Annotated in this window: 57 protein-coding genes (2 of these 57 only partly in view); 19 read left to right on the forward strand and 38 right to left on the reverse strand. The window is 64.2% G+C overall.

Going from position 1 to position 55,951, the window contains the following annotated elements:
- Positions 1 to 676 carry the 3' portion of a hypothetical protein gene (locus ACVWWJ_RS10355; RefSeq protein ID WP_456967736.1) on the forward strand. The gene continues 293 nt to the left of window position 1, outside the view, so the window shows 676 of its 969 coding nt (coding positions 294-969); its start codon lies beyond the left edge, outside the window; its stop codon occupies positions 674 to 676.
- Here ACVWWJ_RS10355 and ACVWWJ_RS10360 read toward each other — a convergent pair.
- From ACVWWJ_RS10360 to ACVWWJ_RS10395, 8 genes are all read right to left on the reverse strand, one after another.
- Positions 669 to 1,628 (reverse strand): MBL fold metallo-hydrolase, encoded by a 960-nt coding sequence (locus ACVWWJ_RS10360; protein ID WP_456967737.1) that lies wholly within the window; start codon positions 1,626 to 1,628, stop codon positions 669 to 671. The two genes, ACVWWJ_RS10355 and ACVWWJ_RS10360, sit on opposite strands and share 8 nt — an antisense overlap.
- Before the next feature lie 87 nt (positions 1,629 to 1,715).
- Complete coding sequence (locus tag ACVWWJ_RS10365; RefSeq protein ID WP_159896790.1) at positions 1,716 to 2,105, reverse strand: cupin domain-containing protein; 390 nt, start codon at positions 2,103 to 2,105, stop codon at positions 1,716 to 1,718.
- A 31-nt stretch (positions 2,106 to 2,136) separates the two neighbouring features.
- Positions 2,137 to 3,300, reverse strand: coding sequence for an acyltransferase family protein (locus ACVWWJ_RS10370; protein WP_456967738.1), 1,164 nt, complete (start codon positions 3,298 to 3,300; stop codon positions 2,137 to 2,139).
- A 3-nt stretch (positions 3,301 to 3,303) separates the two neighbouring features.
- Complete coding sequence (locus ACVWWJ_RS10375) at positions 3,304 to 3,651, reverse strand: hypothetical protein (RefSeq protein ID WP_456967739.1); 348 nt, start codon at positions 3,649 to 3,651, stop codon at positions 3,304 to 3,306.
- Positions 3,648 to 4,181, reverse strand: a complete 534-nt coding sequence (locus ACVWWJ_RS10380; RefSeq protein ID WP_456967740.1) for an RNA polymerase sigma factor — start codon at positions 4,179 to 4,181, stop codon at positions 3,648 to 3,650. Before ACVWWJ_RS10380 ends, ACVWWJ_RS10375 begins: the two co-directional genes overlap by 4 nt.
- Before the next feature lie 2 nt (positions 4,182 to 4,183).
- Positions 4,184 to 4,540: a DUF6249 domain-containing protein gene (locus ACVWWJ_RS10385; protein ID WP_159896782.1), complete on the reverse strand. Its 357-nt coding sequence runs from the start codon at positions 4,538 to 4,540 to the stop codon at positions 4,184 to 4,186.
- Positions 4,541 to 5,193: 653 nt separating this feature from the next.
- Positions 5,194 to 5,778: a hypothetical protein gene (locus ACVWWJ_RS10390; protein ID WP_456967741.1), complete on the reverse strand. Its 585-nt coding sequence runs from the start codon at positions 5,776 to 5,778 to the stop codon at positions 5,194 to 5,196.
- Between the two features lies 1 nt (position 5,779).
- Positions 5,780 to 6,562 carry a class I SAM-dependent methyltransferase gene (locus tag ACVWWJ_RS10395; RefSeq protein ID WP_456967742.1) on the reverse strand — a complete coding sequence of 261 codons (783 nt, stop codon included), beginning with the start codon at positions 6,560 to 6,562 and terminating at the stop codon, positions 5,780 to 5,782.
- Between the two features lie 139 nt (positions 6,563 to 6,701).
- Here ACVWWJ_RS10395 and ACVWWJ_RS10400 point away from each other — a divergent pair, with 139 nt between their 5' ends.
- Positions 6,702 to 7,085: a VOC family protein gene (locus tag ACVWWJ_RS10400; protein WP_456967743.1), complete on the forward strand. Its 384-nt coding sequence runs from the start codon at positions 6,702 to 6,704 to the stop codon at positions 7,083 to 7,085.
- An 83-nt stretch (positions 7,086 to 7,168) separates the two neighbouring features.
- Positions 7,169 to 9,286 (forward strand): TonB-dependent receptor family protein, encoded by a 2,118-nt coding sequence (locus tag ACVWWJ_RS10405; protein WP_456967744.1) that lies wholly within the window; start codon positions 7,169 to 7,171, stop codon positions 9,284 to 9,286.
- Here ACVWWJ_RS10405 and ACVWWJ_RS10410 read toward each other — a convergent pair.
- On the reverse strand, positions 9,279 to 9,581 hold the full coding sequence (locus ACVWWJ_RS10410) for a saccharopine dehydrogenase family protein (protein WP_159896774.1): 303 nt from the start codon (positions 9,579 to 9,581) through the stop codon (positions 9,279 to 9,281). The two genes, ACVWWJ_RS10405 and ACVWWJ_RS10410, sit on opposite strands and share 8 nt — an antisense overlap.
- 114 nt (positions 9,582 to 9,695) lie before the next feature.
- On the reverse strand, positions 9,696 to 10,220 hold the full coding sequence (locus ACVWWJ_RS10415; protein WP_456967745.1) for a hypothetical protein: 525 nt from the start codon (positions 10,218 to 10,220) through the stop codon (positions 9,696 to 9,698).
- Positions 10,221 to 10,314: 94 nt separating this feature from the next.
- On the opposite strand from ACVWWJ_RS10415, the gene rlmF reads away from it, so the two are divergent.
- Entirely contained in the window at positions 10,315 to 11,307 is a 993-nt protein-coding gene (gene rlmF / locus ACVWWJ_RS10420) for a 23S rRNA (adenine(1618)-N(6))-methyltransferase RlmF (protein WP_456967746.1), read from the forward strand.
- Between the two features lie 20 nt (positions 11,308 to 11,327).
- Here rlmF and ACVWWJ_RS10425 read toward each other — a convergent pair whose 3' ends face one another.
- Both ACVWWJ_RS10425 and ACVWWJ_RS10430 read right to left on the reverse strand, forming a co-directional pair.
- Positions 11,328 to 12,512 (reverse strand): TonB-dependent receptor, encoded by a 1,185-nt coding sequence (locus tag ACVWWJ_RS10425; protein ID WP_456967747.1) that lies wholly within the window; start codon positions 12,510 to 12,512, stop codon positions 11,328 to 11,330.
- 51 nt (positions 12,513 to 12,563) lie between these two features.
- On the reverse strand, positions 12,564 to 13,496 hold the full coding sequence (locus ACVWWJ_RS10430; RefSeq protein WP_456967749.1) for a TonB-dependent receptor plug domain-containing protein: 933 nt from the start codon (positions 13,494 to 13,496) through the stop codon (positions 12,564 to 12,566).
- Positions 13,497 to 13,775: 279 nt separating this feature from the next.
- Between ACVWWJ_RS10430 and katG the strand changes: the two genes are divergently transcribed.
- Positions 13,776 to 16,043 (forward strand): catalase/peroxidase HPI, encoded by a 2,268-nt coding sequence (gene katG / locus ACVWWJ_RS10435; RefSeq protein WP_456967750.1) that lies wholly within the window; start codon positions 13,776 to 13,778, stop codon positions 16,041 to 16,043.
- A 326-nt stretch (positions 16,044 to 16,369) separates the two neighbouring features.
- Positions 16,370 to 17,065, forward strand: a complete 696-nt coding sequence (locus ACVWWJ_RS10440) for a dienelactone hydrolase family protein (protein WP_456967751.1) — start codon at positions 16,370 to 16,372, stop codon at positions 17,063 to 17,065.
- A 213-nt stretch (positions 17,066 to 17,278) separates the two neighbouring features.
- Here the strand turns inward: ACVWWJ_RS10440 and ACVWWJ_RS10445 are convergent, their stop codons facing one another.
- Positions 17,279 to 18,049, reverse strand: coding sequence for an alpha/beta hydrolase (locus tag ACVWWJ_RS10445; protein ID WP_456967752.1), 771 nt, complete (start codon positions 18,047 to 18,049; stop codon positions 17,279 to 17,281).
- A gap of 193 nt (positions 18,050 to 18,242) precedes the next feature.
- The gene (locus ACVWWJ_RS10450) at positions 18,243 to 18,779 is read right to left on the reverse strand and encodes a YaeQ family protein (RefSeq protein WP_159894232.1); all 537 of its coding nucleotides are present in this window, start codon (positions 18,777 to 18,779) and stop codon (positions 18,243 to 18,245) included.
- Between the two features lie 87 nt (positions 18,780 to 18,866).
- On the opposite strand from ACVWWJ_RS10450, the gene ACVWWJ_RS10455 reads away from it, so the two are divergent.
- Positions 18,867 to 19,499, forward strand: coding sequence for a TMEM175 family protein (locus ACVWWJ_RS10455; protein WP_456967753.1), 633 nt, complete (start codon positions 18,867 to 18,869; stop codon positions 19,497 to 19,499).
- A 4-nt stretch (positions 19,500 to 19,503) separates the two neighbouring features.
- Here the strand turns inward: ACVWWJ_RS10455 and ACVWWJ_RS10460 are convergent, their stop codons facing one another.
- Positions 19,504 to 21,444: a PAS domain S-box protein gene (locus tag ACVWWJ_RS10460; RefSeq protein WP_456967754.1), complete on the reverse strand. Its 1,941-nt coding sequence runs from the start codon at positions 21,442 to 21,444 to the stop codon at positions 19,504 to 19,506.
- A 65-nt stretch (positions 21,445 to 21,509) separates the two neighbouring features.
- The gene (locus ACVWWJ_RS10465; protein ID WP_200851811.1) at positions 21,510 to 21,887 is read right to left on the reverse strand and encodes a ribonuclease E inhibitor RraB; all 378 of its coding nucleotides are present in this window, start codon (positions 21,885 to 21,887) and stop codon (positions 21,510 to 21,512) included.
- 191 nt (positions 21,888 to 22,078) lie between these two features.
- On the opposite strand from ACVWWJ_RS10465, the gene ACVWWJ_RS10470 reads away from it, so the two are divergent.
- Positions 22,079 to 23,131: an alpha/beta fold hydrolase gene (locus tag ACVWWJ_RS10470; protein WP_456967755.1), complete on the forward strand. Its 1,053-nt coding sequence runs from the start codon at positions 22,079 to 22,081 to the stop codon at positions 23,129 to 23,131.
- A 14-nt stretch (positions 23,132 to 23,145) separates the two neighbouring features.
- Here the strand turns inward: ACVWWJ_RS10470 and ACVWWJ_RS10475 are convergent, their stop codons facing one another.
- Entirely contained in the window at positions 23,146 to 23,694 is a 549-nt protein-coding gene (locus ACVWWJ_RS10475; RefSeq protein ID WP_456967756.1) for a hypothetical protein, read from the reverse strand.
- Between the two features lie 145 nt (positions 23,695 to 23,839).
- Here ACVWWJ_RS10475 and ACVWWJ_RS10480 point away from each other — a divergent pair, with 145 nt between their 5' ends.
- Positions 23,840 to 24,682, forward strand: coding sequence for a class I SAM-dependent methyltransferase (locus ACVWWJ_RS10480; protein WP_456967757.1), 843 nt, complete (start codon positions 23,840 to 23,842; stop codon positions 24,680 to 24,682).
- A 7-nt stretch (positions 24,683 to 24,689) separates the two neighbouring features.
- On the opposite strand, the gene ACVWWJ_RS10485 is transcribed toward ACVWWJ_RS10480, so the two are convergent.
- From ACVWWJ_RS10485 to ACVWWJ_RS10495, 3 genes are read right to left on the reverse strand one after another with little or no spacing between them, the layout of a single operon-like run.
- Positions 24,690 to 25,532 carry an MmyB family transcriptional regulator gene (locus ACVWWJ_RS10485; RefSeq protein ID WP_159894218.1) on the reverse strand — a complete coding sequence of 281 codons (843 nt, stop codon included), beginning with the start codon at positions 25,530 to 25,532 and terminating at the stop codon, positions 24,690 to 24,692.
- A gap of 57 nt (positions 25,533 to 25,589) precedes the next feature.
- Positions 25,590 to 27,014 carry a sugar porter family MFS transporter gene (locus ACVWWJ_RS10490; protein ID WP_159894216.1) on the reverse strand — a complete coding sequence of 475 codons (1,425 nt, stop codon included), beginning with the start codon at positions 27,012 to 27,014 and terminating at the stop codon, positions 25,590 to 25,592.
- Positions 26,998 to 27,642 (reverse strand): nucleoside/nucleotide kinase family protein, encoded by a 645-nt coding sequence (locus tag ACVWWJ_RS10495; RefSeq protein WP_456967758.1) that lies wholly within the window; start codon positions 27,640 to 27,642, stop codon positions 26,998 to 27,000. Before ACVWWJ_RS10495 ends, ACVWWJ_RS10490 begins: the two co-directional genes overlap by 17 nt.
- Positions 27,643 to 27,891: 249 nt before the next feature.
- Here ACVWWJ_RS10495 and ACVWWJ_RS10500 point away from each other — a divergent pair, with 249 nt between their 5' ends.
- The gene (locus tag ACVWWJ_RS10500) at positions 27,892 to 29,106 is read left to right on the forward strand and encodes an MFS transporter (protein ID WP_456967759.1); all 1,215 of its coding nucleotides are present in this window, start codon (positions 27,892 to 27,894) and stop codon (positions 29,104 to 29,106) included.
- On the opposite strand, the gene ACVWWJ_RS10505 is transcribed toward ACVWWJ_RS10500, so the two are convergent.
- Positions 29,103 to 29,882, reverse strand: a complete 780-nt coding sequence (locus tag ACVWWJ_RS10505) for an SDR family oxidoreductase (RefSeq protein WP_159894210.1) — start codon at positions 29,880 to 29,882, stop codon at positions 29,103 to 29,105. The genes ACVWWJ_RS10500 and ACVWWJ_RS10505 overlap by 4 nt on opposite strands.
- 114 nt (positions 29,883 to 29,996) lie before the next feature.
- Between ACVWWJ_RS10505 and ACVWWJ_RS10510 the strand changes: the two genes are divergently transcribed.
- Positions 29,997 to 30,881, forward strand: a complete 885-nt coding sequence (locus ACVWWJ_RS10510; protein WP_456967760.1) for an AraC family transcriptional regulator N-terminal domain-containing protein — start codon at positions 29,997 to 29,999, stop codon at positions 30,879 to 30,881.
- Between the two features lie 106 nt (positions 30,882 to 30,987).
- Here the strand turns inward: ACVWWJ_RS10510 and ACVWWJ_RS10515 are convergent, their stop codons facing one another.
- The gene (locus ACVWWJ_RS10515) at positions 30,988 to 32,538 is read right to left on the reverse strand and encodes an MDR family MFS transporter (protein ID WP_456967761.1); all 1,551 of its coding nucleotides are present in this window, start codon (positions 32,536 to 32,538) and stop codon (positions 30,988 to 30,990) included.
- A 115-nt stretch (positions 32,539 to 32,653) separates the two neighbouring features.
- Between ACVWWJ_RS10515 and ACVWWJ_RS10520 the strand changes: the two genes are divergently transcribed.
- Positions 32,654 to 33,316 carry a TetR family transcriptional regulator gene (locus tag ACVWWJ_RS10520; protein WP_159894204.1) on the forward strand — a complete coding sequence of 221 codons (663 nt, stop codon included), beginning with the start codon at positions 32,654 to 32,656 and terminating at the stop codon, positions 33,314 to 33,316.
- A gap of 29 nt (positions 33,317 to 33,345) precedes the next feature.
- Positions 33,346 to 34,005: a phosphoglycolate phosphatase gene (gph, locus tag ACVWWJ_RS10525; RefSeq protein WP_456967762.1), complete on the forward strand. Its 660-nt coding sequence runs from the start codon at positions 33,346 to 33,348 to the stop codon at positions 34,003 to 34,005.
- Here the strand turns inward: gph and ACVWWJ_RS10530 are convergent.
- The 7 genes from ACVWWJ_RS10530 to ACVWWJ_RS10560 form a co-directional block, all read right to left on the reverse strand.
- Positions 33,986 to 35,365 carry a serine hydrolase domain-containing protein gene (locus tag ACVWWJ_RS10530; protein WP_456967763.1) on the reverse strand — a complete coding sequence of 460 codons (1,380 nt, stop codon included), beginning with the start codon at positions 35,363 to 35,365 and terminating at the stop codon, positions 33,986 to 33,988. The genes gph and ACVWWJ_RS10530 overlap by 20 nt on opposite strands.
- Before the next feature lie 133 nt (positions 35,366 to 35,498).
- Positions 35,499 to 36,290 carry a LytR/AlgR family response regulator transcription factor gene (locus ACVWWJ_RS10535; RefSeq protein ID WP_456967764.1) on the reverse strand — a complete coding sequence of 264 codons (792 nt, stop codon included), beginning with the start codon at positions 36,288 to 36,290 and terminating at the stop codon, positions 35,499 to 35,501.
- Positions 36,257 to 37,324 (reverse strand): sensor histidine kinase, encoded by a 1,068-nt coding sequence (locus tag ACVWWJ_RS10540; RefSeq protein ID WP_456967766.1) that lies wholly within the window; start codon positions 37,322 to 37,324, stop codon positions 36,257 to 36,259. The genes ACVWWJ_RS10535 and ACVWWJ_RS10540 overlap by 34 nt, the downstream gene beginning before the upstream one ends.
- A gap of 64 nt (positions 37,325 to 37,388) precedes the next feature.
- A complete protein-coding gene (gene msrA, locus ACVWWJ_RS10545; protein WP_456967767.1) occupies positions 37,389 to 37,889 on the reverse strand; it encodes a peptide-methionine (S)-S-oxide reductase MsrA in 501 nt (166 codons plus the stop codon).
- A complete protein-coding gene (msrB, locus tag ACVWWJ_RS10550; protein ID WP_159894192.1) occupies positions 37,886 to 38,347 on the reverse strand; it encodes a peptide-methionine (R)-S-oxide reductase MsrB in 462 nt (153 codons plus the stop codon). Before msrB ends, msrA begins: the two co-directional genes overlap by 4 nt.
- A gap of 120 nt (positions 38,348 to 38,467) precedes the next feature.
- Complete coding sequence (locus ACVWWJ_RS10555) at positions 38,468 to 39,796, reverse strand: sensor histidine kinase (RefSeq protein ID WP_456967769.1); 1,329 nt, start codon at positions 39,794 to 39,796, stop codon at positions 38,468 to 38,470.
- The gene (locus ACVWWJ_RS10560) at positions 39,780 to 40,469 is read right to left on the reverse strand and encodes a response regulator transcription factor (protein WP_456967770.1); all 690 of its coding nucleotides are present in this window, start codon (positions 40,467 to 40,469) and stop codon (positions 39,780 to 39,782) included. The genes ACVWWJ_RS10555 and ACVWWJ_RS10560 overlap by 17 nt, the downstream gene beginning before the upstream one ends.
- Positions 40,470 to 40,589: 120 nt before the next feature.
- Here ACVWWJ_RS10560 and ACVWWJ_RS10565 point away from each other — a divergent pair, with 120 nt between their 5' ends.
- Entirely contained in the window at positions 40,590 to 41,366 is a 777-nt protein-coding gene (locus ACVWWJ_RS10565) for a MipA/OmpV family protein (RefSeq protein ID WP_456967771.1), read from the forward strand.
- Positions 41,367 to 41,384: 18 nt separating this feature from the next.
- On the forward strand, positions 41,385 to 41,570 hold the full coding sequence (locus tag ACVWWJ_RS10570) for a hypothetical protein (protein WP_159894186.1): 186 nt from the start codon (positions 41,385 to 41,387) through the stop codon (positions 41,568 to 41,570).
- 16 nt (positions 41,571 to 41,586) lie between these two features.
- Here the strand turns inward: ACVWWJ_RS10570 and cyoD are convergent, their stop codons facing one another.
- The 4 genes from cyoD to cyoA are packed head-to-tail and all read right to left on the reverse strand — an operon-like array spanning position 41,587 to position 45,522.
- A complete protein-coding gene (gene cyoD, locus ACVWWJ_RS10575; protein WP_456967772.1) occupies positions 41,587 to 41,937 on the reverse strand; it encodes a cytochrome o ubiquinol oxidase subunit IV in 351 nt (116 codons plus the stop codon).
- Positions 41,934 to 42,539 carry a cytochrome o ubiquinol oxidase subunit III gene (gene cyoC, locus ACVWWJ_RS10580; RefSeq protein ID WP_159894182.1) on the reverse strand — a complete coding sequence of 202 codons (606 nt, stop codon included), beginning with the start codon at positions 42,537 to 42,539 and terminating at the stop codon, positions 41,934 to 41,936. Before cyoC ends, cyoD begins: the two co-directional genes overlap by 4 nt.
- A gap of 2 nt (positions 42,540 to 42,541) precedes the next feature.
- Positions 42,542 to 44,551, reverse strand: a complete 2,010-nt coding sequence (cyoB, locus tag ACVWWJ_RS10585; RefSeq protein ID WP_456967773.1) for a cytochrome o ubiquinol oxidase subunit I — start codon at positions 44,549 to 44,551, stop codon at positions 42,542 to 42,544.
- A gap of 5 nt (positions 44,552 to 44,556) precedes the next feature.
- Entirely contained in the window at positions 44,557 to 45,522 is a 966-nt protein-coding gene (cyoA, locus tag ACVWWJ_RS10590) for a ubiquinol oxidase subunit II (protein ID WP_456967774.1), read from the reverse strand.
- Between the two features lie 65 nt (positions 45,523 to 45,587).
- On the opposite strand from cyoA, the gene ACVWWJ_RS10595 reads away from it, so the two are divergent.
- Positions 45,588 to 46,979 (forward strand): aminotransferase-like domain-containing protein, encoded by a 1,392-nt coding sequence (locus ACVWWJ_RS10595; protein ID WP_456967775.1) that lies wholly within the window; start codon positions 45,588 to 45,590, stop codon positions 46,977 to 46,979.
- A gap of 80 nt (positions 46,980 to 47,059) precedes the next feature.
- Here ACVWWJ_RS10595 and zwf read toward each other — a convergent pair whose 3' ends face one another.
- On the reverse strand, positions 47,060 to 48,547 hold the full coding sequence (gene zwf / locus ACVWWJ_RS10600; protein WP_159896892.1) for a glucose-6-phosphate dehydrogenase: 1,488 nt from the start codon (positions 48,545 to 48,547) through the stop codon (positions 47,060 to 47,062).
- 220 nt (positions 48,548 to 48,767) lie between these two features.
- Here zwf and ACVWWJ_RS10605 point away from each other — a divergent pair, with 220 nt between their 5' ends.
- A complete protein-coding gene (locus tag ACVWWJ_RS10605) occupies positions 48,768 to 49,514 on the forward strand; it encodes a glucose 1-dehydrogenase (protein WP_456967776.1) in 747 nt (248 codons plus the stop codon).
- 179 nt (positions 49,515 to 49,693) lie between these two features.
- Here the strand turns inward: ACVWWJ_RS10605 and yjjX are convergent, their stop codons facing one another.
- The 4 genes from yjjX to ACVWWJ_RS10625 all read right to left on the reverse strand — a co-directional run bounded on the left by yjjX (position 49,694) and on the right by ACVWWJ_RS10625 (position 54,768).
- Positions 49,694 to 50,260 carry an inosine/xanthosine triphosphatase gene (gene yjjX, locus ACVWWJ_RS10610; protein ID WP_456967777.1) on the reverse strand — a complete coding sequence of 189 codons (567 nt, stop codon included), beginning with the start codon at positions 50,258 to 50,260 and terminating at the stop codon, positions 49,694 to 49,696.
- A gap of 51 nt (positions 50,261 to 50,311) precedes the next feature.
- Positions 50,312 to 52,222, reverse strand: coding sequence for a methyl-accepting chemotaxis protein (locus tag ACVWWJ_RS10615; RefSeq protein WP_456967778.1), 1,911 nt, complete (start codon positions 52,220 to 52,222; stop codon positions 50,312 to 50,314).
- A 102-nt stretch (positions 52,223 to 52,324) separates the two neighbouring features.
- Positions 52,325 to 53,965, reverse strand: a complete 1,641-nt coding sequence (gene pgm, locus ACVWWJ_RS10620; protein ID WP_456967779.1) for a phosphoglucomutase (alpha-D-glucose-1,6-bisphosphate-dependent) — start codon at positions 53,963 to 53,965, stop codon at positions 52,325 to 52,327.
- 164 nt (positions 53,966 to 54,129) lie between these two features.
- Entirely contained in the window at positions 54,130 to 54,768 is a 639-nt protein-coding gene (locus ACVWWJ_RS10625) for a response regulator transcription factor (protein ID WP_159896902.1), read from the reverse strand.
- A gap of 72 nt (positions 54,769 to 54,840) precedes the next feature.
- On the opposite strand from ACVWWJ_RS10625, the gene ACVWWJ_RS10630 reads away from it, so the two are divergent.
- Together ACVWWJ_RS10630 and ACVWWJ_RS10635 are read left to right on the forward strand one after the other, a co-directional pair.
- Positions 54,841 to 55,695 (forward strand): hypothetical protein, encoded by an 855-nt coding sequence (locus ACVWWJ_RS10630; RefSeq protein WP_456967780.1) that lies wholly within the window; start codon positions 54,841 to 54,843, stop codon positions 55,693 to 55,695.
- Between the two features lie 19 nt (positions 55,696 to 55,714).
- Positions 55,715 to 55,951 carry the 5' end (the start) of an NAD-dependent protein deacetylase gene (locus tag ACVWWJ_RS10635; RefSeq protein WP_456969695.1) on the forward strand. The gene runs 582 nt beyond the window's last position, so only the first 237 of its 819 coding nucleotides appear in the window; its start codon is at positions 55,715 to 55,717; its stop codon lies off the right edge, out of view.

Below are 55,951 nucleotides of genomic sequence, written 5' to 3' on the forward strand. Positions count from 1 at the left end.
CGCGGACGAGGGCATGGAACAAGGCGATGCGATCGGCATGTTGGGCATCGATCTGTCCGTACGTCGTCGCCTTCGGTTGAATGGCCACATCGACCGCCCATCGCCCGGTGGCTTCAGGATCGCGATCGAACAGAGTTTCGGCAACTGCCCCAAGTACATCCAGGCGCGCGAGGCATCGTTTCCGTCGACAGCGGCGAGCAGGCTCCCGACGCACGCCGAGGAACTGCACGCACTCGACGACGCCGCGCGCGAGCTGATCGCCTCGAGCGACACCTTCTTCGTCGCCTCGTATGTCGACCGCGAAGGCGACGAGCGGCAGATCGACGTATCCCACCGCGGCGGCCTTCCCGGCTTCATGCGGGCCGAGGCCAACGGCATCCTGACCGTACCGGAATTCCCGGGGAATACGTTCTACAACACGCTGGGCAATTTCCTGCTCAACCCCCGCGCCGGTCTGTGGTGCGCGGACTTCCGCACCGGCGATGTGCTCCAGATGACCGGCGATGTACGGCTGGATGCCCACAGCGACGCCGCCTTCGTCGAAGCCGAACAGTACTGGCAGTTCATGCCACGCCGCATCGTCCGTCGCCGCAACGCGCTACGGCAACGGTGGGTGCTGTTCGAGGACGGCTGGTCGCCGGACTCCCTGGCAATGGGCACCTGGGAAGCTATCTGAGCCCGTCGTAGACGATGCGGGTGAAGAAGTCCGGGTCGATAACGAAGTGCCCGTAGACCGCGTCGTATTGGGCTGTTGGCTTTGCCGCGACGACCTCATCGCGTGACTTGCCCTGCTTCTTCAGGGCGGATACCTTGTCGCGAACGCCCGCGAGCATGTCGCGGAATTCACGAAACTGCTTCTTGGTACCCACCGGTCCATGGCCCGGCGCCAGAACGACGTCGTCGTTCAGAGCGGCAAGGATAGCGTCATCGGCCTTGATCATGCCGTCGATACCGCCGCCGTTCTCGTTATCGATGAACGGGTAGACGCCGTTCCAGAAGAGGTCGCCCAGCGAAGCAACATTGGCTTCCTTGAAGACGACGTACAGGTCCGTGTCGGTATGCGAGGGGTCGAGCAGCCGGACCTCGATGGTCTGACCGTCGAAATGGTAGGTCTTGTTGGCCGTAAGTATTTCGGTGGGAATGCCTTTGGTCGGGAGCGCCGGGAACGTGAAGTCCCAATCGTCCACGCGGGTGGCGACGGAGACGCGCTTCACCGTGCCGGCGGTGGCAATGATCGTCGCACCGTCGTCCTTGACCCAGGGATTTCCGTCGGTGTGATCCCAGTGGTAGTGGGTGTTGATGAGGTACTTGACCGGGGCGCTGCTGATCGCCGCCAGCGCTGCCTCGACGCGTGGCCGGGACACCGCAATGCCCGCATCGACCATGAGCTTGCCCTGCTTGCCGGTCAGCACGGTGATATTGCCGCCGGAGCCGGAGAGCATGCTCAGGGACCCCCGTAACGGCGTGGTAGTGATCGGCGTCGTAGCTGCCGCCTTGTTGATCATGATCACCGGGCTGACCGGCTTGGCGGGAGTATCGGCTTGGGCCGGCCCGCCGACAGCGCCGACAACGATGGCCAGCACGACGGCCGAATCGATAAGCATGCTCTGGAGCGGACTGCGGCTCATGGCGCTATCTCCGACAGGGCGACAGGGATGTCGCGACAGTCCGCCTATTCAGCGCCTTGGCCATCGCAAATTCTTGTTCAATCTGCCCTACTTCACCCACTCCAGGATCGGCTGGCCCTTGGGCACGATGTACGTGCCGATCTCGGCCGCGTTCGTCGTCCCGACGTTTTTCGCGCTATGGACCACGCCCTTGGGCACGAAGATCACGTCTCCCGCCTTCAGCGTGGCCGGTGGCTTGCCCTCGAGGTCGTATTCGATGGTGCCTTCGACCACGTAGATGATCTCCTCACCAGGATGGCGGTGCTTCGCCGCGATGTGGCCCGGGTCGAGGTCGACACGCGTCTGGATCTCCTCCCAGCCGGGGATGCTCAGGTCGTTCTGCGACAGCTGGGTACGTTTGTCGGCCTGGGCACTCGTGCCCACAAGCAGGCCGGTCACGGCCACGAGGCCGCAGACCATGGATCGGACGTGACGCATGACGCTCTCCTGGATACTCGGTAGAAGGCTTCTACCCTTCGCCGAACTTTACCCGCGATGGTTCCATGGCGCTTGAATCTTCGAGCCGTCGGCGGGCGTACCGCGCGCGCAGGCGGCGGTTGATCGGGTCACCGAAGTAGCGCGCGATCACCCAGGCGAAAGCCGCGGAGAGCACGAAGAACAGCGCGAGCATCGGCAGTTTGTACTCCGGCGTCATGGCAGCCCGTGGCACCCACTGCCCCATGACGCCCAGCACGACGATATGGAAGAGATAAAGCTCGTAACTGTGCGAGCCGAGCCAGGCCAACGGCCCCCCGGCGTGGCGGGCGACCCTGCCTGGCGGCAGACGTGACACGGCCGCGAGGAAGATCGCCGCGGCGATGCCGAGCAAGGTCGCACCGAAGGCCTCGTTGCCGTCGATTCCCTGCATGTACACCCATGCCATCGCCACAACGGCCAGCGCGGCAAGAACGCGGCGCACCGGTGGCGTCCAGGCAACGAGCCTGGCCGCCACGGCCGCCACGCAGCCGAAGACCAGCATGTCCACGCAGGCCAGGTTGCCGTACATGAAGAACAGCTCGTCATCGCTGTGTAGCCAGCGATACGCAGGCCCGATCACGATCGCAGCCAGGGCCAGGAGGATCAGCTGCCAGCGGCGGCGAGCGATCACCAGAACCACGGGATAGAGGAGATAGAACACTTCCTCCACCGAGAGGGACCAGTAGATGTTCATGGCGTAGTTGAAGTACCCCACCCGCTCCATGAGGATGTTGTGCCAGAACGTGAGTACCGAAAGGTTGGCGACGACGAAGAAGCCATTGCCGAAGTCCTCGTGTTTGCTCACGTTGGCGAAGTTCGACAGGCCGGCGAGGCCCAGCGCGGTGATGATCACCAGGGCCAGCACGACCGACGGATAGAGGCGGAACAAGCGCAACTTGTAAAAGTGTGCGACGTCGGTGCCCGCCAGTGATCCGTACCGCCGGATGATGTTCGTGGTGATCAGGAAACCCGATACCACGAAGAACACGGATACACCGTAGTTGCCGTTGAAGAAGATCGTGCGCAGCGTGGGCACGGATACCCATTGGTTAAGCGGACTGCCATGCAAGCGGTACGTCAGCGAGTAGTGCAGCAGCATGACCATCACAATGGATAGCCCGCGCAGCATGTCGATGTAGAGATTCCGGCCTGGCACGACTCAGATACTGTCCGCGGTCTTGCTTGCGCCGATCATCAATACGGCGATCAGCAACATCGCGATCACGCCGCCTGCCGGGACGCTGGCCGCGAGGGCGCTCAGGGTACCCAGCGGCAGATGTATTCCGGACAGGAAGGTGAAGTTGTCCGGCCGGATGCCGATCGCAACAGCCAGCGAACAGATCAGCGATGCGAGCAGCACCCATCCCCGACGGCTTCGGCGAACGGCACGGCCCATGACCTGCCGGGTGAAGGCATCGCCATCCAGTTGCCGCTCATAAGCGAGCAGCGATGCGAGCGGGGGCGACTCGCCGCCCTGGCGGTCGTCGTCGACATCTGGTCCGGTCATACGCGTGCCTCCTCGGTGCCCAGCAAGCGCGCAAGCTTGGCCTTCGCGCGGTTGATATGGGACTTGATCGTGCCCAACGGCATCTGGGTGACCTGGGCGATCTCCGCGTGGCTCATGCCGGCGGAAAAAGACAGGGTGACCATCACGCGTTCGTTGAGGCTCAGGTGCTGCATCATCTGCTCGACAAGAATATCCGACATGGCCGTCGGTGCCACGGACATCGCTTCGGGCATGTCGTCATCGTCGACGAAGGAGATGCGTGAACGGTTTGCCACATGACGCAGAAAGGTGCGATAGGCGATCGTGTGCAGCCATGTGGCCAGGCTGGCGTCGCCTCGAAACGAGGTCAGGCTCGTGAACATCTTGAGGAACGTCTCCTGGGCGATATCGTCCGCGAGCGCATGATCGCCCGCTGCCAGCCGCCTGAGGAACTGGCGGATGGGCGACTGGTACCGCCGGACCAGATCGGTGAATGCCGGCTGGTCTCCGGAGAGGAACGCGGCAATCAGCTCGCTGTCGGTCCTGGGCATTATCAGGCAGCACCCTGGCCCCGCTCCAGCTTCCACACCAGCAGATAGCCAATGCCGACGAAGATCGGAAACACCGCGACGGTGGCGAACTCCTGAAAATGCCCGGTGATGGGCCCGGCGACCAGGGCAGCCACGCCAATCGACATGATGATGATGCCCCGGCGCATGTCCGTCTTCCGTGTCGGCCTGTTCGTAATCATCTGTGACACCAGCTCGGTCGTCAGGGGTGCCCCCTTCTCCAGCGCGGTGCGCAGGGTCCGCTGGATTTCGAACTGGGTCCAGCTGTTGAGCAGCGAGAAGACGATGAACATGGCCGCCACACTGACGAAGCCGACGATGGGTACGAAGATGCCGTTCATGGGCAATCCTGTCTCTGGAGTCGGCCGAATCGGCCATGTAACAGTTAGAGGCAGGGCCGACCGGGTTTGGATGCACCCTGCCCCTTTTTTTGATTCTTCGCGGAATTCCGGGGATGGGGTCAGAGACGCGGCGGGCCAAGACGTCGCGGCGCAGAGCCTTCGGTGCGTGGACGGTAAGGTGCAGAGCCTTCGGTGCCCACCCTCGCTGCTCAGACACCCCTTCGCGTTTCGTACCGGAAGGCCGCTGCGCTGCCCATGTATCCATCTGGCCTACGGCCGCTCCACTTGTCGGGAACTCGCCTCGAGGGTGGGCACCGAAGGCTCTTCCCAGCCCTGAGGTTCGTGGGGTCGAGCTGACGAAGCAAAGCCGCTTTGGCTGTTGGCTCTCCTTACAGCTGACCGTATCGTCGTGAGAGAGCTTGGTGTCCACCCTCGATGCGAGTTCCGGACAAGTGGAGCGGCCGTAGGCCAAATAAGTACATGAGCCGCGGTAGCGGCCTTCCGGTACGAAACGCGGAGGACTGTCTGAGCAGCGAGGGTGGGCACCAAGGTCTCCCCGCGAGACGCCCAAGTGTGCGGCGAACGGCCATCGCCGCTGAAGCGGCTCCCACATGGGCGAAGGCGCGCGATGTGCGATGTGCGATGAAGTTTTTTCAGTCCACCGACAATGTGAAGTACTCCAGCGCGAAATAGCAGACCTGGTAGGCCAGGGTGAACAGGGCCAGTGCCAGCTGGACGCCGCGCCGCTTCTGCGTGAGGCCGACCACCACCACGGCGAGCATGACCACGGCATGCACGACGTAGGCGGGGCCGAGGGTATGCCACCGGGCACTGCCCTTCAGCGAGGTGTCGGCGAGGTCCATGACGGTCAGCAGGGCGATCAGCCCGAAGAACCAGCCGCGCCGCTCGAGCACATAGTTCTCGTAGCTGCCGAAATCCCGGACATCCGACGGGAACAGCATCGTCGACATCATGAAGTAAAGCGCGCAATAGCAAAGGATGAAAAGGTAAGACCCGAACGTCCAGACCGGCACGGCGGCCAGACGGAACTCCCACCACCAGAAGGTCATGATCGAGATGAGTGCCCAGACCACCCACCCCATGTGGATCCATGACCACCCGAAGCGCCGGGGATGCTCGATGATCGACGCAATGCCCTTGAGCAAGGTCGTGATACCCAGCCCGAGAATGATGCTGAGTACCACGCGGATGTGCAGGAAGACCTGATCGGCGGTCACATTACTTTGCCGGCTTCCTGAAGCGGAGCATGAAACGGTCCGTTTTTCCCTTGATCGCGGGGTCGAAGATCTTGGCAGTGTGGTCGTCGGCCGGATTGGCGAGCACCGTGGCCTCGGCATCGAGGACGAAGCCCGCCTTCTCCACCTCGGCCTTCACCGTTGCCGGGTCGATACGGTGCAGGTCTTCGGTGTTCTTCAGGCCCGAGCCGGCAGCCGCGGCGTGGTCGACGACAACGAAGTAACCGCCGGGCTTGAGCAGCTTGAAGACGGCCTGGTCGAAGCCATCGACGCTCGCTCCCTTCATGAAGCTGTTGTGGAGGTCATGGTAGTTCTCGAACGTCCAGACGACGTCGACCGTATTGAGCGAGGCGGCATCGGGCTGCTGGTCGATCGCGTCGGAAATGAACTCGACGTTGCCCCGGCCGGGCTCCGCGGCAAGTGCCTTGGCTACAGCGACCGGGTCATTCTTGAAGCCCGCGATCTCGGAGGGAACGTAGGCGTAAACCTTGCCCTTGGCGCCGACGATCGGTGAGAACAGCCGGGTCCAGTAACCGCCGCCGGGCCAGACGTCGACGACGACATCGCCCGATTTCACTTTCGAGAAAGCGACCAGATCCGCCGGGTGGCGAATGGCATCCTGCTGGGTATCCTTTTCCGGCCGGTGCGTATCGGCGATCGCAGTAGCGATGGCGGCTTTGGCGGGAGGAGTCGACGGCGTCTTTGCGACTGCCACGACGGAGAGAAGCGCGACGGCGGTCGCTGCAACGTAGAGCGCTGGTTTCATGAGCCTGGTCTTCCTGTCGGTTAGGTGGAAACAGGGGTCAGAGCGGTGCTAAAGGTAGCCTGTACGGCGGCACAGAAGATAGACGAGGGGTGGTTCAGGCTAAGCTACATGCCTTCCAGTCACATAGGCAGGCTTCCGCATGATCGACCACATCGGTATCTACGTCAGCGATTTCGAGCGGAGCAAGGCCTTCTACGTGGCAACGCTTCAAGCCATCGGTTATGAGCTGCTGCTCGAGATTCCTGCGTCGGTGACCGGGCGCACCGACGTCGCCGGCTTCGGCGAAAATGGCAAGGCCGACTTCTGGATCTATAGGGGCGAGCCCAACCACCCGCCCGTGCACGTCGCCTTCCGGGTCACGACGCAACACGATGTCCGGGCCTTCCACGAGGCCGCGCTGAACGCGGGTGGCCGCGACAATGGCCCTCCGGGACCTCGCACGCATTACAGCGCCGGCTACTACGGTGGCTTCATCCTCGATCCGGACGGCCACAACATCGAAGCAGCCTTCCACGCTCCCTAGCTTCACATGTCGAACAGCATGCTAGACTTCGCCCCTTTGCAAATGCAACCTATTCGCATCTGTTAGGTTCTCAAGGGCTAAGCATGCTTTCCTCGACTTCCCGCAGGGCTTCCGCGCTGCGTCTACGCGTCAGCGCGGCATCCATTGCCGCCGCCCTCGCGGCCACCACGTACGCCGCGCAGGCGCAGGACGCCAAGCCGGCCGTCGCCGAAGACGCCGCCACGCTGGATTCCATCCAGGTCGCCGGCAGCTGGCTCGGCACGGGCCTCCAGGACAGCGTGAAGACCTTCGCCGGCGCCCGTACGGTCCTGGACAGCACACAGATTCGCGCAACCGGTGCGACCAGCATCGGCGACGTCATGCGCCGCATCCCGGGAGTCCAGTCGACCGACAATTCGGGTTCCGCAGGCAGCGCCGTCTCGCTCAGCATCGGCGTCCGCGGACTGACCGGTCGCTATAGCCCACGATCCACCGTGCTTCTCGACGGCATCCCCATGGCTTTCGCACCGTACGGGCAGCCGCAGCTTTCCGTGGCGCCGGTCAGCCTCAACAATATTGAATCCATCGATGTCGTCCGTGGCGGCGGCGCCGTGCGATACGGGCCGCAGAACGTCGGCGGCATCATCAACTTCAATACCCGCGCCATCCCGACCACGCCCGACCTGAGTGGCGACGTGACCGTGCGTGAAAATGCTTATGGCAAGGGCGGCGGAAGCAACCAGCAATACAGCACCTTCCTCGGCGCCACGATGAGCAACGGGCTTGGCCTCGCCCTGCTCTACTCCGGCATGACGGGCACGGACTGGCGCCGTGGCAGCGACGAGAAGGTCAACGACGTTGCGCTGAAGTTCCGCTATCCCGTGAGCCCGACGGCCGAGGTCTACGGTAAGCTCTCTTATTACGACGTCAAGTCGCGCACGCCCGGCGGCCTCACCGTGGCCCAGTACGACGCCGACCCGTTCCAGAACACGCGTCCCACGGACTTCTGGACCGGTCACCGCAAGGCGGCGGACGTCGGCTACATCAACACCTTGTCCGACGACAGCGAAGTCGAGGTTCGCGTCTACGACAACGAGAGCTACCGCAGCAGCACCCTGATCAACACGACGGGCACGCAGCTCGCCGTGCAGCCGCGCAACTACAAGGTCTTCGGCATCGAGCCGCGCTACACGCAGCGCTTCGAACTGGGTCCGACCACGAATGACGTGACCGTCGGCTACCGCTACCTGCGCGAGCGCGGCGATGACGGCAGCTACAACCTGAGCACGGCTACCGGCAAGCTCACCGCGCCGACGCGTTTCGACAACTCGACCGACGCGAATGCCGCCTACGTGGACGACCGCGTTGCGATCGGCAAGTGGCGCATCACGCCCGGCGTGCGCTTCGAGCACATCGACTCCGACCGCGTCGACACGACCCTGCACCAGCAATACAGCAGCCTGAACAACAAGCCGCTGCCGTCGCTCAACATCTCCTACCTGCTCACGCGCGACCTGACACTCTTCACCGACTACGGCACGTCGTTCGGCCCGGTGCAGAACATCCAGCTCAACTCGCAGTCCGCGACCAATCCCCTTAAGCCGGAACTCGCGCGCACGGCCGAACTGGGCGCACGCTGGCAGGGTCCGCAGCTGCACGCGGAGCTGACGGTGTTCAAGATGCGCTTCGACAACCAGATCCTGCAGGTACCGGGCATCCAGCCGCCCACCTTCCAGAACATCGGCGCGACCAACCACAAGGGCCTCGAATCGGCGATCGACTACCAATTCGCGGAGCAGTCCGCGCTGCGCGGTCTCGATCTTTATGCCAACTTCACCTACACCAAGGCTATCCAGGAGTCGGGTGCCACGGCAGGACTCGACGTGCCGTTCTACTCCCGCCGTACGGATACCGCCGGTGCGAAGTACCAGCTGGGCCTGTGGACCTTCAACCTGTCGAGCACGCACCAGAGCGGCCAGTTTGCCGACCAGGCAAACACCGTGCAGGAGACGCCGGACGCACGCGTGGGCCGGATCCCCGGATTCCGCCTGTGGAACGCCCAGGTGAGCTGGCAGATCCCGGCATGGAAAGGCAGCAGCATCGACGCCGGCGTGAACAACCTGGCCGACAAGCGCTTCTACACGCGCAACGTCGACGGCAATGCCGGTCGCATGGTCGGCGCGCCGCGCACGACCTACGTGCAGTTCCGCGTCGCTATTTAACCGGCACGAACTCCGGAATCTCGGTGCTTCGATCCTTCAGGCAGGCCGTACACGTGGTGGAGTCGAGCTCGACTTTCACGTAGTACGTCCTGTCGGCACCGGGCATGGCATCGCTCTGGAGCCGGTAGGCGTCGTCCGCCTTCTCGAGCTGATGCGCCTGCACCCCGGCGTGGCCGCCGTCGAAGATCGCGGCCAGCTGTTCGGGCGTCAGGTCGGGGATCCCGATATCGACCTCGACTGTCTTCGAGCAGTCGTGCGCGGTCTGGTCCGAGCAGCGGACGGAGTACGTAACCATGCTGGGTCTCCGGTGAGGTGACGGCGAAAGCCAACATTAAGCCCGTAGCGAACGTTGTCGCCATACCCCAAGCGACATAGCGCCGCCTTTCCCTGCAGGAAGACCCGAGGCGCTTTACCGCAGCATGGCTCGCATGCTCAGCGCCGTGACCGGCCCGACGATGGCCGTCACCGACGGATTGTCCAGCAGCGCCACCAGCATCGCCTTGGCCTCGACGTCACTGCTGCGCGACACCTTCTCAACCAGTTCCGCCAGCTTCAACGTGCTCGCCGGCGCGGCCTGCACGCTCGAGGTGGCCGCCACCGGGCGCGGGACGGGACGCGGGACCGACTTCGACACCGGCGCGGAAGCCCGCGGCGGCTGGGTATGGGCCTGCGACGTGGTCGGCTCGACGGTGAGCACAAGCAGATGGCGATGAACGGTGCCGATGCCCAGCGATCCGTTCAGCTGGAAGTCGACCTCCAGGACCTCCAGCGAGGTCTCGCGCCGGCCCACCGTCTGAGTAATGACGTCACCCACCGACACCTGGGGTTCGGACGGGCACGGCAGGCTTACCAGGCCGTCACCCGTGTCCACACGCGCCTTGTAGACCATGCCGTCGATGGTCACGCGGTCGGGCCAGGCGGTCTTGGCATCCATGGGAGGGCCTCGCAAAGAAATCCATGGTGCCACGGATCCCCGGGGCACATCTGCGACAATGGCCCTGCCCCACAGTCCACCTGGCCCCCTTTCGATGAAGAAATCCAAGTCCGCCGCTCCCCCGGTGACGACCCTGCACCCACGCAACCGCCATACCGGGCGCTACGACTTTGCCGAGCTTTCGCGCGAGATGCCGCTGCTCGCCGCCTATGTCGGCGACAACGGCCACTGCGAAGACAGCATCGACTTCTCGGACCCGCACGCCGTGCGTGCGCTGAACCGGGCGCTGTTGAAGTCCCAGTACGGTATCGCTCACTGGGATATCCCACCGGACTACCTGGTGCCGCCGATCCCGGGCCGCGCGGACTACGTGCATGGCGTGGCGGATCTGCTGGCCAGTTCCAACGGCGGCCAGATCCCCACCGGGCCCGGCGTTCGTGCGCTGGATATCGGCACCGGCGCCAACCTGATCTACCCGCTCATCGGCAACCGCGAATACGGCTGGCGGTTCACCGCCTCCGAAGTGGACACCCATGCGCTGCGTGCGGCCAAGGGCATCGTCGACGGTAACCCGGGCCTCGGTGACGGGATCTTCCTGCGTCGCCAGGAAAACCCGATCCACGTCTTCGAGCAGCTCCTACGCCCCGAAGATCGCTTCGACGTCAGCATGTGTAACCCGCCTTTCCATTCGTCTGCGCGGGAAGCCGCCGCCGGCAATATCCGCAAGACCCGCAACCTGGACAAGACGGACAAGAAGGCGCCACCGCGCACCACCAATCTCAACTTCGGCGGCCAGGGTCGCGAGCTGTGGTGCCAGGGCGGCGAGGAACGCTTCATCCGCACGATGATCACCGAGAGCACGAGTTACGCGCGCACGGTGCTCTGGTTCACCACGCTGGTCGCGCGCAGCGAACACCTGAACGAGATCTACCGCGCGCTGACCCATGTGAAGGCAGTCGACGTTCGCACGGTCAACATGGCCCAGGGCAACAAGCAGAGCCGCTTCGTTGCCTGGACCTTCCACGACGAGGCCGCGCAGCGCGAGTGGAACCTCGAGCGTGAAAAGAAGCGGGCCGCGGGCTACTAAGCACGCCGGCCCGGCCTGGCTCAGAGATTCGCCCGCAGCGTGACGAACGCGCTGCGCGGCTCTCCCACGTAAGCACCTGCGCCATTGGCCGCCGTGAAGTAACGGCGGTCAGTGACGTTGTGCACGTTTACGTCGACGCCCCATGTCGAGGCTTCGAAACCGACCAGCATGTTGACCACGGCGAACGACGGGATGGAGCTGGCGTTCGTGATGTCGCTATAGCTCTTGTCCTGGTAGTTCACCCCGGCGCCAACGCGGAAACCGGAAAGGCCGCCAAGGCGGAAGCGGTACGTTGTCCAGAGATTGGCCAGCATGTCCGGCGCACCCTGCGGGCGATGTCCCTCCGAGGTGATCCCCTGCGGATTGTTGGTGATGAAGGCATCCTGATGCGTCGCGTTGGCGAGAAGATGCCACTGGTCGGTGAGCGCCACATCCGCTGAGATTTCCTCACCCCGTGTTTTCTGGCTGTCGAATACGACGGTTTCGATACCGTTGAGCGTCGTCGCGGTCGCGACATGGTTACGGCGAACGTCGAAGGCGGCCGTGTTCAGCAGCACCCTGTCGTCGAGCCAGGCGAACTTGATGCCGGCCTCGTACTGCAGGGCCGATTCCGGCTCACCCACGCCGTTCTGGGTGTTCTCGGAATTGAAGTTCGTCAGGTGGCTGCTCGATACGCCGACATAAGGCGACATCCACGGCAGCGCCTTGTACAGGGCTCCGATATTCCAGCTGACCGGCGCGTCGTTGCGCGAGTCGCTGACACCGGCAAGCAAGGGCTTCGCATCCGTACCGAAGCGGCCGGGCACGCTGATGCGCGGTGTCAACGTGGTATCCCACCAGTCCTGGCGCACGCCAGCGCGAACCTTGAACGCGTCGGTCACGTCGATCTGGTCGGTGGCATATGCGCTGTAGTAGCGCGCACCGAGCCGGTCGTCGTCACACGAATGCTTCGCATCGCACAGGAAAGGCACCGCTGTAAGCGAGGTTTCCGGCGGCACGGGGTTGAAGGCATCGGGAATGTTCGGCAGGTCCGCCGTCGCGCGGTCGGTCGACAGCTTCTGCTGCTGGTACTCGAAACCGGTAAGCAAGGTGTGTTGCAGGGAGCCGGTCGAGAAGCGCCAAACCGGCTCGAACTGGTAGTCGATGCTCCTGTCGGTGTCGTTCTGCTCACGCAGCTGGCGGCTGACCACCTGGCCATTGCTCACCTTCGTACTGGCGCTGTCGCCGTTGACAACGACATCCAGCGAACGGTGCAGTCAGGAGAACCGGTTGTTGATGGTGAGGTCGTCGTTCACCGTCCACTGGTCGGACCCCGTCGTTCGCGCGAAGTCGGAACTCGACTGGCTGAAGGGCGACGAATACATGGCCTTGCGAGGCACGTCGTGGATCGGCGCGCCGTTGAAATAGATCAGGCCGTAGGAGTCCGGTGTTTCGTGGATGTTGCGCAGATCGAAAGCGAGGTCGGTGACGTGATTGCCCCACTGCCAGCGGAAGGCGGGACGAATCTCGCGATCGCGCCCGGCGAGGTCACGGAAGCCATCCGTATGCGAGGCGGTGGCATCGATACGATAGTCGAGCCCGTCGACACCGGTCGGACCGGTCACGTACGCACTACCGGTGATCGTGCCGAACGAACCTGCCTGCAAGCTGCCGCCATAGTGCAGCGTAGAGGCTGGCGCATAGTGCACGATGTTGATGGTGCCCCCGGGCGGACCGCTACCAGACAAGGCCGAGCCGGGTCCTTCGAGGATCTCGATACGTTCGACGCCGTTGAGGGAATGCGACAGTCCGCTCAACTGGTCGCCATCGGAGAAGCCGTCGCTGTAGATCTGGGCATTCAACCCGCGGATGAGGAAATGATCGAAGTAACCCTTGGAGTCCTGGCCACCCGCGTTGATTCCACTGGCGTTGTACACGGCATCGCGGAGCATGGTCGAGCCCTGCTCGCTCAGCAGTGCTCGCGGTATCACCTGCACGCTGGCGGGAAGGTCTTCGAGCTTCGTATCCGTCTTACTGACGGACGCCTTCTGCGTCGGTACGTCGACGCGCGCATTGGCGACGCCCTGCACGGCGATCGGGGCGAGGTTCACGGCATCCTGCGCATGGACGCGCTGGCTGACGCCCTGACTGGCGAACACGACGAATACGGCAACCGACAACGCAGTCGGCTTCAAACGGATAACAGGCATAAGAATCTTCCCCAAAGGTCAGCAACGTCACGAGCAAATAAATGCGAATGCAAACGCTTCGCATTTAGAATTCGGCGTTAGTGCGCGACTCTGGGCGTTTGGTTGAACTCCATTACAAATCCGCAACTTATAGCGAATTCCGATAGGCCCAGCCTCTTGTCACGATAACTTCAATCAATTTCTGCAACGTGTGAGCAGACCGTATAGTCGAACGTATGCGTTCATAGGCAATGCCGGATAGCGACCCTTCGTTCCCGGCCCACCCCAGGAGAAGCGCGAATGACGAACGAAGCGAAGTGCCCGTTCAATCACACCGCCGGCGGCGGTACGACGAACAAGGATTGGTGGCCCAAGCAGCTACGCGTCGATCTGCTCAACCAGCACTCTTCCCGGTCCAACCCGATGGACCCGGACTTCAACTACGCCGAGGCGTTCAACAAGCTCGACCTGGCGGCGGTCAAGAAAGACCTCCTCGCCGTCATGACCGACTCGCAGGACTGGTGGCCTGCCGACTTCGGCCACTACGGTGGGCTCTTCGTTCGCATGGCCTGGCATAGCGCCGGCACCTATCGCATCGGCGATGGCCGTGGCGGCGGTGGCCGCGGCCAGCAACGCTTCGCTCCGTTGAACAGCTGGCCCGATAACGTCAGCCTCGACAAGGCACGCCGCCTTATCTGGCCGGTCAAGCAGAAATACGGTCGCAGCATCTCCTGGGCCGACCTCATCATTCTCACCGGCAACGTTGCCCTGGAAAGCATGGGCTTCAAGACCTTCGGCTTTGCCGGCGGCCGCGAAGACACCTGGGAACCGGACCAGGACGTTTACTGGGGCACCGAAACCGAGTGGCTCGGCGGCGACCATCGCTACGGCAAGGGCAAGACGCAGGGCAACGAGCACGATGCCGGCGCGCACGAAGAAGGCGTGATCACGGCCGAAGCCGAATTGCACGGTATCGAGGAAGACCGCACCGAAGACGGGCGTCTCCTGGAGAACCCGCTCGCCGCGGTGCAGATGGGCCTTATCTACGTCAACCCCGAAGGTCCGGAGGGCAACCCCGATCCCATCGCGTCCGCCATCGATATCCGCGAGACGTTTGGCCGCATGGCCATGAACGACGAAGAGACGGTTGCGCTCATCGCTGGTGGTCATTCGTTCGGCAAGACGCACGGCGCGGCCGACGCGAAACATGTGTTGGACGAACCCGAGACCGGTGGCCTCGAAGACCAGGGCTTCGGCTGGAAGAACACCTACGGTCGCGGCAACGGCCCCGATACGATCACCAGCGGCCTCGAAGTCACCTGGACGCAAACGCCCACGAAGTGGAGCAACCAGTTCTTCGAGAACCTGTTCGGCCACGAGTGGGAGCTGTCAAAGAGCCCGGCCGGTGCCAACCAGTGGGTCGCCAAGGATGCCGAAGCGACCATTCCCGACGCCTACGATTCGTCGAAGCGCCACCGCCCGACCATGCTGACGACCGATCTGGCACTGCGCCTGGATCCCGCCTACGAGAAAATCTCGCGGCGCTTCCTCGAGCATCCCGAGCAGTTCGCCGATGCCTTCGCGCGCGCCTGGTACAAGCTCACCCACCGCGACATGGGTCCGCGTGCCCGCTACCTCGGTCCGGAAGTACCCAGCGAAGTGCTGCTGTGGCAGGATCCGATTCCCGCGGTGGACCACGCACTGGTCACCGATGCCGATGTTGCTTCCCTGAAGTCGAAGGTGCTCGCTTCGGGCCTTTCCATTCCGGAACTGGTCTCGACGGCCTGGGCTTCGGCATCGACGTTCCGCGGTTCTGACAAGCGTGGCGGCGCCAACGGCGCACGCATTCGCCTGGCCCCGCAGAAAGACTGGAAGGTGAACCAGCCGGCGCAGTTGTCGAAGGTGCTGGCGAAGCTGGAAAGCATCCGTTCGGAGTTCAGCACGGGTGGCAAGAAGATCTCCCTCGCCGACCTGATCGTCCTGGCCGGTAGTGCGGCGGTCGAACAGGCCGCGAAAGATGGCGGGCAGTCGATCACCGTGCCCTTCGCTGCCGGCCGTGCCGACGCGACGCAGGAACAGACCGATGTCGAATCCTTCGCACCGCTGGAGCCGGTGGCCGATGGTTTCCGCAACTTCCTGAAGGGTCACTACAGCGTGCCGGCGACCGCGTTGCTCATCGACAAGGCGCAGCTGCTGACGCTCACGGCCTCGGAGATGACCGTGCTCATCGGTGGCCTGCGTGTCCTCGGTGCCAACGTCGAAGGCAGCACGCATGGCGTCTTCACCGACAAGCCCGGCAAGTTGAGCAACGACTTCTTCCGCAACCTGCTCGACATGCGCACGGAGTGGAAGCAGACAGGGCGTGACTCGTTCGAAGGCAGCGAACGCGGCAAGGGAACGCGCAAGTGGACCGCCACCAGCGTCGACCTCGTCTTCGGTTCGCACGCCGTGCTTCGCGCCCACGCCGAGGTGTATGGCAGCTCGGATGCCAACGAGAAGTTCGTCAAGGACTTCGTCGCGGCATGGACGAAGGTGATGAACCTCGATCGTTACGACCTGAAGAAATAACGCACGCAAGAAGTAACGAACGCGCAAAACAGAAAGCCCGCCCCGGCCCCGCGCCTGGGCGGTTTTTTTTTAGTTGAGAGACGGCCACTAACCGTGGAAACCGGCACTAACTGTTGGAGCCGGCACTAAGTGTCGGAGCCAGCACTAACTGTCCGAGCCGGCACTAACTGTGGGAGCCGGCTATGCCGGCGATGGGGTTACAGTAACCCGGCTATCGCCGCTGAAGCGGCTCCCACATCAGCGGATCTCATCAGCGGCTCCCACCAGCGGCTCGCACGAGCTGCTCCCGTATCGGCTGCTTCCACATTGCCCCAGGAACAAAAACCATGCACGAGACCATCACCATCACTACGGACGCCGGCGACTTCGCGGCTTACGTGGCCTACCCCGAAGCGAAGGAAGCACCCTCCGTCGTCGTGCTACACGAAGTGTTCGGCGTCAACGCCGACATTCGCGAAACCTGCGACGCCCTCGCCGCCCAGGGCTTCATCGCCGTCGCACCGGATCTGTTCTGGCGTCAGCAGCCTGGTGTCGACCTGAGCGTGACATCCGAAGCGGACTGGAAAGCCGGACTAGCGCTTTACATGGCCTACAACCGTGACCAGGGTGTCGCCGACATCGTCGCAACGATCGCCGCGGCCGGAAAGCTCAAGGGCGCAACCGGCAAAGTGGCGGTGATGGGCTACTGCCTCGGCGGCCTCATGACCTTCCTGACCGCCGCACGCGGCAAGGTCGACGCCGCCGTGGCCTTCCACGGTGGCGATACCGAAAGCTACCTCGGTGAAGCCGGTTCGATCGACGCACCGTTCCTCATGCATCTCGCCGAGGAAGACGAGTACATCACTAAGGCCGCGCAGGCAGATATCAAGAAGGCACTGGACGGGAAGCCGAACGTCGTCATCTACAGCTACCCCGGTTGCAACCACGCGTTCTCGCGTCATGGTGGCGCGCATTACGACGCCGCGGCGGCGAAGCTTGCCAACGAGCGCACGTGGGCGTTCCTGAAAGAAAAGCTGGCCTGACCCCGCAGGCCTTCGAAGACCCCTGCCCCCTGTGGGAGCCGCTTCAGCGGCGACGCCCTGTGTGGGAGCCGCTTCAGCGGCGATGCCCTGTGTGGGAGCCGCTTCAGCGGCGATCTGGTTTCGCCGCTGAAGCGGCTCCCACATTCCGGCTCCCACATTCAGGCTCCGGAGGGACTCAACTTCGCTGGAACTGCACTGATTCCCGGCTGCGCCTCAGGGCAACGCGTTCCGCGCGGCGTCCTCGATCAAGGCAGCCACTTCCTTCGGGTGTGACTCATACACCGAGTGGCTCGCGCCCTGCACTTCGATCGTGTGCGCATGTGCGCGTTTCGCGTACATGCGCTCCAGATCGGGATTGATGATGCGATCCGCCGTGGCCACCGCATACCAGGTCGGCTTGCCCTTCCACGCCGGTTGGCCGGCAGGCACCGTGAACACTTCGGCAGACGTGAGCTCCTGCGCCTGGGCTTCGAACTCCGCCTGGGCCTTGGGCAGGTCCGCGGCGAAGTCGGCGGGATAGAACGCCGGATCCAGATAGGTGAAGCCGTCGGCCGTCTTCTTCACCGCCTTGGTCTTGTTCGGGTAGAGCTTGCCGTTGCCGACCTCGGTTTCCCCCTGGTCGAGCGCATGCGCGGCGATATATACCAGACCTGCGACTTTCGGATCGTTACCGACGTCCGTGACGATGGCACCGCCATAGCTATGGCCGACAAGAATCGTCGGACCTTCCTGCATGTCGACGATGCGCTTCACGGCCGTCACGTCGTCATTGAACGAGGTGAGCGGATGCTCGGCGACGGACACGTGGTAGCCGTCCCTGGTAAGGATGTCGTATACGGGCTTCCATCCGCTGCCGTTCACCCATGCACCGTGTACCAGCACGATGTTCTTCACGGGTGTGGCCGCGGCGGCCTGGTTGCTCATGGCGGCCGCACCCAGCGCGAGGCCGGCTGAAAAAAGAAAGGTCTTCGTCGTGGTACGCATGGTCGTTTCTGTCCTCGGAGGGGCGTTGGATTGAATGTGGTCGCATCCTGCGACCGCCGCCTTGCCGAAAACTTTCTCGAAAATGATGGCCCCGTAAACAGGGCAACAGGGATGCCAAGCCACGACACTCCGCTGCAAGTTCGACCCGCCGAAACTGAAGCTCAGGTGACGCGAGGAGTCTGCAGCGACGACCTCAGGCGAGCGTCGTCAGTTCCACCGGCAGTACCGTGTCGCCGCTGATGATCTGCGCCTGGCCGTCCTGGACCATGAACTGGATTTGCATCGTGCGCTGGGTCAGTGCGGCGAGTGCCTCGACCGTGGCGGGCGCAATGTCGATGACCGTGACGTTCTTCGTGCGTGCCACCGCAGCGGAGGTCTTCTTCCACCAGACCTCGGCGCTTCGCCCGCTGTAGGTGTAGACGATGACGCGGTTGGCGCGCCCTGCCGCACGGCGGATCCGCTGCTCATCCGGCTGACCGACCTCGATCCAGAGATCGACTTCGCCGGTGAGCTCCTTTCGCCACAGGTCCGGCTCGTCTTCTGAGCTGATGCCCTTGCCGAAGGCCAGCGAATCGTCGGCGTTGAGCGCGAATGCGAGCACGCGGACCATCATGCGCTCGTCGGTTTCCGACGGGTGCTGGGCGATGGTGAGGGCGTGTCCCTGATAGTAGTGCCGGTCCATGTCGCTGACCTGCAGGTCGGCCTTGAAGACCGTGGATTTGAGTGCCATCAGGCCATTCTACAGGACTCCGTCCTATTCCCCTCGGCCCCGGCTCGCGGGATGATCGGCACGGGGCTCAAAACGGGGGTGAAGCGCATGCCGCACCAGGATCAGCAGGTCGAAAGACTCACGTTCTTCTCGGACGCCGTGTTCGCCATTGCGATGACGCTGCTGGTCATCGACATCAAGGTGCCGGAACCGGCCGTCAACACGGACGAGGCCTGGGTCCAGGCACTGGCCAACCTCATACCGCACTTTGTCGGGTTCATTCTCACCTTCTACGTGGTGGGTGCCCTCTGGGCAGCGCATCACCGTACGTTCGGGCGCCTCCGCCACTACGATCCGGCGATCGTCTGGCCCAACCTCACCCTGCTCATGGTCGTGGCGTTCATCCCGTTCCCTACTGCGCTGATGAGCACCCATTTCACCGACCGCGTGCCGCAGATGTTCTACGCGCTCACCCTGCTGGTTGCGGGCCTGTGCCAGTACCGCCTGATACGACGCACGCTCCGGCCGCCTTACCTGTATGCGGATGTCACGGCGGACGATGTCACGGTCGCCACACGTCGCAGCCTGGGCATGCCGTGCATGGCCCTGCTCGCCATCGTCATCGCCATCTGGTGGCCGGGGCTGAGCAACATCCCGCTGATGATCACGCCGCTCTTCATCGTGTTGCTGGTACGCATGAGGAAAGTGCCGGCGGCCACCGTTCCGCCAGAGCCTTCCTGACGGGTCACCCCGTGCCGCGTATCGCTGCCAGCAAGGCATCGCGGCCGAACGGCTTCTGCAACTGGACGGCAATACCGGCTGCCGCCACGGGTAGCTCCGCGTAGCCGCTGGCAAGCACGACGCGAAGACCGGGGCGCCGGGCGGCCAGTTCCGTGGCGAGCTCGGAGCCGGTCATCCCGGGCATCGCGTGATCGGTGACGACGGCGACCAGCTCGTCGATCGTCTCGAGGCGTCGGAGGGCTTCGTTGGCCGAGGCCGCGCCGCGCGCGTCGTAGCCTGCGTAGTTGAGCATCTCGACAGCCGTCGACAGCACCAGTGGATCGTCGTCGACGACGAGGATCACGGGCAGCGGACCCTTGGTAACGGTGACATTCGGGGCGATGCGAGCCGACAGCGCAGGAGCGGCCACCGGCTCCGCGACCGTGTCTGACGGCGCGACGGGAAGATACATCGAGACCGTCGTTCCGCCTGTCTCGCTGCTTTCCAGCTGCAGGGCGCCGCCGGATTGCTGCACGATGCCGTGGACCATCGACAAACCAAGGCCCGTGCCCTTACCCACGCCCTTGGTGGTGAAAAAGGGCTCGGTTGCACGGGAAAGCGTCGCTTGATCCATGCCGAAGCCGGTATCAGTGATCGACAGCCGAACATACTTGCCGGCGGCCACCTGAAGGGCGTGCAGGCTGCCGAACTCCTGGCATGTCGCGCGGATGGTGATCACACCGCCCTCCGACATGGCATCCCGCGCGTTGACGCACAGGTTGAGGACGCAGAGTTCCAGCTGGTTGATATCCCCCATGACGTCGGGAAGCGCGAGCGGAAAGCGCACTTCGATCGCTATCGATGGACCGAGCGAGGTACGCAACAGGTCGGACATACCTGATACCAGGGTCACGACATTGACCGGCTCGAGATGGAGCTGCTGGCGCCGCGCGAAAGCGAGCATGCGCTGCGTCAGGCTCACGCCGCGACGGACGCCGCTGAGCGCGTTGCCGACAAGCCGGTTGAGGCGTTCGGGAAGCTCGGCGTGGTCACGCATGAGCTCAAGGTTGCCCTGCACGGCCATCAACAGGTTGTTGAAGTCGTGCGCAACGCCGCCGGTGAGCTGTCCCACCGCTTCGAGCTTCTGCGACTGGAACAGGGCCTCACGGGTCTCTTCCAGTGCGAGCGCGGATGCGCGCCGCTCCGTGACATCCCGCGTTACTTTGGCGAAGCCGATGAGTTTGCCGGTTTCGTCGGTGATGCGGTCGATCACCACGTGCGCCCAGAAACGGCTACCGTCCTTGCGTAGCCGCCAGCCTTCGGTTTCGATCCGCCCGTCGCGGGCCACGGCTTCCAGATTCGTCATCGGCTCGCCGCGCTCGACATCCTCCTTGGTAAAGAACGCCGAATAATGGTTCCCGATCACCTCGTGCGGGGCGTAACCCTTGATGCGCTCGGCACCCGAGTTCCAGCTCGTGACGTGGCCGCCCGGATCAAGCATGTAGATGGCGTAGTCAGCCACGCCCTGGACCAATACGCGGAACTGCTCCTGGCTGCTTCGCAGCTCCTCATCCACACGCTTGCGTTCCGTGCGGTCGCGCATGACCACACCGAAGCCGAGTGGGGTCGCGCCGTCATGCACGGGGTCGACCAGGATCTGCGCCCAGAACCGCGAGCCGTCCTTGCGCACCAGCCAGGTATCGAGTTCGCTGCGGCCGTCGCGAAGGGCCACCTCGAGCAGCGTCGTCGGCGCGGCGGCGTCGCTATCGTCGCCAGAGAACAACGAGGCGAACGGTGCACCCACGATATCGCCCGCGTCGTAACCCGTGGCATGGACGGCACCCGCGTTCCACGTCGCGACAGCACCCCCCGGCTGCAACCAGAAAATGGCGTAGTCGGAGATGCCTTCGACGAGCCGCCGATAAGCGGAATCGTCCATGGTGATAGGGGTCAGGGGGGTGGTCATGGCGTCAAGGTACTTCGTCGCGCTTCGCGCTCCGTGAAGATGTCTTCACGGAACCCGCCGCCGCCTTAGTCTTCCTCCGGATCCAGCTCTTCTTCCATCGGATCGGCCGGAGCGACATCCATGCCGTCGTAGGCGCCCAGCCCGTGCTCGGCGGCAAACCGGTACAGCTCGGCATTGCGCTGGTCGAGGCTGTCCGGTGTATGCACCTCGATCTTGTCGACATGCAGGATCCACAGGTCCGGCGCGGTCGGCTCGTCCTTGTCGGCCAGGTAGACCTCAACAAAGCGGTAGCCGGCCTGCTCCAGAGCCGGTACGGCGGCACGCAGTTTGTCGGCCGACGCGTCGGTGAAGTCGAAGCCCCAGATCAATGGCGCCTTGAGGTCCCAGTCCGTGTTGTCGGCGATCTGTTCAAACATCAATACCAGCTGGTCTTTCTCGATCACGGCGGCAGTTCCTTGAATAAGCCACACAGGATACCGCCCCAAACCGGCTTCTTGTAGGAGCGAACGAGGCCATGCACTCCTTCAGGCCGGCGGTTGCCCGCCCCACAAGCTTTTCAAAACCCCGGCGACAGCTGCAATCAAACGATGCGCGGCAGGGCTATCGTCTGTCGCAGCTCACCGGAGAAACGACGATGTCGGACGCACTCAACCAGACCCGGCGCAAGTTCATGGGCGCCGCCGCCCTGGGTATCGCGCTCGCCCCGCTGGGGCTGGGCAACCTGGCCAGCGCGAAGCCAGGCAAGGAGGCGGTCGCAGCAACGGGATCGGAGCCCACCGGTGGCGCGACGTCGTTCCGCAGCCTCAAGCAGGTCAAGGCCGGCGTGCTCGATGTTGGCTATGCCGAAGACGGTCCTCGTAAGGGACCCGTCGTCATCCTCCTGCACGGCTGGCCTTATGACATCTACAGTTTCGTCAACGTCGCGCCGATTCTCGCCGCGGCCGGCTACCGGGTCATCGTGCCCTACCTGCGTGGCTACGGCAGCACCCAGTTCCTCTCCGAGGACACACCGCGCAACGGCCAGCAGGCCGCGATCGCGTCGGACATCATCGCCCTGATGGATGCGTTGAAGATCAAGAAAGCCACCGTGGCCGGCTTCGACTGGGGTGCACGCACGGTCAACATCATGGCCGCGCTATGGCCCGAGCGCATCAAAGCGATGGTGTCGGTGAGCGGTTACCTCATCGGAAGCCAGGAAGCGAACAAGAAGCCGCTGCCACCGAAGGCGGAACTGCAATGGTGGTATCAGTTCTACTTCGCCACCGACCGCGGCCGCGAAGGTTACGCGCAACACACGCATGACTTCGTCCGCCTGATCTGGGAACAGGCCTCACCCCAGTGGCACTTCGACGACGATACGTTCGAGCGCTCCGCGCCGGCGTTCAACAATGTCGACCATGTTGCCGTTTCGATCCACAACTACCGGTGGCGTCTCGGTCTCGCACCTGGCGAACCGCAATACGACGCCCTGGAAGCGAAGCTCGCCACGTTCCCGACCATCAGCGTGCCCACGATAACCATGGAGGGCGATGCCAACGGCGCCCCCCATCCCGATCCTGCCAACTACGCGAAGAAGTTCACAGGCAAGTACGAGCACCGCCTGATCAGCGGCGGCATTGGGCACAACCTGCCGCAGGAAGCGCCGCAGGCGTTCGCGAAGGCGGTTATCGACGTCGACAAGCTCTGACCAAGTCGGTCTGATCAACGCAGGTCAACTTCGTCATCCAGCCGCTCCACCACGACGGCGAGCTTGTTTTCTCGGAGTGCGAAGGCCGAATGGCCTTGTTCCAGATCGCCGACTGCTACCCGGTCACGCGTGGCGGCAGCATGGGCATCTGCCTTACGTGCCGACACATCGAAAACGACCGGAGCGACGCTGGTGACCCTGACCTCGAGTCGGTCGCTGCTTTCAGCGTCATGCACATGGCGGCTGCCTTGCTGCGATGTCGAGTAGACGAGGCCCTGCGAGTCCACGACAACGACCTCGATCCGATACGGCTTGCCTTCATAGGTTGCCGTGACGACAAAGGTCTTCACGAAAGCCACCGTCTGCGCGGTATAGGGAACGGGCGGAATCAGTTCATCAGCGATCGGCGCAACACCCACTGCCGGTTGCGGCAGGGACAACGTCCGGACTGGCGGTACGCCGGCATTTACCGTCGCAACCGCACGGTTCGCACCGGGCGGCGCGGCAGCCGAGGCGGCTACCGGCAAGGTCAAACCCACCAGGATGAAGATCGTGCCGCGCATGCCACCCATTGAGCGCCATGTAGCGACCGGCTTCCATCGGTAGTTGTACGCATACCCGGCCAATACTGAAATGTTGTGTTGTTTCCCCTAGGATGGCGGCCCTTATTGCTTTTTTCGCCGCCCTCAAGCGGTGCCTGGAGTTCCCTTGTTGCACTACACAGGTCCCCTGCTGACGCTTCCGCTCGCCCAGGCCCTGCTGGGCACGCGCGACGCAGGTGCCGCCGAGTGGACGGGCTCCGTGAACCTCGGACGTACTGACGAGGTGCTGTCGCTGCAGGCAGACACATGGCAACGGCTTGGTCAGGCGTATCCGTACCCGGGCAAGCTGAAAGACCGCACCATCTATTACTGGGACGGCGACGACTTCTCCGCGGTGTCGCGCTTCTCCGGATCCCTCATCAAGCTTGTTCCCACCGAGTGGGGCGCGCCCACGTTCGAGATCGACGGCATCAAGATGCTTCCGACCTCGAAGGAGTCGCCCTTCGAGGACGCGCGCAGGAAAGTCGCGCTGGTCGAACCCCGCGGCAAAGTGGTTCTCGATACCTGTGGCGGCCTGGGTTACTTCGCCGCATGCTGCATGGAAGCCGGCGTCGGGCAGATTCTCTCCTTCGAGAAGAACGAAGACGTGCTCTGGTTGCGTACGCTGAACCCTTGGTCGCCCGATCCCGACGCGGCGTCCAGCCAGGGGCGCCTGCAGCTGACCCATGGCGACGTATCACAGGCGATCGCGCAGATCCCGGACGCGTCGATCGACGCCCTGCTCCACGATCCGCCGCGCTTCGGCATCGCCGGTGAGCTCTATTCGCAGGTGTTCTACAACGAGCTGGCGCGTGTCCTCCGTCGTGGCGGGCGCCTGTTCCACTACACCGGCAGCCCGAACAAGCTCACCAGCGGCCGCGACGTGCCGCGCGAAGTGGCCAAACGCCTGGAAAAGGCGGGGTTCAAGGCGGATCTCGCACTGGACGGCGTGCTCGCGACCCGTCGCTGAGGCACGTTCATTCGAACGACTTGGGTCGCTTCGCCTCGATCATCATGCCGACGCGCTCTTTGTCCAGCGCAGTCGCCGGCGTGTAGATGATCATCGCAAGCTCCGGATGGCCGTCCACGGCGAAGGACGAATACTCGAGCGTCACCTCGCCGACGAGCGGCAGGGAGAACTGCTTCGTACCCTGGCCGTAGCCCTGCAGCGCATAGTCATTCCAGATGGCTTCGAAGTCCGGACTCAGCGCGATGAGTTCGTCGACGAATCCCCTCACCTGCTCCGTGGCGCCGAGGCGAGCGATGTCCGCGCGGAACGTCGCGACGGCGTAGCGCGCGTGCTGTTCCCAGTGCAGGGTCTTGCTGCGAATGCGGTCAGTCGCGAAAAGCAGCTTCAGGACGTTGCGTTCTTCGGGCTCGAGCGTGCCGTAATCCGTGAGTACCGCTGCAGCCGCTGCATTCCACGCGACGATGTCCCATTGCGCTGTCTTCACCAGCGCCGGACTGAACTCCAGCGAGTCCAGCACCCGTTGCAGCTGCGGTGAAACCGCCTCGGACGCCTTATACGTCACCTCGGGAGGACGATTCTGAGCGAGCAGGAAAAGGTGCTCGCGCTCCACGGCGGTCAGGGCCAGCGCGGCAGCAAGGCGATTGAGCACCTCGGTCGACGGGGCGCCACCACGCCCCTGCTCCAGCCACGTGTACCAGGTGGCGCTGACGTTGGCGCGCAGCGCCACCTCTTCACGCCGCAGGCCCGGCGTGCGCCTGCGCGTCGTTGGCATGCCGCAGGCCGCGGGGTCCAGCTTCGCGCGGCGGTCCCTGAGATAGCTGCCTAGTGGATTGTCTGCCGGGATATTCATGGCCGGATTATGTCCCTCCCGACCACCGAGGGACATCCCGCGCCGCTTTCGCCAGCTCTAGCTCTCGCCGCGGGCTTCCGCCCTGCGCTGCTGGTAAGGATAGAACCGGTTCTCGCGCAGCTCGTGCTCGATCTTCTCCAGGCTCTTGCCGTTCGTCTCCGGTACCAGGTAGTAGATGAATACCAGCGCGAACAGGGAGATCACCGCGTAAAGCCAGAATGTGTGGGCCGCACCGAGCCAGGTCACCAGCGACAACGTGGTCAGGGTCACGATCAGGTCGAAGAACCAGTGGCTGAAGGCGCCCAGGCTCGCGCCCTTGCCGCGCACGAACAGCGGGTACACCTCGGAATTGATCAGCCAGATGCACACGCCGAACCCGCCGCAGTTGAGCATGAGGTAGGCGGCCAGGCAGGCGACGACGGCCCAACGACTGAAGTCCGTGGTCGGCCCCGCGCCTTCGAACAGATAGCCCATCAGGGCCAGGGCAACGATCGAACCTGGAATCATCCAGAGCAGGTAGTTGCGACGGCCGATCCGGTCGACCAGGAAGCTGCCGACGACGGTCATGATCACCACGAGGATGGTGCTGCCGCCCGTGGCCAGCACGGCCGCCTTGTCCGAGAAACCGGCCTTGGTAAGGATGGTCGGTGCGTAATAGATCAGCGCATTGTTGCCGGTGATCTGCGAGAACATCGAGATGCTCGCGCCAACAATCACCGCAGGGCGGATCCAGGGCTTGAACAGATCCTTCCACGTGCCGACCTCCTGGTTCTGGGTCACGGTCTGGATCTCCGCCACCTCGGACTCGGCGGCGGCTTGGGTGCCACGAACGCGCTCGAGCACCTTGATCGCTTCAGCCTGACGCTCCTTCACTACCAGCCAGCGCGGGCTCTCCGGAAGGACAAGCATGCCCAGCAGCAGGACGATGGCAGGTACGACACCGAGGCCGAACATCCAGCGCCAGTGCTCGCCAAGGACGAAGCCGGTGAAGTACGCGATCGTGATGCCGAACACCACCATGAACTGGAACAGCACCACCATCTTGCCTCGGTGCTGCGGCGGCGCGACTTCGGCGATATACACCGGGATGATCTGGGTGGAACTACCAGCGGAGAGGCCCAGCAGGAATCGCGACGCAATCAGCAGTTCGACATTCGGCGACATGGCCGAGGCGATCGATCCCAGAGCGAACAGCACGCCGACGAAGACGACCATGCGCTTGCGACCGAAGCGATCGGACAGCGGACCGGTACCGAGGCAACCGAACAACGCACCGAAAATGATGGCGCCGGTAACCAGCTGTTTGGCCGTATCGTCGAGCGCGAACTGACGCCCGAGGCCAAGCAGCGCGACGCCGATGATTCCGGTGTCGTAGCCGAACAGCAATCCGCCGAGCGCGGCGACAACCGCGATCCCTACGACGAGCCCCAGGTGCGGCGTTGCCCCAGCCGGGGTGTCCATCGTGTCACTCACTGTGCGCATGTTTTGTCTCCAGCTCGACCCGAGCACGGAAGTCCGCGCGACCGGCGGTCGCGGCGATGAGGCGAGCGTTCGGCTCGTCGGTGTTTTCGATCCAGTCCAGCGCGTCGTCCCGACTTCGTCCAAAACGCATGTGGCGCTTCAGAAGCTGGGCTTTGCGCTGCGCGCCATCGACTTCGACGTACCAGGCCTCATCGAGCAGGCCATGCACGGCGGACCAGGGCGCCTCGTCGAGAAGGAGGTAGTTGCCCTCGGTGATCACGAGCGGCACATCGGCGCGGACAGGAATCTCACCGGCGATGGGTTCTTCGATCTCGCGATGGAAAGCGGGCGCGTAGACGGTTTCGTCGTGAGCCGGACTTCGCAATCGTCGCAGCAGGGCGACGTAGCCAAAGGCGTCGAACGTGTCGTGCGCGCCCTTGCGTTCGGCGCGCCCGAGACGCTTCAACTCGGCGTTGGCCAGATGGAAGCCGTCCATCGGGACGATGACAGCCGCCTTGCCAAGATAAGCGGCGATCTGCTCCGCCAGCGTGGACTTCCCTGCCCCGGGTGCACCGGCTATGCCGAGAATCCGACGCCCGCCTCGTGCCATGAGCGCGTCCACGCGCTCGCGAACCTTCGTGTCGATCATGCTCTCACCAGCTAAATACCTGCCGTGAAAGCTAACGGTCGTCATGTTATCGCCGAATGAAATACACACCTGTGGGAGCCGATTCATCGGCGATAGGGGGCAATCGGCTCCCACATGTTTTGATTCGCCGATGAATCGGCTCCCACATTACATCCGCCAAGGCCGAGGTATCCGGACATTGCCATCCCTACAGTCCGCAAAACCGGACGGCATATAGGTGTCATCACTTTCTCGCGATGGCCAAAAACCATGACTACGCAACCCCTCCCGAATGCCTCCAGCGCCGCCAAAGGTGGCTGGCTGGCCGTGGCTGCCGTGACCCTAGCAGCCTTCGCCTTCGTCACCACGGAGTTCCTGCCGATCGGTCTGTTACCGCAGATCACGGGCGAGCTCCATCTCAAGACCGGTATCGGCGGCCTCATGGTCACAACCACCGGTCTGGTCGCCGCGATGGCGGCACCACTGACCACGCTGCTTGCCGGTCGCGTCGACCGCCGCAAGGTGCTGCTGCTCCTGTCGGTGCTGCTGATGGTCGCCAACGTCGTCGCTGCCTCGGCAACGGGATTCGCCACCATGCTGGTGGCCCGTGCGCTGCTCGGCGTCGCCCTCGGCGGGTTCTGGGCGGTCGCGCTGGCGGCAGCCGGGCGTCTCGTGCGTCCGGAGCAGGCCGCCCTGGCTACCGCGACAATGTTCGCGGGTATCACCTTCGCCACCATCATCGGCGTGCCACTCGGCACCCTGATCGGTAGCGTCGCTTCGTGGCGCTACGCGTTTATCGCCACGGGCGCGCTGGTCTTCGTCGCCCTGATCGCGCAGTTCTTCCTGCTGCCACGCCTGCCGTCGGAAACCGTGGTGAAGACAGCCGACTTCGGCACGCTGCTGCGCCGTTCGTCGTCCCGCCTGAGCCTGATCATGATGGCGGTGGTCATTGCTGCGCACTTCACCGCTTACACGTATATCGCCCCTTTCCTGATCGAACGTGCCGGCTTCGACGAGCACGGCATCACGGCGGCGCTGCTTGGCTTCGGCGTCGTCGGCTTCATCGGCAATTTCATCGCTCCGAAAGCGATCGCGAAGAACCTCGGCTGGACCCTGGGTGCCACCATGGTCCTGCTTGGCGCCACCATCTTCGCTCTGCCGCTGTTGGGCGCGTCGCACGCCGGCGCCAGTGCCGACATCCTGCTCTGGGGCATGGCCTACGGCGCCCTGCCGGTGGCCCTGAGCGTATGGGTGTCGCGTTATGCCGGTGACCACGCGGAAGCCAGTTCGGCCTTGTTCGTCATGACCTACCAGCTCGCCATCGCCGCTGGTTCCTTCGTCGGTGGTCGTGTGGTCGATGGCTTAGGCGTCGTGCCGGCACTGGTGGTGGGTGGTATCGCCGTCGTCGTCGCGCTGGTGTTGCTGCTCAGCTTCGGCAGCCGCAAGCCGGCGCTTGCGACGGCCGCCGAAGCTGCGGTGCATTAAACCAGCATGCCGCCGGATACCTCGATGCGCTGACCGCTGATCCAGCGGTTGGCGTCCGAGACCAGCGACGCGATCATCGCGCCGAGGTCGTCCGGCTGGCCCACCCGGCCCAGCGCAGTCATGCTCGAGATGCGCTGGGCCAGCTCCGGCGTGTCGCGCACCATCCCGCCGCTGAAATCGGTGGCGACGGCGCCCGGGGCCACGGTGTTGACCGCGATGCCGCGCGGCCCCAGTTCCGCCGCCATGTATCGCGTCAGCACTTCCACGGCGCCCTTCATCGCGCCGTAGGCCGAACTACCGGGCATGGATACCCGGGCGAGGCCCGAGGAAATATTGATGATGCGTCCGCCGTCGTTGATGAGAGGCAACAGCTTCTGGGTCAGCAGGTACACGCCCTTGAAATGGACGTTGTAGATGGCATCGAGTTCGGCTTCCGTCGTCTGGTCGAAGGACTTGTGCAAGGACTGGCCGGCGTTGTTTACCAGGTAGTCGAAGCGCGTTGCCCCGAGCTCACCGATGGCGCCCTTCGCACGCTCCACGAACGCATCGAACGACCCGGCAACACCGGTATCCAGCGGCAGCGCGATCGCCCGCCTGCCCTGCGCCTCGACCGCGGCAATCACCTTCGCTGCTTCTGCCTGATTCTCGCGGTAGGTGAAGATGCTATCGACGCCGCGTTCCGCCAGGTGGAGCACGGTGCTACGGCCGATGCCACGGCTGCCACCGGTAACGATGGCAATCTTTGAAGCGCTATTTGTTGCATTTTCGTTGGTCACGGACTTTCCTTCGGGTGTGGGGCCTGGGCGAACGATAGGCCTCCCGCGCCCGTGACTGAATGCGCGAACCCAGCCTATTCTTGCCTGATCCTGTTCATGGGCATACGATGACCCATGACTTCCGAACTCGTTCGCGCCCTGCTCCGCCATATGGCCGACCAGGAGCACTACGGCCCCGTGGTGACCGATGTCGCCGGTATGGTCTTGCTGCGTTCCGACAACGAACGGCCGCCCACGCACCTGATCTTCAAGCCCGCTCTCTGCATCGTCGTACAGGGCGCGAAATGGGCGGTGTTCGGCGACCGCCACATGGACTATCGCGCGGGTCAGGCACTCATCGTCAGCGTGGAAACGCCAGCGCTCGGCCGTGTCGCGCAAGCCAGTCCCACCGAACCGTTCCTCGGCATCATCATCGAGTTCGACCTCGCGATCATGCGCGAGGTGGCCGATGCCCTCGGTACGCCCGCACCGGGTGGCGAAGGCCCCGGCTCGGGCGTGTTTGTCACGGATTTCGACGGGCCGCTGGCCGATTGCACCTTGCGCCTGGTGCGTCTGCTCGATACACCCAAGGCCATTCCGGTGCTGCAACCGGCGATCATGCGCGAGATCGCTTATTGGCTCCTGAGCGGCCCGCACGGTGCGGAAGTGGCGCGCATGGTCCTTGCCAACACGCACGCGCATCGGGTCATCGCCGCCATCCACCGGCTGCGCGACCGCTTCGCCGAGACGGTACGTATCGAAGATCTGGCGGCGAGCGCACAGATGAGTGCCTCCGCCTTCCATCGCCAGTTCCGTCGGCTCACGGCGATGACGCCGCTGCAGTACCAGAAGCAGATGCGCCTGCTCGAAGCGCGACGGTTGATGGTTGGCGAGGCCGCCAGTGCGGAGACGGCTGCCTTCGCCGTTGGCTATGAAAGCGCGTCGCAGTTCAGCCGCGAGTATTCGCGCATGTTCGGGCTACCACCGCGGCGTGATGCGAAGCTGCTCCAGCAGGCGTGAGGCGATGCTCTCCTGTGGGAGCCGATTCATCGGCGATTGGGTGCTCGCGAAAACCTGGCCCGCTGCCGCGGGATCGCCGATGAATCGGCTCCCACAGATGACAACGCTAGCGGGCTTGCGCGCGCTTCAGAGGAACGTCCTTCAGCCACCAGGCCAGCACGAAGGCGATGGCGATCACGCAGGCGGCCACGTGATACACCGTGTGCAATGACGCGCCAAACGCATGGAGATAGCGCGCGTGGATGTCCGGCGGCAGCTTCGCCACTGCATCCGGCCCGAAAGCGTGCGGTGATGCCGGGCCGGCCGGCATGAATGACGCCGTCCGTGACTGCAAGCCGTTGGTGAAGATGGTGCCGAACACCGACACGCCGATCGAACCACCGATCGAACGGAACATCGTGACGCCCGAGGTCGCGACGCCCATGACCTTCATCTCCACGCTGTTCTGCGTGGCGAGGATCAACACCTGCAGCACCATGCCCAGACCCAGGCCGAGCAGGCCGGCATAGGTGTAGATCAGCGCGATGGGGCTTTCGTCCTTCAGCGTGCCGAGCAGCACCAGAGCGATCGTCGCGATGAACGTGCCGACGATCGGGAACACGCGATAGCGCCCGATCTTGCTGATGATGCGGCCACTGACGATCGAGCTGACCAGTACCCCACCCATGAGCGGCAGCAACTGCATGCCGGCACCCGTCGGCGAGACGCCCTTTACCACCTGCAGGTACAGCGGCAGGAAGGTGGTCGAGCCGAACAGCGCGGCGCCGACGAAAAAGCCGATGAGGCAACTGAGCAGGAAGGTGCGGTGACGAAACAGCCCGAGCGGGATGATCGGCTCGCTGGCGATGGTTTCTTCGTAGATGAAACCAGCGACGCCGACAACGGCGAAGGCTAGGATGAACCACAGCTCCGCCGCATTCCACGGCAGCATCGTGCCGCCTTCGGTGGTGAACAGGATCAGGCTGCTCAGCGCGAGGGCAAGCCAGCCGGCGCCCCAGTAATCGATCTTGTGCTTCACGTGACGCACGTGCGGATGGAACACCGCCGCGATCACCACCAGCGAGAGGATGCCCAGCGGCAGGTTCACGTAGAAAATCCACCGCCACGACAGGTGGTCGACCATGAAGCCACCGATCAGCGGTCCGATCACCGTGGCAAGGCCATAGACCCCACCGAAAAGACCCTGGTACTTGCCGCGGTCCGCTGGCGGGATGACGTCGCCGATCGCCGCCATGGTGATCACGAGCAGGCCACCGCCACCCAGGCCCTGCAATGCGCGCATCAGGATGAGCTGGGTCATGTCCTGCGCGAGGCCGCACAGCACCGAACCGACCAGGAAGATCACGATGGCCGTCTGCAGCACGATCTTGCGTCCGAACAGGTCGCCGAACTTGCCGTACAGCGGCACGACCACGGTGGAGGTCAGCAGGTAGGACGTCACCACCCAGGACAACTGGTTCAGCCCGCCGAGGTCGCCGACGATGGTCGGCAGCGCCGTGGAGACGATGGTCTGGTCGAGGGCGGCCAGGAGCATCACCAGCATCAACGCCGGGAACAACAGGCGCAGGGACGGCGGCGCGGGCGGCGCCGGCGTAGCGGCCGCCGGGAGCACGGCATCGGGCGTTTCCGCCGGTTGCTCAAGCGTTTGGGTGCTCAAGAGGCCTGCCTGTAAATTAATTAAGTGGTGAGTTAATATATGCCCGTGGCCGGACCGACGTCAATCCACCCGTCGTCGTGGTATCCATGCGTCATAGATTCCAAGGTAGAAACCCGTGGTCGAACCAACCCTCAGCCGAGCCCGCCGTCCGGGCCGTCCGCCAGCGCAGGCCGATAGCCCCGATCAACGCCAGCGCCTGGTCGGCATCGCACTCGAGCTCTTTGCCCGCCAGGGGTACGCCGAGACCACGCTGGCGGCGATCGCCCGCGCCGCCGGCATGACCCCCGCTGCCGTGCACTACTACTTCAAGACTCGTGACGAGCTGTTCGACGTGCTTTTCGACGAGCGCATCGCGCCCATGCGCCGGCACATCGAAGGCATCTTCCTGGAGAACGCGCACGATCCCGTTGCCGCGTTCACGACGCTCGCGCAGCGGTTCGTCGAGCTGGCCGCCGAGAGTCCGTGGATAGGCCCGGTCTTCTTCGGCGAGATGCTCCGTGAAGACGATCTGTTCAAGCAGCACATCCACAAGCGCTTCAGTGAAAGCCGCCAGGTCACGGTGCTGGACACCATGCGACGCTGGCAGGCCGAGGGCCTCCTTGGTGAGGATCTGGACCCCGCGCTAATCATTGGCTCAGTGCTGAGCCTCACGGTGTTGCCGATGACCGCCTCGCGCAAATGGCGCGACGATCCCCTGCGCAGTCACATCGGTCCCGAACAGATCACCCGGCACGCACTCGCCCTGCTTCGCCACGGTGTCGGTCCGGCCAAGGCGTAGAATGTCGGGTTTACCCGCGGAGCGACCCCTTGGCCTTCCCCTTTTCCCTGGTCATTTTCGATCTCGACGGCACGCTGGTGGACAGCGCGGCCGATATCGCCGAATCGGTCAACCGCACACTGACCGACTGGAAACTGCCGACCTACGACGTCGCGCAGATCATCGAATGGATCGGCGAAGGCTCACGCATGCTGATCACCTACGCATTTCGCCACGCTGGTAGCGACGCCGATATCGATGACGTGATGCCCGGCTTCCTCGTCCACTACGCCGAGACCGCGCTCGACGCCACTGCGTATGAAGGCGTGGTCGACACGCTGGCCGCGCTGCACGCGCAGGGCGTGAAGCTCGCCGTGTGCACCAACAAGAATGAAGAGTTCGTGCGTCCCTTGCTCAAGGTGCGCGGGATGCTGCCGTACATCGACGGTATCGTCGGCGGCAACACCTTGCCGGAGCGCAAGCCCAGCGGTGTGCCCTTGCTGCACCTGGCAAAGGAAGCCGGCGTCTCGCCGGATGAGACGCTCATGGTGGGTGACTCGGAGAGCGACGTTCTCGCCGCACACGACGCCGGGCTGTCGTTGGTGATGGTCACTTACGGCTATCGCAAGTCCCTCGACCTCAACGCGGTCGGCGCGCTGGCCGTCATCGACCGCATGCCCGACCTGCTCACTATCGGTAACTCCCGATAACCGCCTTGATCAGCGCGACATCGTCTTCGATGCCGTAGTCGGGCGGCGCCGAGTACCCGAAGCGCGTGATCACCAGATGTTGCGACGGCACGATGTAGATGCGCTGGCCCATCGTGCCGCTGGCGAAGAAACCGTCCTTCGGGAAGCCGCCTTCTACACGCCACTTCGCGGTCTGGCTCGGCCCGTCGTTGGTCCAGAACCCGGCGCCATAAGGCGCACCCAGCGTGGACGATCGCGACCACGCAACCCAGCCGCGAGGAAGCAGTCGCTCACCGGTCGGTGCGACGCCGTCGTTGAGGTACAGCAAGCCGAACTTCGCGAAGTCGCGGGCGCTCGCGTAGACGTAGGTGGAACCAATGAACGTTCCCTTGCCATCGAACTCCATGGTGGCGTCGTGCATGCCCAGGCGGCGGAACAGGCGATGGCGCGCGTAGTCACGCACACCCGCCGCACCGCCGCCGACGAGTTCACCGATCTTCCTGTCGAGCAGGACCGTATCCGCCGAGGTGTATTCGAAGGTTTTCCCCGGCGCTTCTTTCGCCGGCTGCGCGGCCGCAAAGCCGGCCATGTCGCCGTGGAGGAATTCCATCTGCGCCACCGGGCTGAAAGCCGACTCCGCTTCTTCCGCAGCCAGTCCGCTGCGCATCCGCATGAGGTCTTCCACGGTGATGGAGGCGCGTGCATCGCCAGGGTGTCGCCATTCCGGCGGAGCCAGCGGCTGGTCGACACGCAGCTTGCCGTCGCTCACGAGCATCCCCAGCAGCGCATTGGTAAAAGACTTGGCGACGGAGAAACTGATCATCGGCGTATGCATGTCGACACCGTCGGCATAGCGCTCGGCCACCACGACACCGTCCTTGACCACGACGACCGCCTTGACCCGCTTCGGCGGTTCACCGTCGCGTTCGGCAAAGACATGGTCCAGCGCCCTCGCAACCGCAGGCTCGCGCGCCGCGACGGGCTCGTCCGGCCCGAAGTCATCACCGAATGGCCCGTCGGTCGCGTTGCCCGGCGGGTCCGCGACGAGTGGCACATTACCCCGCAAGTCGAGTCGGCAACCGTAGCCACGAGTGAAGGACGCACGCGCCAGTGACCGCACCCAGCTGGACACCTCCACGCTTTGCGTGTCCCGTGACACCTGGACGCTCAGCAGATGACCCGCCACGCTGCCGATCATCGGCACCACCAGCTCATCGTACGTGCGCTTGGGGTCCTGGCCACCGATGAACGTCATCGAGCAGACGTGGTGCGCGGCGACGCCGGCCGCGACACGCAGCGCCTGGTCCGGACGGAATACCACCCAGGCGGAGGCGGCAGCCACGACGATGATGCCTCCGGCGATCCATGTTTTCTTGCCCACGCTGGTCCCCTCTGCTTCCGCACGGTGTGATGTGGGGCATTCTGGGCATGACCACGCCCGCGTTGCCGGCCTCCTGGGACGAAAGCGGCACGTACGGGGACCAAGCCGCCTGACCAGACACTCCGTCGGTCCGTCAGAGTTCGAGCGCGAGCCCCGGTGGCAGCTGATCCAGGTAGCGCCGTGTCCAGGTGACGCGCGAGCCGTCACGCAGAAGCAGGCGGTGCTCGCCTTCGGGCCAGGGTTTCAGCTCCGTGATCGCATCCAGCCTGACCACCGTCGAGCGATTGATGCGGACGAAGTGGGACGGCGACAGTCGGGCCTGCATGGCGTCGAGCGTGCCGCGCAGACGGCGCGGCGTACCCTCTACGTAGATGTCGACGTAGTTGCGGTCCGACTCGATTCGATCGATGCGGTCGACATGGACCAGCTCCGCGCTGTCGCCGGTCGGCAGCAGCAGCCGTTCCACGTAATGCGCGGGCGCTGGCAGCGCGTCGAGCAACCCATCCACACGCACCCCCACGCTTACGGCAGGAACCAGCAGTTTGCATAGCCGGGCGGCGAGACGGTCGAAGCGTTGCGGCCCGACCGGCTTGAGCAGGTAGTCGAACGCATGCACCTCGAAGGCCCGCACGGCATGGGTGTCGTGCGCGGTGACGAAGACGATTTCGGCCGGCAGCGGCTCGCCCAGCGCCTGCAGGACGCCGAAGCCATCCATGCCCGGCATGCTGATATCGAGGAAGATCACATCCGGCCGCAGACGCTGGATCAGCGTGATCGCTTCGATGCCATTGCCTGCTTCGCCGACCCATTCCAGACCGTCGGCCGCGGCGAGATAGCGACGCAGTTTGGCGCGTGCAGGCGCTTCGTCATCGACGACAAGAATGCGCAGGCTCATGCCGCCGCCCAGCGTCGTGCCGGTAGCCACACCGTCACCACCGAGCCGCCCCCGTCGGCAGCATCGCGGCTTACGCCTGCGTCTGCACCGTACAGATGACGCAGGCGGGCATCCACGTTCGCAAAGCCGATCCCGTGGCCCGGTCGTGCCGTGCCACCGCCGAAGTCGCGAACACGCAGCGTCAGCCTGCCCGCCTCGCGCCTCGCATCGACCGTCACCCGCCTGCCATCACCGCTCCCACCGTGTTCGATCGCGTTTTCGACCAGTGGCTGCAGGATCAGGAACGGCACGTGCAGGTCATCCAGCGCCACGTCGCCTTCAACATGCGCGTCCAGTCCGCTACCGAAGCGCGCCCGCTGGATATCGAGGTACAACGCGAGCAACTGCCACTCGTCCGCCAGCCGGTGTTCCTGCGCGGTGGCGGATAGCGTCGCGCGCAGCAATTCGCCGATGCGCGAGAGCATCTCGTCGGCAACCTGCGGGCGCTCATACATCAGCTCCGAAACCGCGTTGAGCGTGTTGAAAAGGAAGTGTGGATTCAGTTGGAGGCGCAATGCCTCGAGGCGCGCGTCGGAAAGCGCGGATTCCAGTTGCGCGGCACGCAGTTCCCTGGCCTGCCCTTCACGGTAGCGGTCGAAAAGCCACAAACCCAGCGCGATCACCGCGTAAAAGAACAGCTGGGTCGGCATTTCCATGAGGTAACGCCACCCGGTCGGCAACGCGGCGTAATCCGCGTATCCGGCCAGCGGAAACACCAGCAGCCGCAGGCCCAGCATGAGCGTGGTCTGCGCGGCGGAAAGGGCGAGAAACAGCCCCCCATGCCCGAGCAGGCGTGCCGGGCCCGGCGCAATACGTGCGATACGACGCAAGAGGAAAAACAACACCGGCAGAAAAACGCCGAAGCTCAACGAACCGGTGAGTTCGTCGATCAGCTTCGGCGCAAAAAGCGATGGCACGTGGTTGGCGATATCGATGAGATAACGGTTCGACGCCCTGAGTAAACCGATGGCCACGAGCAAGGCGACCCAGAGGATCGCTGCCTGACCTTTCTTCCCTGTCTTCATGTCGAGGCCCCCACCCCTGTCTTGCGTGCCGGCCCTTATACCAGAGCCGGCACGCCGGGAGGGATCAGGCGGCGCGCCTGGGGAGGACCCAGTCCGGGCGGATGAAATGACACGTGTAACCGTTCGGATACTTCTCCAGGTAATCCTGGTGCTCGGGTTCGGCCTCCCAGAAAGGGCCTGCCGGAGCCAGTTCGGTCACCGCCTTGCCCGGCCACAGACCCGACGCATCGACATCCGCGATGGTGTCTTCCGCAACGGCTTTCTGCTCGTCATCGAGGTAGAAAATGGCGGAGCGGTAGCTCTCACCGCGATCATTTCCTTGCCGATTCAGCGTACTCGGATCGTGGATCTGGAAGAAGAACTCCAGGATCTTGCGATAGCTGATCTTCGCCGGATCGAACTCGATCTCGATCGCCTCGGCATGGCTGCCGTGGTTACGGTAGGTGGCGTTCGGTACGTCGCCGCCGGAATAACCGACGCGCGTGGCGATCACGCCGGGCTGCTTACGGATCAGGTCCTGCATACCCCAGAAACAACCGCCGGCAAGAATGGCGCGTGAGCTCACAGGACACCTCCGGTCTCGCTATCGAACATATGGACGTACTGGCCGTAGCCTTCCTTCTCGAGGTCGGCCACCGGCACGAAGCGCAGCGACGCCGAGTTGATGCAGTACCGCAGGCCGCCCTGGTCGCGCGGGCCGTCGGGGAACACATGACCCAGGTGGCTATCCGCATTCGCCGAACGAACCTCGGTGCGGATCATGCCGTGGGTGATGTCGCGCTTCTCTTCGACGTGGTCCGCTTCGAGGGGGCGCGTGAAGCTGGGCCAGCCGCAGCCGCTGTCGAATTTGTCGAAGGACGAGAACAGGGGTTCACCGGAGACGATATCGACGTAGATACCTGGCTCTTTGTTGTCATTGAATTCGTTGTGGAACGGCCGCTCGGTGCCAGCCGTCTGGGTCACCCGGAACTGTTCCGGGGTCAGCTTGGCGAGGGCTTCGGGGGTCTTGCGATAGTCGGACATGGGGACCTCCAGTGGGATGAAGATCGGGGCCGCAGGCCGGTGAAAGGCTTGCTCCACCGCTCATCAGATAATGCGGTCGAATGTGGCGGAAACAATAGTAAGGATTTGCTCCCACATGGCCTACATCGGGAGCTTTACCCAGAAACGCGCGCCACCCCCGGCGGCGTCGCTCACGCCGATCTCGCCGCCGTGGCGCGCCACGATCTCCTGCACCAGGTGCAGGCCCAGGCCGGTACCCACGCTGCTTGGGCGCAGGCGGTAAAAGGGGGTAAACACCTTCGCTCGCTCGGCCACGGGAATGCCCGGGCCTTCATCGCTGATCTCAAACCCGCCGTCAGCCGTCACCGCTACGTGGATCAGGCCCATGCCGCCGGCATGCGCGATGGCGTTCTGCAGCAGGTTGGTCACCGCGCGGGAAAGCGACAGCCGGTCTCCCATGACGACGACCGCGTGATCGGGTGCGTCCATGGCCAGCTCGTAGCCCGCGTCCAGCACCAGCGGCGCAACGTCGGCGCTTACCTCGCGCACCAGGGTCACCAGGTCCAGCGGTTCGAACACGGTCACCTGCTTGCCCAGCCGCTGCAGGTCGAGCAACTGCTCGGCGATATTGGCCAGCCGGGCCAGATCCGTCAGCAGGCGGGTCCGCGCCTCGCCATGCGGCAAGGTGTCGAGGCGGGCCTCGAGGATGGCGATCGGTGCGCGCAGTTCGTGGGCGGCATCCGCCAGGAAGCGGTCCCGTGCGTCGTAACCCTCGCCCAGCCGCTCCAGGGCCAGGTTGAAGGCACGCACCAGGGGTTGAAGCTCCCGCGGCACCGCGCCGTCTTCGAGCTGGGCACCGCGCTCATCGATGTTGATGCGCTGTGCCTGGTCCGCCACCTTGCCGACGCCGGCCATCGATCGGTGGACCAGCCAGGGAACAGCCACGAGGGTGACCAGCACCAGCGGTAGCCCGATCCGGATGCCCAGGTAAACCGAAATCTTGAAGAAAACGAGCGCGAGCCCGAGTACGGGTGCACCGCCGACGATGACGTGGATGCGACCGTGCGCCGTGTTTTCCACGATCACACGCATGGCAAGTTCGTAAGGGGCGCCGGTGGTATGGACCTCGGACGCTTCCAGCGTCGATAGCGCATTGACGAGGGAGCCGTACGCCTGCGGCACGCTGCCATGGCTCAGGCGATGGCCTTGCTCGTCCTCGACCGCAAACCAGATGCGCGGTGCGGTGTCGAACATGGCGCGCATGTCGCCGGTGTCACGAAGATGCATCGTGCCGTTGTCGACCGTGACCGCCCGCGCGATACCGCGTGCCAGGTCCTCGTCGATGTATGCCGCACGCGCGCTGAGGATGCTCCAGGTCAGCGCGGCGATCGTCGCGATCAGGATGACGATCTGCAGGACGCTCAACCGGGCACCCAGCTGGGTCGTCAGCGACTTAGTGTGCCTGCCCATCGCGCACCTCCCTGAGCAGATAGCCGATGCCACGGATCACGTGGATCTCGACACTCGCCTGCGCTTCGGCCAGGGCGCGTCGCAACTTGGACACATGGGCGTCCAGCGCATTGGACTGGATCGCGTCGTCGAAGCCATAAACCGCCTCCTGGAGCACCTCGCGCTGCACGGTGCGGCCGTGGCGGTACGCCAGCGCCTCGAGCAGGAGCAACTGGCGTCGCTGCAGGCGCAGGGGTTGCCCTTCGACCACCGCTTCGCGAGCGGTGAAGTCGAAGCAGAGGTTGCCCAGGACGGCGACGGGCAAGGCAATCTGCGCGGGGCGTCGGGAAATGGCACGGATTCGCGCGAGAAGTTCCTCGATCGCGAAAGGTTTGACCAGGTAGTCGTCCGCGCCCAGGTCGAGGCCTTCGATGCGATCGTTCAGCGAGCCGCGAGCGGTCAACATGATCACCGGCAGGTCGGCGTGCGTCGCCCGTGCCTTGATCAACAGCGTCGCGCCGTCACCGTCCGGAAGCTGCCTGTCGAGCAGGAGCAGGTCGTGCACCTTGCACTGCAACGCTTCACTGGCGCTGGCGATGTCGGGAGCGATATCCACGAGCATGCCATGCCGGTGGAGCCCGGCCTGGAGCGCGGCGGCCATCTCCGGCTCGTCTTCCACCAGCAGTATGCGCATGTGAACCCTCCCGAAGGGGCGCGATCCTAACACGCGCTAAACGGCCATCCGGCCACGCAATGTTGGGGCAATGTCCAGTCCCCAGCATCCCGGACCTGTCGTCCCCACGAGTCTCCCTGCATGTCGGTATCCCGTTCGCGCTCCGCCTCCCTCCTTGCCTTGATGGCCGGTTTCGGCCTGTCGGCCGCCGCCGCAGCTCAATCCGCGGACGAGCATCCGGCGGGATGGAGCCTCGGTGTCGGCGCTGCTTGGGCCCCGAGCCCGTATCGCAGCTACGACAACAAGGCCCTGCCCCTGCCCCTGGTCAACTATGAGGGCAAGTCGTTCTACTTCCGCGGTGCGTCGGCCGGCTACAAGCTGTTTTCGACGCCCAGCGACGAACTCTCGATCCTGGTGTCGCCCTTTGCCAACCGCTTCCGTCACCAGGACACCGACGACGCGCGACTGCGCCAGTTGTCCGATCGCAAGATCTCCGGCATGGCCGGCGTGGCGTGGAAGCACAAGGCCGAATGGGGTGTCGTGTCGGCCAGTGCGCAGAAGGAATTTACCGGGCACGGCGGCGGCACCTTGCTCGATGCCAACTACAGCTATCCGCTGCCGAAGGGCGCTCTCACTCTTGTCCCGGCCGTGGGCGTCTCGCACAGCAACGGCGCGCTCAACGACTATTACTACGGTGTCAGCGGCCGTGAAGCGGCGCGAAGTGGCCTGACGGCCTATCACGCGGACAGCGGCAACGCGCCGTACGTCAATCTGATGGCGATCTATCGCCTGTCGCCCTCGTGGGTCACGTCGGGTGGCATGCGCTACACCGTGCTGCCGGACGCCGTAAAGGACAGCCCCATGGTCAACGCCGACCACACGCGCAGCTTCTTCATCTCACTCAGCCACGTGTTCTGAGCGATGGGCAACCGGATCATGCGTCGGATAGCGGACCTGGCCTACGGCATCGAACCGGACCGCCAGGCGGTCTGGGACTGGCTGCTGCTCACGCCCATCAAGGAGCTGGGTGACCGCACGGCGGTCGAAATCGCACTCGCTGGCGAAGGCGAGCACGTGGTGTCGTTGCTCGAATCCGTGGCCGCGGGCAATCGAAACCTGTAGTTCCGAACGCCAGCTGCTACTCGTGCATCAGCGCCTGATGCACGGACATGGGCATCGGCATCATGTTGACGTTGGCGTTATGCATCACCCAAAGCGAACCGGCGACCACCACGGCGATCAGGAAGGTCGTGCAGGCGAAGATCGCCGTGTTCGCGCGCTGGCTACGTGCCGATCCCAGGTGCAGGAAGTACACCAACTGGACGAAAAGCTGCGCCACGCACAGCGCGACGATAAGGGTCAGGCGCGCGCCCGCCGGCACGACGTTCGACATCACGGCGCCGAACGAGGCCAGCGTCAGGGCCACGGAAAGGATGAAGCCGGACACGTAGCTCCGCATGCTGCCGTGGGCGTGGGTATCGTGACTCATGGGGTGAACTCGCGCAGGTAGACGAAGGTAAAGACGCAGATCCAGATCAGGTCGAGGAAGTGCCAGAACAGGCTGAGGCAGGCCAGCCGGCGCCGGACGATGCCATCCAGGCCGAAACGCAGCACCTGGTGGATCATCACGCTGAGCCAGACCAGGCCCGACAGCACATGCAGGCCGTGTGTACCAACGAGCCCGAAGTACGCGGAGAGGAAGGCACTGCGGGAGGGACCCGCGCCGTCGTGGATCAGCTCGACGAACTCATGCACTTCCATGGCGATGAAGCCCAGGCCGAGCAGGAAGGTGACGATGAGCCAGCCGACGAGCACGCGCCGACGGCCCGCCGCCGCACCGAGCATGCCGGCGCCGAAGGTGAAGCTGCTCAACAGCAGCAACATGGTTTCGGTCAGCACGAATGGCAGGCTGAAGAGCTCCCTGCCCCCCGGGCCGCCCGCGGTCGCACCGGCAAGCACCCCGAACGTCGCGAACAGGGTCGCGAAGATCAGGCAGTCGCTCATCAGGTAGATCCAGAAGCCGACCGTGGTCATCGACCCGTCGTCATGCTCCGCGTGGCCGTGCCCGGCCGTGGCAAGTGTGGTGCTCATGCTCAGGCGGCCTCGTCGTAGCGTGTCGCGGCGGTGGGATGGATTTTTGGCAAGCGTTCGAAACGCGCGCGCTCGATCGCGGCGACTTCGGCAGCAGGCACGTAGTAATCGACGTCCCGGTCGTACGTGCGCACGATGAACGTGGCGACGATGCCCAGCAGCGACACGATCGCCAGCGGCCATATGTGCCAGACCAGCGCGAAGCACAGTGCGAGCGCGATCGCTGCGATGATGAATCCCGCGCCGGTGTTCCGCGGCATGTGGATGTCTTCGTACGCCTTCGGTTCCAGATAAGCTGTGCCCGCCTTCTTCGCATCCCAATGCGGCTCGAGCGAGGTGATGACCGGCACGTGCGCGAAGTTGTAGAACGGCGCTGGCGATGCGGTGGACCACTCCAGGCTACGGCCATCCCAGGGATCGCCGGTCATGTCGAGGTTGGCGTTGCGGTGGCGGATGCTGACGACCAGCTGGATGCCGAGCGCGGCGATGCCACAGGCAATCACCAGCGCGCCGATCAGTGCGACCACAAGCCAGGGCTGCCAGGTGGGGTCGTCGTAGTGGTTCATGCGTCGCGTCATGCCGTCCAGGCCGAGCACGTACAGCGGCATGAAGGCCAGGTAGAAACCCACCAGCCAGCACCAGAACGAGACCTTGCCCCAGAACTCGTTGAGCGTGAAACCGAATACCTTGGGAAACCAAAAGCCGATCGCGGCCAGGCAGCCGAACAGCACGCCGCCGATGATCACGTTATGGAAGTGCGCGACCAGAAACAGGCTGTTATGCAGCACGAAGTCCGCACCCGGCACGGCAAGCAGCACGCCGGTCATGCCGCCAATGGCGAAGGTGACCATGAAGCCGATCGTCCACCACACCGCGGAGTGGTAACGGATGCGCCCGCGGAACATGGTGAACAGCCAGTTGAACAGCTTCACGCCGGTCGGGATGGAAATGATCGAGGTCATGATGCCGAAGAAGGCATTGACGTTCGCACCCGAGCCCATGGTGAAGAAGTGGTGCAACCAGACGAAGAAGGAAAGCACACCGATGGACGAGGTCGCGTAGACCATCGACTTGTAGCCGAACAACGGTTTGCCGGAGAACGTGGAAATGATCTCCGAGAACGCGCCAAAGCACGGCAGGATGAGGATGTAGACCTCGGGATGGCCCCATACCCATATCAGGTTGATGTACATCATCGCGTTCCCACCAAGCTCGTTGGTGAAGAAATGCATGTCCAGGTAGCGGTCGGCACTCAGCAGCGCAAGCGTGGCGGTCAGGATCGGGAACACCGCGATGATCAGGATGTTCGTGATCAGCGCCGTCCAGGTGAATACCGGCATGCGCATGAGCGTCATTCCGGGCGCCCGCATGCGCAGGATGGTCGCCACCAGATTGATACCGGTGAGCAACGTGCCGAGGCCGGAGACCTGCAGCGACCATATGTAGTAATCGACGCCTACCGTCGGGCTGTACCCCAGTTCGGACAACGGCGGATACGCCACCCAGCCGGTCGCCGCGAAGTCGCCCACGAACATGGACATCATGACCAGTAACGCACCCACGACAGACAACCAGAAGCTCAGTGAGTTGACGAAGGGAAAAGCCACGTCGCGCGCGCCTATCTGCAGTGGCACCACCACGTTCATCAGGCCCAGGATGAGCGGCGTGGCGACGAAGAAGATCATGATCACGCCATGGGCGGTGAAGATCTGGTCGTAGTGGTGCGGCGGCAGGTAACCCGTCGAACCATTCGCCGCGATAGCCTGCTGCGCGCGCATCATCAGTGCGTCGGCGAAGCCGCGCAGCAGCATCACCAGCGCCAGGATGATGTACATCACGCCGATGCGCTTGTGATCGACCGAGGTCAGCCACTCGCGCCACAGGTAGGTCCACTTACGGAAGTACGTGATGGTACCGAGTAATGCCGCGCCACCGAGGAGCACGATGACGAGGGTGCCCATGATGATGGGCTCGTGGAACGGGATAGCCGATAGATCGAGCTTGCCGAACATGATGTTCAGTCCTTTGCCGGCGACATGAGGGGGAGCGACTCCGCGTGAGGCGGAGCGAGTGCGGCGGGCACACGGGCGACCGTGTTGGACGGCCCGCAGACGTCTCCGCCGGGAGGTTTCGGCATGTATTGATCCACGACGTGCTCAAACAGGCCGGTTTCGACGTTACCGAACTTGCGAGCGGGTTCATGCTCGGTGGGCGCGGACAATGCGTGGTAGCCGTCTGCGGTAAGGGCTGGCGATGACGTGCGGGTGCGCGTAATCCAGTCCGCGAACTCCGCGTCACTTACCGCGAAGGTGTCAAAGCGCATACCGGAGAATCCGGCGCCGCTGTACGCCGACGAGCGTCCCGCAAACGTACCCACGTCATCGGCGATCAGATGCAGGCGGGTTTCCATGCCGGCCATGGCGTAGACCTGACTACCAAGGCGCGGAATGAAGAACGAGTTCATCAACGAATCCGCCGTAAGGTGAAACTCGATCGGCGTATGGGCCGGGATGACCAGCTCGTTGATCGTGGCCACGCCGTAATCGGGGTAGATGAACAGCCACTTCCAGTTCAGCGCGACGACCTCCACCTTCACTGGCGCTCTTCCCGAGGCCAGTGCCTTGTAGGGATCGAGTTCGTGGGTGCTCCGCCAGATAAGCACGGCGAGCAAGGCGACGATCACGCAGGGAATGGTCCACACGACGACTTCGATGGCCGTGGAGTGCGACCACTCGGGCGCATACGTCGCCCCGGCGTTGGTGGCCCGGTAGCGCCAGAAGAAGTACAGGGTGAGTGCGATGACCGGGACGACCACGAGCAGCATCAGGCCGAGGGAGACCAGGATCAGATGGCGCTCCTGGTTGCCGATGTCTCCCTTGGGGTCGAACAGCGCGAGGCGACAACCCTGCAGGAAGACCAGGCAAAGCAACGCGGCGACGCGTCCGGCAGGTCGGTGAAAGCGATGGAACAGCGACGCGAACATGTATGCATCCATTTAGGGATGCGGTGCATACTATGCGTCAACAATATCCATACATTGGTGGCATTGTGACGCGGACAACCTCCATACAAGGCCTGGACTGGGCAGGTACGCTCGAGGAAGACGGCCCGCGCTACCTGCAGGTCGTCCGCTTCATGGAGCGCGCGATCACCGACGGAAGACTGCGGCCAGGCGACCGCCTGCCCCCGCAGCGCCAATTGGCGACTGCCCTCGGCATCGACCTGACCACGGTCACCCGCGCCTACGCCGAGGCACGCCAGCGCAAGTTGCTTCATGCCAACGGCGCGCTGGGCAGTTTCGTGTCCGCGCCCCGCTTCGACACGGCGCAGATCGTCGATCTAGGCATGAACATCCCGCCACCGCCGCTCGGCATCGACCTCACGGCCCTGCTCAAGCGCGGCGTAGATCAGATCCTCACCCACACGGATCCCCATCTGCTGATGAGCTACCACCCGGGCGGCGGCAGCGACGCGGATCGTGCTGCAGGTGTGGCATGGCTCGCACCCATGCTCGGCCGCCTGGACGATGCACGCGTGGTCACGTGTCCCGGCGCGCAGGCGGCGCTTGCCGCCCTCGTCCTTGCACTCTGCGCGCCCGGCGATGCCGTGCTGACCGAGCCGGTGCTGTATCCGGGCATGATCAGCGCCGCCGCGCATCTCGGCCGACGCCTCGTCAGCGTGGAAAGCGATGCCGACGGGATGCTCCCCGATGCGCTGGCGAAAGCCTGCCTGGAACACGGTGCCCGGGTCGTCTATCTCAACCCTACCCTGCGCAACCCCACGGCAAGCAGTATGTCCGCGACACGCCGGGAACAGATCGTTGCGATCGCACGTGAACACGATTTGCGCATCATCGAAGACGATCCGTACTGGGCGCTTTGCGAATCGGCGCCCCCTCCGCTGGCCCGGCTCGCACCGGAGCGGACGTCCTACATCGCCACGCTTTCGAAGGCGCTGACACCCGGGTTGCGCACCGCGTATGTCGTCACGCCTGATGCAGCGGCGCGGGCAGCCTTCCTGTCGAGCCTGCGCGCGGTCACGCTGATGTCGATGCCGGTGATGACGTCACTGGCGACACAATGGATCCACGACGGCACGGCCGCGCGATTACTCGAGGGCGTGCGAACCGAGGCACGGGAAAGGCAGGCGATGGCGGCGCGCATCCTGCGACCCACGAGTCTCGCCAAAGTCACCGTCGAAGGCATTCATCTCTGGCTGCCGTTGCCCGGCCGCTGGACGGCACGTTCGTTGACGATGACAGCGCGTCTCGAGGGATTGGCGGTGACGCCTTCGGATGCCTTCTCGCCGGGCCCACCCAAAGAACAGGCCGTCCGGATCTCGCTGGGCGGCGTCAGGGATCGGATGCGACTGAAGCAGGGACTGGATCGGTTGATGCAGTTGTTGGAAGCCGGCGACCCGGGGGATGCGGTCGTTATCTGAAGAGCATCGCCGCTGAAGCGGCTCCCACACAGAGCAATGGCCCTGGCTCATGTGGGAGCCGCTTCAGCGGCGATGCCCCTTCAGGCAGCGATATCCTCAACCCACACATGCCCCGCCTGCTGCAAAAGCGCACGCGCCGAATCCGGACCCCACGTACCTGCCTCATAGCTGTCCGGACCCGCAGCGTCGTCGCTCCATCCCTCAAGAATCGGAGTCACCCACTGCCATGCCGCTTCAGTCTCGTCCTTGCGCACGAACAGGGCCGGGCTACCCTTGACGGCGTCGAGCATCAGGCCTTCGTAAGAATCACGGTAACGAATGCGCTCCGGCTGACCAAGCTTCGACAACGCGTCGACCTCGTCCAGACCGAAGCTGTTGCCCGGGTGCTTGACGAACAGCGGCAGCGTGACGCTTTCGTTCGGCTGCACGCGAATCACCAGCCGGCTACCCGGCCGTGCCTCACCGAACAGGCCCGGCTCGCCGGCACGGAACTGCACGACGACCTCGGTCACCTTCTCCGGCATGCGCTTGCCCGAGCGCAGGTAGAACGGCACGCCCTGCCAGCGATCGTTATCGATCTCGGCCTTCAGTGCCACGAAGGTCTCGGTGTTGCTCTCGGTCTCGCCCGGCAGCTCCTCGCGGTACGCAGGCACCGACTTGCCGCCTGCCGTGCCCTGGACGTACTGACCACGGGCCACATTGGCGCGCAGGTTGTTGCGGTCGAGCGGCTTGAGCGACTTCAGCACGCGCACCTTCTCGTCGCGCAGCGCATCGGCGTCGAGCGAACCGGGCCGTTCCATGGCGACGACGGTGAGCACCTGCAACAGGTGGTTCTGGATCATGTCGCGCAGGGCGCCCGAGCCATCGTAGTAGCCACCACGGCCTTCGAGACCGACCGTCTCCGCAGCGGTGATCTGCACGTAGTCGATCGACTCGCGGTCCCACATGCGCTCGAGCATCGGGTTGGCGAAGCGAAGCGCGATGATGTTCTGAACCGCTTCCTTGCCCAGGTAATGGTCGATGCGGAAAATGCTGTTCTCGGGGAAATAGCGGCCAACGTTCTCGTTGACCTTGCGGGCCGTATCCAGGTCGGTGCCGATCGGCTTCTCCAGCACGATGCGCGACGTCTCGCTACGCAGGCCCTTCTCGGAGACGTTACGCGCGATCTCACCGTAAAGATCCGGCGCGGTAGCGAGATAGAACACGCGAATGCGGTCTTCCGCGGCGTTGGACTCCAGCAGGCCCTTCAGGCCATCCCAGTTCCCGGTCGACTCGGCGCCGTTGAGGCTTACATAGTGAACCAGCCGGAGGAACCGGTTTACCGTCGCGTCGATCAGCTCGTCGGCACGGATATGCTCGTTCAGGGCCTTGCGGGCGCGTTCGCGGAAGGACTCATCGTCCAGCGGCGAACGTGCCGTACCGATGATCCGCGAGTCCGCAGTGATCTGCCCTTCGGCGAAGCGGCGGTACAACGCAGGCAGGAGCTTGCGCATGGTCAGGTCGCCGGTGGCGCCGAAAATCACGTAATCGAAGGAAGCGACGGGTTCGAGCTGGATCGAAGCGGACATGGCGAAGGATTTCCGGGGGGAGGCTGGATGGGGGCGGCGCGCTCGCCGTCACGGGACGTGTGAATGATGCGGTGCCGCAGCGCCCTTTCAAGTGCCTCGATCCAAATCAATCTTGCGCCGGCCGCATAAGTGTTATGACCGGCCGCGTATGACAGATGGTGCCGGTGCGTCCCCATGCTTTGGCGGAGCACATCCCATCCACCATCAGGAACACCGAATCATGAGCAAGCTGAAAGATAAAGTCGCGGTTGTCACGGGCGCTTCCAAGGGCATCGGCGCCGCGATCGCCAAGTCGCTGGCTGCCGAGGGCGCCGCTGTCGTGGTGAACTACGCCTCGAGCAAGGCCGGTGCGGACAAGGTCGTCGCCGAGATTAAGGCGGCCGGTGGCAAGGCTGTCGCCGTCGGCGGCGACGTATCGAAGCAGAAGGATGCCGAAGGCCTCGTCAATGCGGCCATCGAGCACTTTGGCCGTCTGGACATCCTCGTGAACAATTCGGGCGTGTATGAGTTCGCCTCGATCGACACGACCACCGAAGAGCTGTTCCACCGTACCTTCAATATCAACGTGCTGGGCCTGATTCAGGTCACGCAGGCGGCGTCGAAGCACCTGGGCAAGGGTGGCAGCATCATCAACATCGGTTCGGCGGTCACCCGCATCACGCCGGCCGAGAGCGCCGTGTACACGGGCACCAAGGGTGCCGTCGACGCTATCACGGGTGTGCTCGCCCGCGAGCTGGGGCCGCGCGGCATCCGCGTCAACGCTGTGAACCCGGGCATGGTCCAGACCGAGGGCACCGAGACGGCGGGCTTCATCGGTTCGGACTTCGAGACCGCCCTCGCCGGCCAGACCCCGCTCGGCCGCATCGGCCAGGTCGGCGATATCGCGCCGATCGTGACCTTCCTCGCGTCGGATGATGCAGGCTGGGTGACCGGCGAGCTGATTTTGGCTTCGGGTGGTATGCGTTAAGCGCTTAGCGCGTCGCGGGAAAGTGTAAAAGCATCGCCGATGAATCGGCTCCCACACAGAGCCCCGCCTCCTGTGGGAGCCGCTTCAGCGGCGATGCGCCTCCTGTGGAAGCCGCTTCTTGTGGGAGCCGCTTCAGCGGCGATGCTCTGGCTTCAATCCACCGCGGCGATGCTCTGGCTTCAATCCACCGAGTCCCCCAGCCCATAAAGCTCCGGATGCAGAAACGGCGCCATCGCCAGCACCAACGCCTGCGTATACGCGCTCTCACGCGTCGCATGACCGTTCGTGACCAGACCGATCGCCCCGCCCTGTTGCTTGATATTGACGGTACCGAACAGCCGGTCCATCACATGGCCGAGTTCCTCGCCGTCCAGCAATGACTCGTACACGGCCGGGGGTAAGGGCAGCCACGCGCTGCATCCCACGGACACGTAGCCCTGACTGGCAATGGCGACATAGCCGAACGTACCGGGTCCGTCTTCCGTGACGTCCACGCCGCCTTCCAGCGCGACATAGAAATCAGCATCGCCGTGCTGCCGGCAGAAGTTCATCCGGTTTACCGCGCCTTCGCGCGTCTCTGCTGCCGTCATCGGTTGGTCGGGCACACCGGAGGGTGCATGCATGCCCTCGCACTCGACCAGTCGGCCGGGGAACAACGGCGCCAGTGCGTTGCGCACGGCGCCGATCTTGACGGGATTTCGCGAGCCGACCATTACGCGGATCGGCGCCGTGTCATGAGCGTTCATGAGGGGGAACCTGGGGGGACGGCTGCGATATTAGCAGCCGCCCCTCACCGTTTAGAGGCGAAAACCGCCGACTACCTCTTCCAGCCTATGCGTCTGCTCTTCCATCGCTTTGGCTGCCGCGGCAGCTTCTTCGACCAGGGCAGCGTTCTGCTGGGTCATGTCGTCGAGCTGCGTGACGGTGCGGCTCACCTCGTCGATGCCCTGGCTCTGTTCCTGACTGGCCGCCATGATTTCTTCCATGAACGCAGCGACGCCTGCCACGTTACGCGTCAGCTCACTCATGCTCGTGCCGGTACGCTTGACCAGCTCCGCACCCAGCGCCACGTCTTCCGCCGAACCGCTGATCAGCGCCTTGATATCGCGGGCTGCCGACGCCGAACTCTGCGCCAGACTGCGCACCTCGCCAGCGACGACGGCGAAGCCACGACCCTGCTCACCGGCGCGCGCGGCTTCCACCGCGGCGTTCAGTGCGAGCAGGTTCGTCTGGAAAGCGATGCCATCGATGACACCGACGATATCGGCGATCTTCGCCGAGGATTCACTGATCGCGCCCATCGTCGTGACCACCTGCGCAACAACGTCGCTGCCGCGATGTGCCGCGGCGGCCGCGTCGCGCGCAAGCGTGTTCGCCTGCTTTGCGTTGTCCGCATTCTGACGCACGGTAGCGGTCAATTCCTCCATCGAGGCCGCGGTTTCTTCGAGCGAACTGGCTTGTTCCTCGGTGCGCTGCGAGAGGTCCATGTTGCCGCTGGCGATCTGGGTCGCCGCGGACGAGATCGCGGTCGAGCTGGCCTGAACGCGACGCATCATGTCCTGCAGGCGCGCGATGAACCGGTTGAAGCTGTCGACCACTGCGTTGTATTCACTGCCGCTGCCCGGCGGCAGGCGACGTGCGAGATCGGCTTCGCCGGAGTTGAGCTCCTCGATGTTTTCCTTGAGCGTGGCCAGCTGTTTCATCAGCAGGCGGATACCGAACACCAGCGCTGCGAGCAACAGCAGTGCCAGGGGCAACTGCACCGCAGCCAGCTTGCCCATGATGCGGCTGCTGTCCTCGGTGAGCAGGCGCGTCGGCAGGCTGGTCGCAAGCACCCATGGGGTGCCGACAATCGGGCGCAGGAACAGTGTCTTCGATTCGCCGTCCACGTAATCGCGTTCCACCTGCTTCGCCTTGCCCAGGTCGGCCATGGCGTCCTTGACCTGCGCGATCATCGGCGACGTCGCCGCCAGGTCGGCGAGCTTCTTCAGGACGATCTCGTCCTTGATGTAGGTGCTATTGCTGACAATCGTGCCGTTCGGCTCGACGATCAGGATCTGGCCGTGGACCTTCGCCTCCATGTCGGCCACAAGGTGATTGAAGAAGCCAAGGGTGACATCCACGGTGGACACGCCGAATACCTCGTCGCCCTTGTAGATCGTCATGGCGCAATTCGTACGCGGTTGCGCGCTGGCGTCGTCCTTATAGGCATCCGCCCAGAGGCAATGACCGCGCGGAGCGCTGAGGCCATTCTTGTACCAGCTCTGCTCCCAATACTTCAGTGCGTCCGGCTGGTTCCAGTGCGTATTGACGACGAGCTTGCCGGTCGCGGCATCGCGCGCGAAGAAGGTGCTGTCGCGTTCCTTCGTCGGCTCGCGCTTGAAGGGCAGCGGCCAGATGCCGCCACCAAAGACGTCCTGATCGCCGTACTGGTCGACCAGCCCCGGCTGCAACCGGTCGATCGAGGCGCTGTCCATCAGTGCGACGGTTTGCGTGATGCTGCGCTGCTGTGCTTCGACCTGGTGCAGCTTGTTAGTGATGACCAGTCCGATCTCGTCGACGTTGCGACCGACGAGTTCGGCCTCGCTACGGCGAAGGTCGGGCGTGACGTATAAGCTGATCACCACGAAAGTGAGCACGACAAGCGCAAGAAAGTACGCCAGGACGAAGGCGGTATAGCGCGCCTGGGTGGAGCGGAGGAGGTTCACGAAGGTCGCCGGATCGGGATGGGGAACACCCGTTACGGCGGGGCAGCGGCTTTCTTTAGGTCTGTTGTGGGAGCCGATGAATCGGCTCCCACAAAAAAACCGTTACTTCAGCGCGGCGTCGACCATGGCCTGGGCTTCCTCGAGCACCTTTGCCAGGTGGTCCTTGCCGCGGAAGCTCTCGCCGTAGACCTTGTAGATATCCTCGGTGCCCGAAGGGCGCGCTGCGAACCAGGCCTGGTCGGACATCACCTTGATGCCGCCGATGGCCTGCCCGTTAGCCTGGTTCACCACCGCGACGATGGGATCGCCCGCCAGGGTCTTCGAGGTCACCTGCGCCGGGGCAAGCTTGGACAACCGGCCCTTCTGCTCGTGCGTCGCGGGCGCGTCGATGCGCGCGTTGGCCGGGTCGCCCAGCTTGTCGGTGATCTCGCGGTAGACCTGGCCCGGGTCGCGGCCCAGCTTCGCGGTGATCTCACCCGCCAGCAGGGCGGCGGCGATGCCATCCTTGTCGGTCGACCAGGGGGCGGCGTTCCGGGTCAGGAAAGACGCACCCGCACTCTCCTCACAGCCAAAACCGAGGCTGCCGTCGAACAGCCCCGGGACGAAATACTTGAAACCGACGGGCACTTCCAGCAGCGGACGGCCGAGATGCTTCGCGATGCGGTCGAGCAAGCCGGTGCTGACGGCGGTCTTGCCGACCGCGGCATCGTCGCGCCAGCCAGAACGGTTCTGGAACAGGTACCAGGCTGCTGTGGCGAGGTAGTTGTTCGCCGGCATGAGCCCGGCGCTCGGTGCAACGACACCGTGGCGGTCGTGATCGGTATCGCAGGCAAAGGCGACGTCGAACTTGTCCTTGAGGCCGATCAGCCGTTGCATGGCGTACGACGAGGACGGATCCATGCGGATGCGACCGTCCCAGTCCAGCGACATGAAAGAGAACGTCGGGTCGACCACCTCGCTCACCACCGTGAGGTTCAGCTTGTAGCGATCGGCAATCGCGGCCCAGTAATGCACGCCGGCGCCACCAAGCGGATCCACGCCCATGCGCACGCCGCTATCGCGAATGAGGTCGAGATCGAGCACATCGCCAAGATCTTCCACGTAGCGCTGGCGAAAGTCGTAATCGCGTGTCGTCGAGGCGTTTTTTGCCTGCACGAACGTCAGGCGCTTGACGTCACGCAGTCCGCCTTCGATCAACGCGTTCGCGCGGGCGGCAATCCACGAGGTCGCGTCGGTATCCGCCGGACCGCCGTGCGGTGGGTTGTACTTGATGCCGCCGCTTTCCGGCGGATTGTGCGACGGGGTGATGACGATGCCGTCAGCCTTGCCGCGATCGCGGCCATGGTTGAAGGCGAGGATCGCATGCGAAACAGCGGGCGTCGGCGTGAACTCGCCACGGGTCGAAACATGCGTTTCGACGCCATTGGCAGCGAGCACTTCCAGCGTGCTCTCGAAAGCCGGTTCCGACAGCGCGTGGGTGTCGATGCCGACAAAGAGAGGCCCATCGATACCGGCCTGGGCACGGTATTCGCAGATAGCCTGGACCACGGCCCACACGTGCCACTCGTTGAACGAGCGATCGAACGAGGAGCCGCGATGCCCCGAGGTGCCGAATACGACGCGCTGCTCAGGCACCGAGGGGTCGGGGCGCAGGTCACGGTAGGCGGCAAGGAGCGCAGCGATATCGACAGGCTTGATGTCAGTCGCGGGCTTGCCCGCGAGCGGGCTGATCTTGGCACTCACCGATGCTATCTCCTTGGGCGGTGCACGCGCGGCACCTCGACCCGTCATTGTAGGCCCCGCTACCCGCCACGGTTGTCAAACCGGCGTGCATATTTTTCAGAATTATTCCATGTCGCACGCTTTACCGAGCCGCTATCGTGGGGGCGGTCCCTCGCCCGCACGGTCTACAGCCGCAACCGGTCGATGTACTCGAAGATTTCCGCATCCGTCTCCAGCCCGAGCTTGCGCATGGCATTGGTTTTCTGCTGGCTGATGGTGGAGAGGCCGCGCCCCGTTTCCCGGGCAATGTCCGTCACGCTTTTGCCGCTGGCGAACAGCCGAAGGATGGTCACTTCGCGCGGCGACAGGTCCGCCAGTGTTCCCGACTTCCCCATCGGCGCGACGGACGGCGCGCTGAGCAGGGCCCGTACCGATGATCCGAGGTAGACATGGTTCGACACGATCGCCACGAGTGCTTCAGGAATTTCCCGCGCATCGCCCGACTTGCCGATCAATCCGCGCACGCCCGTGGCGAGGATCTCCCGGTAAAGCGCTGTATTGCCAAGCGTGGTAATGACCATTACCGGCAGGTCCGGCAGCCGCGTACGCACCTCGGCGAGAAGCGCGAGGCCATCGCGGCCGGGCGCAGGCATGCTGAAGTCGGTGATCAGCGCATCGCAGGGGATATCGTCGAGCAGCGCGAGCAACTCGTCCGGCGACTGGGCTTCGCCCACGATGGTCGCGAGGCCGCCCTTGGCCAGCGCCAGGCTGAGACCTTTGAGTACGACGGGGTGATCGTCGGCCAGGATAACGCGGTGCACCATGAGTGATCCTTTCCCGATAGTCAGTCCATACCGCGGTACGTCCATGCACGGCACGCCCGGCGGGGCGCGAAGTTGAGCACATCGTCGCCGCGCAAGCCAATCTGGCGACAGGCTTTCAGGCACGCCTCGCGCGTGCTGGGTGAGCTTGCCCGCCGGTTCGGGTCGGGCGACCTGACCGATGACCTGCCGACGTTGCTCGCTCGCCTCGGCCGTCGGTACGCACCACGGGCACGAGCCCGGCAAACCGCGCTGGAACTGGACGTGGATCCCGCTGTGGCCGCGGATTTGAGCGGTGCGATGGATGAACTGGGATGGGTTCTCGGCTTGCTGATCGAGCGTGCGATCGACGTCGCCGCAGGTGGCTACGTGGCGTTGCAGGTCGACCTCGTCGGCGAAACGCGAACCAGCCAGACCGTGCACCTTACCGTCGCCGATGACGGTGCGCCGACCACGGCCAGCGATCCGAAATTCCTCATGCCTGCGGCGACCATCGAGCGCATCGGCGGCGGAATCCACGTCGAATCGGGGCCCGACATCGGCACGCGCGTCATCGTCGAACTGACCTTTTCCATGCCACGACGCCTGCCGCGCGTGGACATCGACGCGTTGCGCTCCACGCTCGGCGGTGCGGCGGCCCTGTCCGAAGTGATCATTGCGCTCGATCACGCGCTCAGTCGTGACCTCGCCGACCTCGATGGTCTCCTCGCGACACCGGGAAGCGATCATCTCCAGGCCTGGCTGCATCGCGTATCCGGTGTCCTCGGCATGGCCGAAGCCAGCGGACTCGCCCATGTCGGGCTCCTCCTCGAGCGCGACCTTGCAAGCGGCCGGGGTGATGCCACGGACCATGCGGTGCGTGCTTTCGGTGAGGATGCCGCAGCGGTGCTTGTCCTGCTTCGCCAATACCGCGGCAGCGATCGGCTATAGTTTCCCGACCGTGAATACCCTGCCCGCCCTCGACGCCGACGACCCGCTTCGCACGTTCATCCAGGCGCACCCGCGGCTGTTCGTGATCACCGGTGCAGGCATCAGCACGGACTCCGGCATCCCCGACTACCGCGACGTCCAGGGCGCGTGGAAACGCAGCCCGCCGATGACCCTGCAGATGTTCATGAGCGGTCCACCGGCTCGCGCCCGCTACTGGGCACGCGGCATGATCGGCTGGCGGCACTTCGGCAGCGTC

It is taken from the genome of Luteibacter sp. HA06 (assembly GCF_054061215.1).

Bases quoted from the DNA above. Each gene is read 5' to 3' on its own strand.
- ACVWWJ_RS10560 (WP_456967770.1), bottom strand. From the start codon at position 40,469: ATGCGCATACTGCTGGTGGAAGACGAGCCGGAGATGGCCGCCGCGCTC.
- ACVWWJ_RS10470 (WP_456967755.1), top strand. From the start codon at position 22,079: ATGTCGGACGCACTCAACCAGACCCGGCGCAAGTTCATGGGCGCCGCC.
- msrB (WP_159894192.1), bottom strand. From the start codon at position 38,347: ATGTCCGACTATCGCAAGACCCCCGAAGCCCTCGCCAAGCTGACCCCG.
- cyoC (WP_159894182.1), bottom strand. From the start codon at position 42,539: ATGAGCACCACACTTGCCACGGCCGGGCACGGCCACGCGGAGCATGAC.
- ACVWWJ_RS10625 (WP_159896902.1), bottom strand. From the start codon at position 54,768: ATGGTGCACCGCGTTATCCTGGCCGACGATCACCCCGTCGTACTCAAA.
- ACVWWJ_RS10380 (WP_456967740.1), bottom strand. From the start codon at position 4,181: ATGCCCAGGACCGACAGCGAGCTGATTGCCGCGTTCCTCTCCGGAGAC.
- ACVWWJ_RS10475 (WP_456967756.1), bottom strand. From the start codon at position 23,694: ATGCGCGGCACGATCTTCATCCTGGTGGGTTTGACCTTGCCGGTAGCC.
- ACVWWJ_RS10360 (WP_456967737.1), bottom strand. From the start codon at position 1,628: ATGAGCCGCAGTCCGCTCCAGAGCATGCTTATCGATTCGGCCGTCGTG.
- ACVWWJ_RS10385 (WP_159896782.1), bottom strand. From the start codon at position 4,540: ATGAACGGCATCTTCGTACCCATCGTCGGCTTCGTCAGTGTGGCGGCC.
- ACVWWJ_RS10500 (WP_456967759.1), top strand. From the start codon at position 27,892: ATGACTACGCAACCCCTCCCGAATGCCTCCAGCGCCGCCAAAGGTGGC.
- rlmF (WP_456967746.1), top strand. From the start codon at position 10,315: ATGAAGAAATCCAAGTCCGCCGCTCCCCCGGTGACGACCCTGCACCCA.
- yjjX (WP_456967777.1), bottom strand. From the start codon at position 50,260: ATGAACGCTCATGACACGGCGCCGATCCGCGTAATGGTCGGCTCGCGA.
- ACVWWJ_RS10405 (WP_456967744.1), top strand. From the start codon at position 7,169: ATGCTTTCCTCGACTTCCCGCAGGGCTTCCGCGCTGCGTCTACGCGTC.
- ACVWWJ_RS10440 (WP_456967751.1), top strand. From the start codon at position 16,370: ATGCACGAGACCATCACCATCACTACGGACGCCGGCGACTTCGCGGCT.
- ACVWWJ_RS10430 (WP_456967749.1), bottom strand. From the start codon at position 13,496: ATGCCTGTTATCCGTTTGAAGCCGACTGCGTTGTCGGTTGCCGTATTC.
- ACVWWJ_RS10490 (WP_159894216.1), bottom strand. From the start codon at position 27,014: ATGCGCACAGTGAGTGACACGATGGACACCCCGGCTGGGGCAACGCCG.
- ACVWWJ_RS10415 (WP_456967745.1), bottom strand. From the start codon at position 10,220: ATGGATGCCAAGACCGCCTGGCCCGACCGCGTGACCATCGACGGCATG.
- ACVWWJ_RS10460 (WP_456967754.1), bottom strand. From the start codon at position 21,444: ATGACCACCCCCCTGACCCCTATCACCATGGACGATTCCGCTTATCGG.
- ACVWWJ_RS10410 (WP_159896774.1), bottom strand. From the start codon at position 9,581: ATGGTTACGTACTCCGTCCGCTGCTCGGACCAGACCGCGCACGACTGC.
- ACVWWJ_RS10485 (WP_159894218.1), bottom strand. From the start codon at position 25,532: ATGAATATCCCGGCAGACAATCCACTAGGCAGCTATCTCAGGGACCGC.
- ACVWWJ_RS10450 (WP_159894232.1), bottom strand. From the start codon at position 18,779: ATGGCACTCAAATCCACGGTCTTCAAGGCCGACCTGCAGGTCAGCGAC.
- ACVWWJ_RS10605 (WP_456967776.1), top strand. From the start codon at position 48,768: ATGAGCAAGCTGAAAGATAAAGTCGCGGTTGTCACGGGCGCTTCCAAG.
- ACVWWJ_RS10495 (WP_456967758.1), bottom strand. From the start codon at position 27,642: ATGATCGACACGAAGGTTCGCGAGCGCGTGGACGCGCTCATGGCACGA.
- cyoB (WP_456967773.1), bottom strand. From the start codon at position 44,551: ATGTTCGGCAAGCTCGATCTATCGGCTATCCCGTTCCACGAGCCCATC.
- ACVWWJ_RS10510 (WP_456967760.1), top strand. From the start codon at position 29,997: ATGACTTCCGAACTCGTTCGCGCCCTGCTCCGCCATATGGCCGACCAG.
- ACVWWJ_RS10395 (WP_456967742.1), bottom strand. From the start codon at position 6,562: ATGAAACCAGCGCTCTACGTTGCAGCGACCGCCGTCGCGCTTCTCTCC.
- ACVWWJ_RS10365 (WP_159896790.1), bottom strand. From the start codon at position 2,105: ATGCGTCACGTCCGATCCATGGTCTGCGGCCTCGTGGCCGTGACCGGC.
- ACVWWJ_RS10375 (WP_456967739.1), bottom strand. From the start codon at position 3,651: ATGACCGGACCAGATGTCGACGACGACCGCCAGGGCGGCGAGTCGCCC.
- ACVWWJ_RS10565 (WP_456967771.1), top strand. From the start codon at position 40,590: ATGTCGGTATCCCGTTCGCGCTCCGCCTCCCTCCTTGCCTTGATGGCC.
- ACVWWJ_RS10570 (WP_159894186.1), top strand. From the start codon at position 41,385: ATGCGTCGGATAGCGGACCTGGCCTACGGCATCGAACCGGACCGCCAG.
- ACVWWJ_RS10445 (WP_456967752.1), bottom strand. From the start codon at position 18,049: ATGCGTACCACGACGAAGACCTTTCTTTTTTCAGCCGGCCTCGCGCTG.
- cyoD (WP_456967772.1), bottom strand. From the start codon at position 41,937: ATGAGTCACGATACCCACGCCCACGGCAGCATGCGGAGCTACGTGTCC.
- ACVWWJ_RS10540 (WP_456967766.1), bottom strand. From the start codon at position 37,324: ATGAAGACAGGGAAGAAAGGTCAGGCAGCGATCCTCTGGGTCGCCTTG.
- ACVWWJ_RS10455 (WP_456967753.1), top strand. From the start codon at position 18,867: ATGCCGCACCAGGATCAGCAGGTCGAAAGACTCACGTTCTTCTCGGAC.
- katG (WP_456967750.1), top strand. From the start codon at position 13,776: ATGACGAACGAAGCGAAGTGCCCGTTCAATCACACCGCCGGCGGCGGT.
- cyoA (WP_456967774.1), bottom strand. From the start codon at position 45,522: ATGTTCGCGTCGCTGTTCCATCGCTTTCACCGACCTGCCGGACGCGTC.
- ACVWWJ_RS10400 (WP_456967743.1), top strand. From the start codon at position 6,702: ATGATCGACCACATCGGTATCTACGTCAGCGATTTCGAGCGGAGCAAG.
- zwf (WP_159896892.1), bottom strand. From the start codon at position 48,547: ATGTCCGCTTCGATCCAGCTCGAACCCGTCGCTTCCTTCGATTACGTG.
- ACVWWJ_RS10555 (WP_456967769.1), bottom strand. From the start codon at position 39,796: ATGGGCAGGCACACTAAGTCGCTGACGACCCAGCTGGGTGCCCGGTTG.